59 protein-coding genes, 2 pseudogenes and 1 riboswitch (1 of these 62 only partly in view) are annotated in these 55806 nt (G+C 70.1%); of the genes and pseudogenes, 32 read left to right on the top strand and 29 right to left on the bottom strand.

Features of this window, described 5'->3' with window-relative positions; genetic code table 11:
• A protein-coding gene (locus IRX98_RS19325; protein WP_224279546.1) for an ArsA family ATPase crosses the window boundary here: on the bottom strand, positions 1–197 show its 5' portion. Its footprint begins 988 nt before the window's first position; the window shows 197 of its 1185 coding nt (coding positions 1–197); it begins with the start codon at positions 195–197; its stop codon lies beyond the left edge, outside the window.
• A gap of 14 nt (positions 198–211) precedes the next feature.
• A complete protein-coding gene (locus IRX98_RS19320; RefSeq protein WP_224279543.1) occupies positions 212–649 on the bottom strand; it encodes an SRPBCC family protein in 438 nt (145 codons plus the stop codon).
• A 96-nt stretch (positions 650–745) separates the two neighbouring features.
• Here IRX98_RS19320 and IRX98_RS19315 point away from each other — a divergent pair, with 96 nt between their 5' ends.
• The 11 genes from IRX98_RS19315 (at position 746) to IRX98_RS19265 (ending at position 12195) form a co-directional block, all read left to right on the top strand.
• Positions 746–2542 carry an AMP-dependent synthetase/ligase gene (locus IRX98_RS19315; RefSeq protein ID WP_224279541.1) on the top strand — a complete coding sequence of 599 codons (1797 nt, stop codon included), beginning with the start codon at positions 746–748 and terminating at the stop codon, positions 2540–2542.
• 239 nt (positions 2543–2781) lie between these two features.
• On the top strand, positions 2782–3564 hold the full coding sequence (gene cpaB / locus IRX98_RS19310) for a Flp pilus assembly protein CpaB (RefSeq protein ID WP_224279539.1): 783 nt from the start codon (positions 2782–2784) through the stop codon (positions 3562–3564).
• On the top strand, positions 3561–4826 hold the full coding sequence (locus IRX98_RS19305; protein WP_224279537.1) for a CpaE/TadZ family protein: 1266 nt from the start codon (positions 3561–3563) through the stop codon (positions 4824–4826). The genes cpaB and IRX98_RS19305 overlap by 4 nt, the downstream gene beginning before the upstream one ends.
• A 1-nt stretch (position 4827) precedes the next feature.
• A complete protein-coding gene (locus IRX98_RS19300) occupies positions 4828–6270 on the top strand; it encodes a TadA family conjugal transfer-associated ATPase (RefSeq protein WP_224279535.1) in 1443 nt (480 codons plus the stop codon).
• Positions 6267–8156, top strand: coding sequence for a type II secretion system F family protein (locus tag IRX98_RS19295; protein ID WP_224279533.1), 1890 nt, complete (start codon positions 6267–6269; stop codon positions 8154–8156). Before IRX98_RS19300 ends, IRX98_RS19295 begins: the two co-directional genes overlap by 4 nt.
• Before the next feature lie 2 nt (positions 8157–8158).
• Positions 8159–9091, top strand: a complete 933-nt coding sequence (locus IRX98_RS19290) for a type II secretion system F family protein (protein ID WP_224279531.1) — start codon at positions 8159–8161, stop codon at positions 9089–9091.
• Positions 9092–9097: 6 nt separating this feature from the next.
• Positions 9098–10675: a sensor histidine kinase gene (locus IRX98_RS19285; RefSeq protein WP_224279529.1), complete on the top strand. Its 1578-nt coding sequence runs from the start codon at positions 9098–9100 to the stop codon at positions 10673–10675.
• Positions 10650–11297, top strand: coding sequence for a response regulator transcription factor (locus IRX98_RS19280; RefSeq protein WP_224279527.1), 648 nt, complete (start codon positions 10650–10652; stop codon positions 11295–11297). The genes IRX98_RS19285 and IRX98_RS19280 overlap by 26 nt, the downstream gene beginning before the upstream one ends.
• Positions 11298–11550: 253 nt before the next feature.
• Positions 11551–11727, top strand: coding sequence for a Flp family type IVb pilin (locus IRX98_RS19275; RefSeq protein ID WP_224279525.1), 177 nt, complete (start codon positions 11551–11553; stop codon positions 11725–11727).
• A gap of 54 nt (positions 11728–11781) precedes the next feature.
• Complete coding sequence (locus IRX98_RS19270; protein WP_224279523.1) at positions 11782–11958, top strand: Flp family type IVb pilin; 177 nt, start codon at positions 11782–11784, stop codon at positions 11956–11958.
• Between the two features lie 75 nt (positions 11959–12033).
• Positions 12034–12195, top strand: a complete 162-nt coding sequence (locus tag IRX98_RS19265; RefSeq protein ID WP_224279521.1) for a Flp family type IVb pilin — start codon at positions 12034–12036, stop codon at positions 12193–12195.
• A gap of 66 nt (positions 12196–12261) precedes the next feature.
• On the opposite strand, the pseudogene IRX98_RS19260 reads toward IRX98_RS19265, so the two are convergent.
• The 9 genes and pseudogenes from IRX98_RS19260 to IRX98_RS19220 all read right to left on the bottom strand — a co-directional run.
• Positions 12262–12447 (bottom strand): annotated as a pseudogene (locus tag IRX98_RS19260) (integrase core domain-containing protein); the annotation flags it as partial.
• A gap of 13 nt (positions 12448–12460) precedes the next feature.
• Positions 12461–13573 (bottom strand): IS110 family RNA-guided transposase, encoded by a 1113-nt coding sequence (locus IRX98_RS19255; protein ID WP_224279519.1) that lies wholly within the window; start codon positions 13571–13573, stop codon positions 12461–12463.
• 238 nt (positions 13574–13811) lie between these two features.
• Positions 13812–14636: pseudogene (locus IRX98_RS19250) on the bottom strand (IS481 family transposase); the annotation flags it as partial.
• 154 nt (positions 14637–14790) lie between these two features.
• On the bottom strand, positions 14791–15966 hold the full coding sequence (locus IRX98_RS19245) for a hypothetical protein (RefSeq protein WP_224279517.1): 1176 nt from the start codon (positions 15964–15966) through the stop codon (positions 14791–14793).
• A 61-nt stretch (positions 15967–16027) separates the two neighbouring features.
• Positions 16028–17017 carry a C40 family peptidase gene (locus IRX98_RS19240; RefSeq protein WP_224279515.1) on the bottom strand — a complete coding sequence of 330 codons (990 nt, stop codon included), beginning with the start codon at positions 17015–17017 and terminating at the stop codon, positions 16028–16030.
• Positions 17018–17044: 27 nt separating this feature from the next.
• A riboswitch (cyclic di-AMP (ydaO/yuaA leader) is annotated at positions 17045–17206 on the bottom strand.
• A gap of 106 nt (positions 17207–17312) precedes the next feature.
• Positions 17313–17519, bottom strand: coding sequence for a hypothetical protein (locus IRX98_RS19235; RefSeq protein ID WP_207081898.1), 207 nt, complete (start codon positions 17517–17519; stop codon positions 17313–17315).
• An 81-nt stretch (positions 17520–17600) separates the two neighbouring features.
• Complete coding sequence (locus tag IRX98_RS19230; protein WP_224279513.1) at positions 17601–18986, bottom strand: hypothetical protein; 1386 nt, start codon at positions 18984–18986, stop codon at positions 17601–17603.
• Positions 18983–20221 carry an NYN domain-containing protein gene (locus tag IRX98_RS19225; protein WP_224279511.1) on the bottom strand — a complete coding sequence of 413 codons (1239 nt, stop codon included), beginning with the start codon at positions 20219–20221 and terminating at the stop codon, positions 18983–18985. Before IRX98_RS19225 ends, IRX98_RS19230 begins: the two co-directional genes overlap by 4 nt.
• Positions 20222–20231: 10 nt before the next feature.
• Positions 20232–20507 carry a hypothetical protein gene (locus IRX98_RS19220; protein ID WP_224279509.1) on the bottom strand — a complete coding sequence of 92 codons (276 nt, stop codon included), beginning with the start codon at positions 20505–20507 and terminating at the stop codon, positions 20232–20234.
• A 114-nt stretch (positions 20508–20621) separates the two neighbouring features.
• Between IRX98_RS19220 and IRX98_RS19215 the strand changes: the two genes are divergently transcribed.
• From IRX98_RS19215 to IRX98_RS19200, 4 genes are all read left to right on the top strand, one after another.
• Positions 20622–22412 (top strand): DEDD exonuclease domain-containing protein, encoded by a 1791-nt coding sequence (locus tag IRX98_RS19215; RefSeq protein ID WP_224279507.1) that lies wholly within the window; start codon positions 20622–20624, stop codon positions 22410–22412.
• 9 nt (positions 22413–22421) lie between these two features.
• Complete coding sequence (locus IRX98_RS19210) at positions 22422–22700, top strand: Lrp/AsnC family transcriptional regulator (RefSeq protein ID WP_224279505.1); 279 nt, start codon at positions 22422–22424, stop codon at positions 22698–22700.
• A gap of 67 nt (positions 22701–22767) precedes the next feature.
• Positions 22768–24171: a DUF2339 domain-containing protein gene (locus tag IRX98_RS19205; RefSeq protein WP_224279503.1), complete on the top strand. Its 1404-nt coding sequence runs from the start codon at positions 22768–22770 to the stop codon at positions 24169–24171.
• A 127-nt stretch (positions 24172–24298) separates the two neighbouring features.
• Positions 24299–24979 (top strand): Rossmann-fold NAD(P)-binding domain-containing protein, encoded by a 681-nt coding sequence (locus IRX98_RS19200; RefSeq protein WP_224279502.1) that lies wholly within the window; start codon positions 24299–24301, stop codon positions 24977–24979.
• Between the two features lie 84 nt (positions 24980–25063).
• Here IRX98_RS19200 and IRX98_RS23785 read toward each other — a convergent pair whose 3' ends face one another.
• Complete coding sequence (locus IRX98_RS23785; protein WP_224279574.1) at positions 25064–25912, bottom strand: glycosyltransferase; 849 nt, start codon at positions 25910–25912, stop codon at positions 25064–25066.
• A 322-nt stretch (positions 25913–26234) separates the two neighbouring features.
• Between IRX98_RS23785 and IRX98_RS19190 the strand changes: the two genes are divergently transcribed.
• Positions 26235–26858, top strand: coding sequence for a YgjV family protein (locus IRX98_RS19190; RefSeq protein WP_224279500.1), 624 nt, complete (start codon positions 26235–26237; stop codon positions 26856–26858).
• On the opposite strand, the gene trpD is transcribed toward IRX98_RS19190, so the two are convergent.
• The 3 genes from trpD to IRX98_RS19175 are packed head-to-tail and all read right to left on the bottom strand — an operon-like array spanning position 26840 to position 29301.
• Positions 26840–27886, bottom strand: coding sequence for an anthranilate phosphoribosyltransferase (gene trpD / locus IRX98_RS19185; protein ID WP_224279499.1), 1047 nt, complete (start codon positions 27884–27886; stop codon positions 26840–26842). The genes IRX98_RS19190 and trpD overlap by 19 nt on opposite strands.
• A 42-nt stretch (positions 27887–27928) precedes the next feature.
• Positions 27929–28339, bottom strand: coding sequence for an Rv3143 family two-component system response regulator (locus IRX98_RS19180; RefSeq protein ID WP_224279498.1), 411 nt, complete (start codon positions 28337–28339; stop codon positions 27929–27931).
• Positions 28340–28368: 29 nt separating this feature from the next.
• Positions 28369–29301 (bottom strand): cytochrome c oxidase assembly protein, encoded by a 933-nt coding sequence (locus tag IRX98_RS19175; protein WP_224279497.1) that lies wholly within the window; start codon positions 29299–29301, stop codon positions 28369–28371.
• 17 nt (positions 29302–29318) lie between these two features.
• Between IRX98_RS19175 and ctaE the strand changes: the two genes are divergently transcribed.
• Genes ctaE through qcrB form a run of 4 tightly spaced genes read left to right on the top strand, consistent with a single transcriptional unit; the run spans position 29319 to position 33801 of the window.
• Complete coding sequence (ctaE, locus tag IRX98_RS19170) at positions 29319–30014, top strand: aa3-type cytochrome oxidase subunit III (protein WP_443683794.1); 696 nt, start codon at positions 29319–29321, stop codon at positions 30012–30014.
• A 45-nt stretch (positions 30015–30059) separates the two neighbouring features.
• The gene (gene qcrC / locus IRX98_RS19165; RefSeq protein ID WP_224279496.1) at positions 30060–30932 is read left to right on the top strand and encodes a cytochrome bc1 complex diheme cytochrome c subunit; all 873 of its coding nucleotides are present in this window, start codon (positions 30060–30062) and stop codon (positions 30930–30932) included.
• Positions 30929–32047, top strand: coding sequence for a cytochrome bc1 complex Rieske iron-sulfur subunit (qcrA, locus tag IRX98_RS19160; RefSeq protein ID WP_224279495.1), 1119 nt, complete (start codon positions 30929–30931; stop codon positions 32045–32047). The genes qcrC and qcrA overlap by 4 nt, the downstream gene beginning before the upstream one ends.
• On the top strand, positions 32044–33801 hold the full coding sequence (gene qcrB, locus IRX98_RS19155; protein ID WP_224279494.1) for a cytochrome bc1 complex cytochrome b subunit: 1758 nt from the start codon (positions 32044–32046) through the stop codon (positions 33799–33801). Before qcrA ends, qcrB begins: the two co-directional genes overlap by 4 nt.
• A 236-nt stretch (positions 33802–34037) precedes the next feature.
• Here qcrB and IRX98_RS19150 read toward each other — a convergent pair whose 3' ends face one another.
• From IRX98_RS19150 to ctaC, 5 genes are all read right to left on the bottom strand, one after another.
• A complete protein-coding gene (locus IRX98_RS19150; protein ID WP_224279493.1) occupies positions 34038–35042 on the bottom strand; it encodes a hypothetical protein in 1005 nt (334 codons plus the stop codon).
• A gap of 270 nt (positions 35043–35312) precedes the next feature.
• Entirely contained in the window at positions 35313–36539 is a 1227-nt protein-coding gene (locus IRX98_RS19145; protein ID WP_224279491.1) for a L,D-transpeptidase, read from the bottom strand.
• Between the two features lie 105 nt (positions 36540–36644).
• Positions 36645–37043, bottom strand: coding sequence for a cytochrome c oxidase subunit 4 (locus IRX98_RS19140; RefSeq protein ID WP_224279489.1), 399 nt, complete (start codon positions 37041–37043; stop codon positions 36645–36647).
• Positions 37040–38806: an aa3-type cytochrome oxidase subunit I gene (gene ctaD / locus IRX98_RS19135; RefSeq protein WP_224279487.1), complete on the bottom strand. Its 1767-nt coding sequence runs from the start codon at positions 38804–38806 to the stop codon at positions 37040–37042. The genes IRX98_RS19140 and ctaD overlap by 4 nt, the downstream gene beginning before the upstream one ends.
• Entirely contained in the window at positions 38803–39678 is an 876-nt protein-coding gene (ctaC, locus tag IRX98_RS19130; protein WP_224279485.1) for an aa3-type cytochrome oxidase subunit II, read from the bottom strand. Before ctaC ends, ctaD begins: the two co-directional genes overlap by 4 nt.
• 176 nt (positions 39679–39854) lie before the next feature.
• Between ctaC and IRX98_RS19125 the strand changes: the two genes are divergently transcribed.
• Both IRX98_RS19125 and IRX98_RS19120 read left to right on the top strand, forming a co-directional pair.
• Positions 39855–40982, top strand: coding sequence for a cysteine desulfurase family protein (locus IRX98_RS19125; RefSeq protein ID WP_224279483.1), 1128 nt, complete (start codon positions 39855–39857; stop codon positions 40980–40982).
• Between the two features lies 1 nt (position 40983).
• Positions 40984–41223 carry a sulfurtransferase TusA family protein gene (locus tag IRX98_RS19120; RefSeq protein ID WP_224279481.1) on the top strand — a complete coding sequence of 80 codons (240 nt, stop codon included), beginning with the start codon at positions 40984–40986 and terminating at the stop codon, positions 41221–41223.
• Between the two features lie 21 nt (positions 41224–41244).
• Here IRX98_RS19120 and IRX98_RS19115 read toward each other — a convergent pair whose 3' ends face one another.
• Positions 41245–42231, bottom strand: a complete 987-nt coding sequence (locus IRX98_RS19115; RefSeq protein WP_224279479.1) for a carbohydrate kinase family protein — start codon at positions 42229–42231, stop codon at positions 41245–41247.
• Between the two features lie 64 nt (positions 42232–42295).
• Here IRX98_RS19115 and IRX98_RS19110 point away from each other — a divergent pair, with 64 nt between their 5' ends.
• Entirely contained in the window at positions 42296–42529 is a 234-nt protein-coding gene (locus tag IRX98_RS19110; protein ID WP_224279477.1) for a hypothetical protein, read from the top strand.
• A 65-nt stretch (positions 42530–42594) separates the two neighbouring features.
• On the opposite strand, the gene erpA is transcribed toward IRX98_RS19110, so the two are convergent.
• Both erpA and IRX98_RS19100 read right to left on the bottom strand, forming a co-directional pair.
• Complete coding sequence (gene erpA, locus IRX98_RS19105; RefSeq protein WP_207081919.1) at positions 42595–42954, bottom strand: iron-sulfur cluster insertion protein ErpA; 360 nt, start codon at positions 42952–42954, stop codon at positions 42595–42597.
• An 88-nt stretch (positions 42955–43042) separates the two neighbouring features.
• On the bottom strand, positions 43043–44125 hold the full coding sequence (locus IRX98_RS19100; RefSeq protein ID WP_224279475.1) for a glycerate kinase family protein: 1083 nt from the start codon (positions 44123–44125) through the stop codon (positions 43043–43045).
• 41 nt (positions 44126–44166) lie between these two features.
• Here IRX98_RS19100 and IRX98_RS19095 point away from each other — a divergent pair, with 41 nt between their 5' ends.
• Positions 44167–44586: an SRPBCC domain-containing protein gene (locus IRX98_RS19095; protein WP_224279473.1), complete on the top strand. Its 420-nt coding sequence runs from the start codon at positions 44167–44169 to the stop codon at positions 44584–44586.
• Positions 44583–45470 carry a GNAT family N-acetyltransferase gene (locus IRX98_RS19090; protein WP_224279471.1) on the top strand — a complete coding sequence of 296 codons (888 nt, stop codon included), beginning with the start codon at positions 44583–44585 and terminating at the stop codon, positions 45468–45470. Before IRX98_RS19095 ends, IRX98_RS19090 begins: the two co-directional genes overlap by 4 nt.
• A gap of 7 nt (positions 45471–45477) precedes the next feature.
• Here the strand turns inward: IRX98_RS19090 and IRX98_RS19085 are convergent, their stop codons facing one another.
• Complete coding sequence (locus IRX98_RS19085) at positions 45478–46719, bottom strand: glucose-1-phosphate adenylyltransferase family protein (RefSeq protein WP_224279470.1); 1242 nt, start codon at positions 46717–46719, stop codon at positions 45478–45480.
• An 89-nt stretch (positions 46720–46808) separates the two neighbouring features.
• Between IRX98_RS19085 and nadA the strand changes: the two genes are divergently transcribed.
• Both nadA and IRX98_RS19075 read left to right on the top strand, forming a co-directional pair.
• Complete coding sequence (nadA, locus tag IRX98_RS19080) at positions 46809–47987, top strand: quinolinate synthase NadA (RefSeq protein WP_224279469.1); 1179 nt, start codon at positions 46809–46811, stop codon at positions 47985–47987.
• 13 nt (positions 47988–48000) lie between these two features.
• Entirely contained in the window at positions 48001–49197 is a 1197-nt protein-coding gene (locus tag IRX98_RS19075) for a winged helix DNA-binding domain-containing protein (protein ID WP_224279468.1), read from the top strand.
• Here IRX98_RS19075 and IRX98_RS19070 read toward each other — a convergent pair.
• The 5 genes from IRX98_RS19070 to IRX98_RS19050 are packed head-to-tail and all read right to left on the bottom strand — an operon-like array spanning position 49194 to position 52951.
• A complete protein-coding gene (locus IRX98_RS19070; protein WP_224279467.1) occupies positions 49194–50378 on the bottom strand; it encodes a sensor histidine kinase in 1185 nt (394 codons plus the stop codon). The genes IRX98_RS19075 and IRX98_RS19070 overlap by 4 nt on opposite strands.
• Positions 50375–50947, bottom strand: a complete 573-nt coding sequence (gene pspAB, locus IRX98_RS19065; protein ID WP_224279466.1) for a PspA-associated protein PspAB — start codon at positions 50945–50947, stop codon at positions 50375–50377. The genes IRX98_RS19070 and pspAB overlap by 4 nt, the downstream gene beginning before the upstream one ends.
• 6 nt (positions 50948–50953) lie before the next feature.
• Positions 50954–51862 carry a zinc metalloprotease HtpX gene (gene htpX / locus IRX98_RS19060; RefSeq protein WP_224279465.1) on the bottom strand — a complete coding sequence of 303 codons (909 nt, stop codon included), beginning with the start codon at positions 51860–51862 and terminating at the stop codon, positions 50954–50956.
• A gap of 10 nt (positions 51863–51872) precedes the next feature.
• Positions 51873–52151: a PspA-associated protein PspAA gene (gene pspAA, locus IRX98_RS19055; protein WP_207081928.1), complete on the bottom strand. Its 279-nt coding sequence runs from the start codon at positions 52149–52151 to the stop codon at positions 51873–51875.
• Entirely contained in the window at positions 52148–52951 is an 804-nt protein-coding gene (locus IRX98_RS19050; RefSeq protein WP_224279464.1) for a PspA/IM30 family protein, read from the bottom strand. The genes pspAA and IRX98_RS19050 overlap by 4 nt, the downstream gene beginning before the upstream one ends.
• A gap of 150 nt (positions 52952–53101) precedes the next feature.
• On the opposite strand from IRX98_RS19050, the gene IRX98_RS19045 reads away from it, so the two are divergent.
• The 5 genes from IRX98_RS19045 to IRX98_RS19025 all read left to right on the top strand — a co-directional run bounded on the left by IRX98_RS19045 (position 53102) and on the right by IRX98_RS19025 (position 55655).
• Positions 53102–53683 (top strand): DUF3043 domain-containing protein, encoded by a 582-nt coding sequence (locus tag IRX98_RS19045; protein ID WP_224279462.1) that lies wholly within the window; start codon positions 53102–53104, stop codon positions 53681–53683.
• Positions 53680–54240, top strand: coding sequence for a GNAT family N-acetyltransferase (locus IRX98_RS19040; protein WP_224279460.1), 561 nt, complete (start codon positions 53680–53682; stop codon positions 54238–54240). Before IRX98_RS19045 ends, IRX98_RS19040 begins: the two co-directional genes overlap by 4 nt.
• A gap of 107 nt (positions 54241–54347) precedes the next feature.
• The gene (locus IRX98_RS19035) at positions 54348–54575 is read left to right on the top strand and encodes an OapA N-terminal domain-containing protein (RefSeq protein WP_224279458.1); all 228 of its coding nucleotides are present in this window, start codon (positions 54348–54350) and stop codon (positions 54573–54575) included.
• A 52-nt stretch (positions 54576–54627) separates the two neighbouring features.
• Entirely contained in the window at positions 54628–55359 is a 732-nt protein-coding gene (locus IRX98_RS19030; RefSeq protein ID WP_224279456.1) for an AzlC family ABC transporter permease, read from the top strand.
• Positions 55359–55655: an AzlD domain-containing protein gene (locus IRX98_RS19025; protein ID WP_224279454.1), complete on the top strand. Its 297-nt coding sequence runs from the start codon at positions 55359–55361 to the stop codon at positions 55653–55655. The genes IRX98_RS19030 and IRX98_RS19025 overlap by 1 nt, the downstream gene beginning before the upstream one ends.
• The last annotated feature ends 151 nt before the right edge of the window (positions 55656–55806 follow it).

Genomic DNA, 55806 nt, shown 5'->3' with positions numbered 1-55806 from the left:
TGCTGCACCCACAGGTTCGGCGCGGCCTCCGTCGGCTCGGCCGTGGCAGGGACGTCGAGCGCGTCGGCCAGCGAGTGGGCGGCGTCGGTGGACAGCACGAGCGTGCGGTGGCCGGCAGCCGCGCTGCGGCATGCCGTGGCCGCGGCGAGCGTCGACTTGCCGACACCGCCCTTGCCGGTGAAGAGGAGGATCCGCACGCCGGACCCGGGCGTCAGAGCGACTCGACGCGCTTCTTGAGGCCCTTCAGCGCGGTGTCGATGAGGATCTTCTCGCCCTTGCGCTTCAGCATGCCGATCAGCGGGATGCTCACGTCGAGCGCGAGGCGGTAGGTCACCTCGGTGGTCCCGTTGCCGCGGTCGACGAGCGTGTAGGCGCCGTCGAGGGCCTTGAGCATGTTGCCCTCGACCAGGGTCCAGGTCACCTCACGGTCCGCGTCCCAGTCGTAGGCGAGGGTGTACTCGTCCTTGATGGGCGAGACGTCGAGGGAGAAGTAGACCTGCTCGGCACGGCCTCCTGCACCGGCCTCCGTCATCTCGGCCACCTGCACGCCCTTGGCCCACTCGGGGTAGGACTCGAAGTCGGCGATGACGGCCATGACGTCGGCCGGAGGAGCGTCGATCGTGATCGACGAGGAGGTCTGTTCGGCCATGGCCGGAGCCTAGCCCACGGCCCGGGCGTGTTCCCGGCCCCGCCGCGGCGATAGCCTGCGCTTCGCAGTCGACCGCCCGATCCAGGAGGTTCCACCGTGCGTGAGTTCTCCACGCCGCTCTCCCTCACCATCCCCACGACGGGGAACCTCACCGACGACGTCGTCACCAACGCCCGGGAGGCCGCCACCACGGCGGTCTTCAGCCGCGCGACCCCCGACGGGTGGATCGACGTCACGGCCGAGCAGTTCCACCACGAGGTCTGCGCGGTCGCCAAGGGGCTCGTCGCCGCGGGCGTCGAGGTCGGGGACCGCGTCGCGCTGCTGTCGAAGACGCGCTACGAGTGGACGCTGCTCGACTACGCCATCTGGTTCGCCGGAGCCGTGACGGTGCCGATCTACGAGACGTCGTCGGCCGAGCAGATCGGCTGGATCCTCCACGACTCCCGCACCCGCGCGGTCGTGGCCGAGGGCCCCGACCACCTCGCCCGCGTCCGGGAGGCACGCGAGGCCCACGACCTGCCCGAGCTGCAGCACGTCTGGTCGCTCCAGGACAACGCCGTCGACGTGCTGACGCGCCTGGGCGCAGACGTCTCCGACGAGGTCCTCGAGCAGCGGCGCACCACCGCGGGCCCGGACGACCTGGCCACCCTCATCTACACCAGCGGCACCACGGGCCGACCCAAGGGCTGCATGCTCACGCACTGCAACTTCATGTTCGAGCTGGGCGTCGCGGTCGAGGAGCTGTCCGAACTCTTCGACACCGACGAGGCGTCCACGCTGCTCTTCCTGCCGCTGGCGCACGTCTTCGCGCGCATCATCCAGATCGGTGCGGTGAAGAGCCGTGCGCGCCTGGGACACAGCTCCGACATCAAGAACCTGGTCGCCGACCTGGGCGAGTTCCGCCCGACCTTCATCCTCGCCGTCCCGCGCGTGTTCGAGAAGGTCTTCAACACCGCGTCCCAGCGTGCGACCGCCGACGGCCGCGGCAAGGTCTTCGACCGCGCGTCCGACGTCGCGATCGCCTGGTCGCGTGCGCTCGACGGCACGAAGGTCCCGCTGCGCCTGCGTGCCCAGCATGCCGTCTTCGACAAGCTGGTCTACGGCAAGCTGCGCCAGGCCCTCGGCGGGAGCTGCGCGTACGCCGTCTCCGGCGGCGCGCCGCTGGGCGACCGGCTCGGCCACTTCTACCGCGGCATCGGGCTGACGGTGCTCGAGGGCTACGGCCTGACGGAGACCACAGCCGCGCTGACTGTCAACCTCCCCGACGCCCAGAAGATCGGCACCGTCGGGCGTCCGATCCCGGGCACCAGCGTGCGCGTGGGCGACGACGGCGAGCTGCTCTTCAAGGGCGGTCAGGTGTTCGCGGGCTACTGGGGCAACGACACGGCGACCCACGAGGCGATCGACGGCGAGGGCTGGTTCCACACCGGTGACGTCGGCGAGGTCGACGACGAGGGCTTCGTGCGGATCACCGGGCGCAAGAAGGAGATCCTGGTGACCGCAGGCGGCAAGAACGTCGCCCCGGCTGTTCTCGAGGACCGGCTGCGCGGGCACGCGCTGGTCGACCAGTGCCTCGTCGTCGGCGACGGGCAACCCTTCATCGGCGCCCTGGTGACGATCGACCGGGAGACCTTCCCCGCGTGGGCCGAGCAGCACGGGAAGTCCGGCGACGTCGGCGACCTCCTCGACGACCCGGACCTCGTGGCGGCGATCCAGGACGCGGTCGACGAGGCGAACAAGGCGGTGTCGAAGGCCGAGGCCATCCGCAAGTTCACGATCCTGCCGGGCGAGTGGACCGAGGAGGGCGGCCAGCTGACCCCCAGCCTGAAGCTCAAGCGCAACGTCGTGGTGCGCGAGGCACGCGCGGAGATCGAGGCGCTCTACCTCGCGTGAGCCGGGCCGTTCGGTGAGCGTCCGGGACCGGAGATGACCATGCCCGGATAGTCATTTCGGGTGGCGTTCGGGCCACGTCCGGGTGGTTTGCGCGGTTTAGCCCGCGACCTCCGCGATGCGCCTTTAGATTCGGATCGCTGGGAGGGCACCGGGGCCGACTTCATGCAGACCCTGGAACCACCTGCGCGCCCGGGATCTCCGACCGTGGGGGTCCCACGACCCCCGCGAAGGACCGCACCATGGCACGCCGTTCCGTACTCCTCCTCGTCGCCGCCCTCATCGCGATCGCCGGCACGGCCATGATCGTGCTCTACGTGCAGGGCATCGACGCCCGCGCCACCAAGGACCAGGAGCTGGTCGAGGTGCTCGTCGCCACCGAGACCATCGACACCGGCGAGTCGGTCGCCGACGCGCAGGAGGCCGGCAAGATCGAGAAGTCCGAGGTCCGCCGCGCGGACGTGGTCGACGGCAGCCTCTCCTCCACCTCCTCGATCTCCGACCTCGTCGCGATCGGCACCATCTATCCCGGTGAGCAGCTCATCGCCCGGAAGTTCGGCAGCCTCGGCGACACCCAGAGCCTGGTGATCCCCGACGACAAGATGGCCATGTCGGTCGAGCTCACCGACTTCGAGCGCGTGGCTGGATTCGTCAACCCCGGCAACGAGGTCGCCATCTTCGCCACGCCTCAGGACCTCACCGCGATCCTCCCCGAGGGCAAGGAGCAGAAGCTCGGTGACTACACGCGAATCGTCCTGACACGCGTGCCGGTCCTTGGCGTGGGAACCACAAGCGTCACGTCCAGGACGACGAAGACAGAGGACGGCGGCCAGGTCGCGGAGGAGGTCGCTCGGACGATCCTGACCCTCGCTGTCACGCAGGAGGAGGCAGAGAGGCTCATCCAGGCAGACCGCAACTCGGACATCACGTTTGCGCTCCTGACGGACGATTCCAAGGTCTCCGACAACCCAGGTGTCCGTCCTGGGGATCTGTTCCCCGAGCTCTTCCGGGACATCCGGCCGTGACCGCCGTCCTCGAGCCCGACGGCGCCCAACGGGCGATCCTCCAGGCGATGCTGCACGGGTCGGTGGCCTTCGCCGACGTGGAGGGCCTCGACGGCCACATCCGCACCTCGGCCAACGAGTTCGCCGTCGTCATCGGTCCCTCGGTACCGGGCGACGCGGCGGCCGAGCTGGCGCAGTGGGCGCGGGTGCACCGTCCGGACCTGGGCGTGATCCTGCTGCGCAACGACATCGACAGCAACACGCTCTCGCTGGCCCTGCGGAGCGGCATGCGCGAGGTCGTGGCCGCCCGCGACCTCGCGGGCATCACCACTGCGGTGGCGCGAGCACGCAGCGTGGCCAACGCCATCGGACAGACCCTGATGGACGAGGTCCAGGCAGCCGCACAGACGGCGCGTGCGGAGGTCGCGGCGGAGGTCGCGCAGGCCGCAGCCGTCGCGCAGGCGGAGGCGGACGCACCGCGCGGCAAGGTCATCACCGTGTTCTCCACCAAGGGTGGCGTCGGCAAGAGCCTCGTCGCGACCAACCTCGGCGTGGCGCTGTCCAGCAGCGGACGCTCGACCTGTCTGGTCGACCTCGACGTCAACAGCGGCGACGTGGCGATCATGCTCCAGCTGACGCCCCAGCGCACGATCAACGACCTCGTCGGCTTCAACGGCGTCATCGACGCCGAGGGCATCTCGACGATCCTCACCCACCACTCCGACAACCTGTCGGTGGTCGCTGCGCCGGTGCGCCTCGACTCCCCCGACCAGGCCTCGGTCGACGACATCGGCAAGCTGCTCGACGCCCTGCGGCGGATGGTCGACTTCGTGGTCGTCGACACCTCCGGCGTCTTCGACGACAACGCCCTGTGCGCCCTCGACCGCTCGGACATGATCGTGCTCGTCGGCACCCTCGACATCCCGTCGCTCAAGGCGCTCAAGCTCGCCACCAGCACGCTCGACATGCTGAACTTCCCCAAGGCCACGTGGAAGTTCGTGCTGAACCGTGCTGACGGCAAGGTCGGCCTGACCTCCGACGAGTACGAGAAGACCCTGGACCTCAAGGCGGACTGCTCGCTCGTGTCGAGCCGCGAGGTGCTCGCAGCCGTCAACCGGGGCGAGGCGCTCGTCAGCGCCTACCCCGGACACCCCAACAGCAAGGCCCTGGTCGCGTTCTCCCGCAACGTGACCGACACCCTCGGCGCCGCCGCCGACGGCGGCGAGGCCGATCCGTCCAGCCGGAAGTCCAGTGGCTCCCGGCTCCGCCTCAGGAGGGGCTGACGTGAGCCTGACAGACCGACTCGCCGCGGCACGCGGCCGTGCACCCGAGTCCTACGACGCACCCCCGGCGCCCGGTGCTCCGGCAGGTGCCTCCAGCACCGTTCCCGCCACCACGGTGGCGCCGTCGGGCGGCGAGGCGAGGCGCAAGTCGGCCTCGCCCAAGTCCGACCCCTTCCAGGACCTGAAGCGGATCGTGCACCAGCGACTCGTGGAGTCGCTCGGCCCCAAGCTGTACGACGCCCACATGACGCAGTCGGAGCTCGAGCAGCAGGTCCGCCTGGCCCTCCAGACGGCCATCGCCGATGCCGACATCCCCATGTCGTCCGCCGACCGCACCCGGGTCTCGCAGGAGATCGCCGACGACATCCTCGGCTACGGACCGATCGAGCCGCTGCTGCGCGACGCCAGCCTGACCGAGGTGATGGTCAACACCTACCAGGACATCTACGTCGAGCGTAAGGGCAAGCTGGTCCGGGTGGACACGTCGTTCACCGACGAGGCCCACCTGCGCCGCACCATCGACAAGATCGTCAGCAAGATCGGCCGCCGCGTCGACGAGACCAGCCCGATGTGCGACGCCCGCCTCCCCGACGGCAGCCGTGTCAACGCGATCATCCCGCCGCTGGCGCTCGACGGGTCGAAGCTCACCATCCGCAAGTTCTCCGAGGATCCCTACACCGTCGAGGACCTCATCAGCTTCGGCACGCTCACGCCGGCGTCGGCCGGACTGCTCGAGGGCTGTGTCCGGGGGCGGCTCAACATCCTGGTGTCGGGAGGAACCGGCTCGGGCAAGACGACCACGCTCAACGTGCTCTCGTCGTTCATCCCCGACGACGAGCGCATCGTCACCATCGAGGACGCGGCCGAGCTCCGCCTCGGACAGGACCACGTGCTCCGCCTGGAGTCGCGCCCCGCCAACATCGAGGGCAAGGGCGCCGTCACCATCCGCGACCTGGTGAAGAACTCTCTGCGCATGCGACCCGACCGGGTGGTCGTCGGTGAGATCCGTGACGCTGCCGCGCTCGACATGCTCCAGGCCATGAACACCGGCCACGACGGCTCGATCTCGACCCTGCACGCCAACACGCCGCGTGACGCCCTGGCCCGTCTGGAGACCATGGTGCTCATGGCCGGCATGGACCTGCCGGTGCGCGCCATCCGCGAGCAGGTCGCCAGCGCCGTGGACCTGATCATCCAGCAGACCCGTCTCAAGGACGGCACCCGTCGCATCACCGCGATCACCGAGATCGTCGGCATGGAGGGCGACATCATCACCACCCAGGACGTGTTCATGTTCGACTACGCCGCTGGCGTGGACGAGAACGGGAGGTTCCAGGGCGGTCTGAAGTCCATGGGCCTGCGGCCCCGCTTCCTCGAGCGCCTGACCGACCACGGCGTGCACGTGGACCCGGCCATCTTCGCCACGGGCGGGACCCTGCGATGAGGTCCCGGCGCACCACCCGAGCAGCCGCGACCCTGGCGGTCGGCGTGCTGCTCGCGCTCGGCACCGCGCTCCCCGCCCATGCCGAGGACGAGGTCAACATCGACCACGTCGAGCCCGCCGACGGGCAGGTGTCCCTCGTGCTCGCTGTCGACGGCATCCCCGGTGGCGCCGACGTCGAGGCCTCGTCGGTGCGTGTCGAGGTCGACGGCCGCGCGGTGGACTCCACCGCCAAGCTGATATCCGCCGGCGACGTCGAGCGCACGACCGTGCTGGTCCTCGACGCCAGCAACAGCATGCGACAGGGCGACAAGTTCGCCGCGGCCACCAGCGCCGTCGACACCTTCCTCGCCTCCGCCCCCGACGACATCCGGATCGGGCTCGTCGCCTTCGCCGGCGACATCGGCACGGTCGTGCAGCCCACCACCGACCACGCCTCGGTGCAGGCCACGCTCACCGACATCGAGCTTCGCAAGGGCACGGCCGTCTACGACGGCATCGCCGAGGGCCTCGACATGGTCGGCGACGAGGGCTCGCGCTCGCTCCTCGTGCTCTCCGACGGCGGCGACACCAGCAGCTCGACCACGCTCGACGTGGTCGGCAACGACGCCACCGACGGCGGCGTGGTGGTCGACGTCGTGTCGCTCGCGAACCCCAAGAACGCCGAGACCATGTCGGGGCTGGCCGAGGACACCGGCGGTCAGGTCATCCCGGCCGAGCAGGACGCCCTCTCCACGGTGTTCTCCGCCCAGGCCGACGCGCTGGCCAAGCAGCTGCTGGTCACCTTCGACCGCCCCGAAGACGCCTCCAGCGAGGTCAACATCGGCGTGAGCGTCGACGCTGCCGACGCCACCTACACCGACTCCGCCTTCATCTCGATCGGCGCGGTGTCCGCCGCCCCCGACCTCGTGTCCTCGGGTCGCTCGCTCGTAGGCACGCCCGGCATGCTGGTCGGCGCCCTCGCGCTCGGGCTCGGCTTCGCCGGAATCCTGGCCGTAGTACTCGCGGGGCCGAACAAGTCGTCGGCCGACCGACGCCTCGAGGCCTACTTCGGTGGCGAGAGCACCAGCGGCAAGCGACGCTCAGGGGCCACCTCCGACATCAAGGGGTCGGCCGTCGCGCTCACCGACAAGGTCGTCTCCGCGGACCTCGAGTCCCGCATCTCCCAGCGCTTGGCGGGTGCGGGCTCGGCGCTGACGGCGTCCGAGTGGCTACTCCTGCACGCGGGTATCGCCGTCGGCTCGGCCCTCGTCGGCTTCGTCGTCAGCGGTCCCGGACTCGCCGTCCTGGGCCTTGTCCTCGGCATCGTCGTGCCCTGGGTATACCTCAAGTTTCGCCACTCCCGACGCCTCAACAGGTTCAACGGTCAGCTCGCCGAGACCCTGGGTCTCATGGCCGGCGGCCTCCAGGCGGGACTGTCACTTCCGCAAGCGATCGACAGCGTGGTCCGCGAGGGCGCGGAACCGATGGCAGGAGAGCTGCGCCGCGCGCTCATCGAGCAGCGCCTCGGCGTCGACATCACCGATGCGCTCGAGGGAGTGGGCGAGCGGATGGACAGCGAGGACTTCCAGTGGATCGTGATGGCCATTCGGATCCAGAGGGAGGTGGGCGGCAATCTCGCGGAGATCCTGCACACCGTCTCGGACACGCTCCGTGAACGCGAGTATCTCCGCCGACAGGTCAAGGCACTCAGCGCGGAGGGACGCCTGTCCGGCTACATCCTGACCGGGCTTCCCCCTGCGATTGGCGTCTACATGACCTTCGTCAACCCCGAGTACATCAGGTTGCTCTACACGACTCTGCCTGGATTCATTCTGCTTGGTCTCGCAGTGGTCCTGCTGGGGTTGGGATCATTCGCCATGTCCAAGCTTGCGAAGGTCGAGGTGTGACAATGTCCGTAACACTGCTCCTGGGAGCCGCGCTCCTGTGCGCGGCGATGATCATGGCGCTCACCGTTGTTGGCGTGATCACCTCCGAGCGACGGGGCGTGGCGCGATCGGTCGCGGCCGTGCAGGCGTTGGACTCGGCACCCAGCGTCCTGAGGGCCGAGATCGAGCAGCCCTTCGCCGAACGGGTCATCGCCCCCTTGGGTGAACGCCTGGTCGGCCTGGGACGCAAGTTCGTGCGCGCCGACACCGCTCGCAAGATCCAGTACCGACTGAACATCGCCGGTAACCCTCCGGCTTGGGATGTCAACCGCATCCTCGGGCTCAAGGTACTGGGCGCCGGGGTCTTCACGGCGCTGGGCTTCCTCTACTTCCTCAGCCGCGACTGGCCCCTCTACAAGCTCGTGGTGGCCACCGCGCTCGTAGGACTTTTCGGATACGTGCTTCCCAACATCCTGCTCTACAACGCCGGCCAGAAGCGTGAGAAGCTGATGCGCAATGCCTTGCCGGACGCGATGGACCTTCTGACGATCTCTGTCGAGGCGGGCCTCGGCTTCGACGCCGCCGTCAGCCGTGTGGCCAAGAACGGCGACGGTCCACTCAACATGGAGTTTTCCCGTCTACTCCAAGAGATGCAGCTCGGCGTCGGCCGCACCGACGCCATGCGGGCCATGGCCGAGCGCACCTCCCTGCCTGACCTGAAGTCGTTTTGCAGCGCCATGGTGCAGGCAGACAGCCTCGGCATTCCCATCGCTCGGGTGCTGCGCATCCAGAGCCAGGAGATGCGTACGAAGCGCCGCCAGCGGGCGGAAGAGAAGGCACAGCAGGTGCCGGTGCGCATCATGATCCCCTTGGTCCTCTTCATCCTTCCGTGCCTCTTCATCGTCATCCTGGGGCCGGCCGGCATTCAGATCACCCAGACCTTCTCCAAAATGTGATCGCCGATGACGCCGATCAGCACTACGAACGCCGGGGCGCTCGGGCCGGTGCTCCAGTCCTGGCGCACGACCACCGCTGTCAGGGTGTTCGCGCTATCGCTGGCGACCGGGTCCGCACTCAGCGGCAACGACCCGGTCGAGTCGGCTCCGATGCTGGTGGTGCTGGCGCTCGCAGCAGCGGTCGGTTCCCTCCTCGAGTGGATGACTCGCAACCGGCCTGCTCATTGGCACGCAGTGGGCGAGGCTGTCGCTGTGACAACACTCGTCGTGACGACGGAGTCCATCCAGGCGCTGGGGGCCTACCTCGCTGTGCCGCCCATCGTCGCTGGCGTCAGGCACGGCCTCGTGACCACGCTCAACGTCTTCCTGCTCTCGTGCCTCACGGTCGCTGCGACCCTGGCCGCCGATCCCCCGAGCGGTGTCCTGTCGCACATCGCGTCAGCCTTGCCCTGGTTGGCTATCGGGCTCGGGGTGGGCATGCTGGCAAGCTGGCAGTCCCGGTCGACACGCAGCCTGACTGCACGTCAGGCGCCGTACGCCGCCGCCCACCAGTTGATGGCGAGGGTGCACCAGCTGGCCAGCTCCGGGTGGCTCGGCCTGAACAGCACCGCGCTGGCCGCGGATCTGGACACCGCTCTGCGGGCTGCCACGGGATGTGCGCGTTCCACCATCTTCGTCGTCGAGCCCGACGAGACGCTTCGCGCGCTGAACGGCGGCGAAGACGTCGCTCGTCTCGCCGAGGAGATCAGGACACCTCGTCATCAGCGCACTCCGGGGGCCGCAGTGGTGCCTCTGCGCGGCACCCGTCATACGTGGGGCTATTGCGTCCTGGTTGGAGTGCCACGTTGGACGCCCGAGCTCGATGAGCTGGCACAGGACGTCGCCGATGAGTTCGCAGTTCGTCTGGACACCGCTGTTCTATTCGACGACGTCCGGACGCTCGCCACGTCCGAGGAGCGAAACCGGATCGCGCGAGAGATGCACGACGGCGTCGCGCAGGAGATCGTCGGTCTCGGCTACATCGTCGACGAGATCGCGTCGGTCAGCGACGACGAGCAGACGCGCGAGCTGGCCTCGGAGCTGCGCTCTGAGATCACACGGCTGGTGTCGGAGATTCGGTTCTCCATCTTTGACCTGCGGCACGACGTGACGGACGGTCGGCTGGCCGCTTCGCTCGCCGACTATGCGCGCGAGGTCAGCCACGCCACGGGGCTCAGAGTGCACCTCTCCCTGGCCGAGTCGGGCCCACCACTCCCGCCCCGGGCTGCCACCGAGGTCCTGCGGGTGGCCCAGGAAGCCATCGCCAACGTTCGCAAGCACTCGCGCGCCCGCAACCTATGGGTGACCCTCGAGTCCGACGGGTCCAATCTCGACCTGACAGTGGAGGACGACGGCGTCGGCAACGCCGGGCCACGCGATCATCACTGGGGACTCCAGACCATGCGGGAACGCGCTGCCAACGTCGGCGCCCAGCTCGCGGTGACCCCCCGACACGACGGCGGAACCGTCGTCAGCCTGCGGTCCCCCACGGCCGCTCCCCCCGAAGGAGACAACGCCCATGGGCACCACCGTGCTACTGGTTGACGATCACGAGCTGATCCGGCAGGGACTCGCCCGCGCCTTCGAGCGAGACGAGGAGATGGCCGTCGTCGGGCAGGCCAGCACGGTGGCCGCGGGCCTCGCTGCCTGGACGGACCTCAGACCCGACGTGGTCGTCACCGACCTCCAGATGCCTGACGGTCACGGCCTCGACGTCGTACGCGCCATTCGCGAGAAGAGTGACACCACCGGCGTCGTCGTGCTGACCATGCATGCCGGCGACGACCACATCTTCGCCGCGATGGAGGCCGGCGCCTCGGCCTTCGTCGGGAAGGACACGCGCGCAACCGAAGTGGTCAGTGCTGCCAGGCACGCCGCGGTCGCGCCGCGCACCTTCTTGTGTGCTGGTCTCAGCCAAGCCGTCATGCGACGTGCCACGACGCCGGCCCCTCCCAAGCTGTCGACTCGCGAGGCAGAGGTTCTGCGACTCCTGGCTGACGGCCTCGGGACCGGCGACATCGCGTCCTCGCTTTACATGAGCGAGTCCACGGCCAAGACCCACATCACGCACATCTACCAGAAGCTCGGAGCCGCGAATCGCGCCCAGGCGCTGGTGACCGCCATGCGGCTCGGACTACTCGACCATGCCTCACCGCAGAGGTTCTGAACAGAGGTCTCCGACGCGGCGCAGACCGCGGGCGCGGGCGCCTCGCAGTCAGCTTGCCCGGTCTGGTCTTTCCCAACGGTCTCCGGAGTACTAGTCAGCGGCGTGGAGGGGGGCCTGCGGGTAGTCACAAGGGACTATCGACCCACGGCCGATCGCCCGATCCGCGGAACGCGCCGCTGATGAAGACTTGTCACGTCGGGTCCGAGGGGCTCGGACATCCGCATCATTCAACTTCCGACAAGGGGAACACACCATGCAGCTCATCGAGAACTTCCTGAACCTCATGATCGCCAAGCGTGACGATGAAGGTGCCACCGCCGTCGAGTACGGCCTGATGGTGGCCCTGATCGCCGTCGCGATCATCGGCATGGTCTCCGCCCTGGGCGGCAAGCTCGGCGGGCTCTTCACCCAGATCGCCGCCGCGATCTGATCCCCTCGACCCGTCCGGGTCGGGGGTCGACTGCTTCCAGAAGGGATGAGACCTATGCAGCTCATCGAGAATTTCCTGAACCTCATGATCACCAAGCGTGACGATGAAGGTGCCACCGCCGTCGAGTACGGCCTGATGGTGGCTCTGATCGCCGTCGCGATCATCGGCATGGTCTCCGCACTGGGCGGCAAGCTCGGCACGCTCTTCACCGATATTGCCGCAGCGATCTGAGTCCTGGCGTTGAAGGGGCCGACGTCCAGGGACGTCGGCCCCTTCAACATTTCACGCAGTACGGAAGGAACGCCCATGACCGTCTCGCCCCATGAGGATGACGATCGCGGTGCCACAGCCGTCGAGTACGCGCTGATGGTCACATTTGTCGCCATCGCCATCATCACCGCTGTTACTGCCTTCGGTATCAGCGTGGCTAAGCTCTTCACGATCCCTGCTGGGGTCCTCGGCCCCTGACCTCGGGGACGACCGCATTACCTTGCCTGCGAAGACAAGACTCGCGGCCTGATCGCCGCGCAGGAGCTAAATGTGATGCCCAGCCAGGTTGTCCAACCTGGTGATGGGTGTGGCCTTCCCGATTGCTGAGTGGGGCCGGTGGTGGTTGTACTCGTGGACCCATGCTGGCAGAGCCGCGAGTCGGGCTGACTCGGAGTTGTAGAACTTCTTGAACGCCCACCCCTCGGCGAGGGTGCGGTGGAAGCGCTCGATGCTCCTATGTTCGTCAAGCCGCGTGCTGGACTACCTCGAGGGGCGCTGCGACCGCCGCTGGTCGTGGGAGGTTGTTGTAGACCTCGCGGGCTATGTAGCGCTTGAGGCAGCGGATGATCTCGCGTTTGCTCAAGCCTTCGGCGGTGCGTCGTTCGACGTAGTCGCGGGTGGGTTGGTGGTGTCGCATGCGGACGATGGTGACGATGTAGAGCGCGCTGTTGGCGGCGCGGTCGCCACCGCGGCTGAGGCGGTGTCTGCCGCTGGTGCGTCCGCTGCTGGCGGGTTGGGGTGCTACGCCGCAGAGTTTGGCGAAGGCGGCTTCGCTGTGGATGCGTTCGGCGTTGTCGCCGGCGGTGACGAGGAACAGGCCGGCGATCTCGACCCCGACGCCGTGCATCTCCAGCAAGTCGGGTGCAGCTGCGCGGACCAACGCCTCGATCTGCTTGTTGAGGGTCTTGATCTCGGCATCGAGCGCTTTCCAGCGGCGTGCCAGGTCCCGTAGTGAGGTCTTGATGCCGGCGAGGAGCATCCGGTCGGGGTTGCCGGCCAGGGAAATCAGGTCATCGGTTTCGGGTCGCAGCCCAAGGCAGCGGTTGACCAGGGTCCGTTTGGTCAGCACGACCAGCTCGTCGCGTAGTGGTGAGGGGGCACCGATCATGACGCCCCACAGCGTGTTGAAGGTGCTGGTTCGAGCCTTGACCGCGCTGGCGCGGGTGACACGAAGGGTCCGGATCACCTCGATGGTTCCCGACTTGGCCTTGGGGATCGCAGTCGACACCTTGCCCAGTACTGCTCGGGCGATCTGTTCGGCATCGAGCCGGTCGGACTTGCCGTCCATGCGCCTGGCCTGCCGGTTGGGCCGGTTGACTTCGACGACGTGCTCGCCGGCGGCCGTGAGTGCTCGGGTCAGGGTGGCGCCGAAGGAGCCGGTGCTTTCCACACCGATCGTCTGGATCGGGCCGTGTCCTCGTAGCCAGCTCAGCAGCGCCTGGTAGCCGGGGTCGTTGGCCGGAAACTCCTGATGCCCGAGCAGGCGTCCTTGGTCGTCGATGGCGGCTGCGTAGTGGGTGTGTTTGTGGGTGTCGACGCCGCCGATGACGGTGACAGTCGCGGGGGTGGTTGTCATGCTGGTTTCGCTCCTCCGTTAGGGCTGTTCTGACGGATGGGGCGAACCGGCCGGACGGGCGACAGGTCTGTGACGGGGCTTCTTGTCCAAGCTCCTATCAGGTCATTTCCGTCTGGCCGGTGCGCTCCGCGGCGCTGCACCAGCACCGGCCGACAAATCGAACGCAGGACACCGTGGTCATACCTTGGCCGGGGTCAGACCGGGCCAGTGCAGCGCCACTGAAGATGTTCACAGATGCTTTGCCGTTGGTCTGCGGTCGGTAGGGCCGGGGCTTCTTCGGCGTGATGCCCAACTCTGCGCAGGTGTCGCGCCTTAGGTGGGACTTGTAGCAGCTGCCGTTGTCGGACAAGACCCGCTGCACGGTCACGCCGCGCTCGACGAACCAGGCGACCGCGTTGCGCAGCACCTCAGTCGCGGTCTCTTTGGTCTCGTCGTCGCGAGCCTCGACGTAGGCGACCCGGGAGTGGTCGTCGATGACGGTGTGCAGGAAACAGGTGCCGACCAGCGGGTTGTGCCATTTGTTGCGCGGGTTGCCGGTGCGTTCGACCGTCGTCGCTCTGTTCTTCAGGCCTTGCCGGCGCCCGACGTAGCGCCACCCGCCGCCGTCGGGGACTCTGCCGAGCTTCTTCACATCGACGTGGAGCAGGTCCCCGGGCTTGTCGTGCTCGTAGCGACGGATGGGCTCACCGGTGGCACGGTCGATGTGCGTGAGCCGGTTGAGCCGGCAGCGGACGAGCACCGCGTGCACCGTCGAGGACGGCATGCCGAGCCGGTCGCCGATCTCGACCGGACCCAGCCGCTGCTTCCACCGCAGGTGGACGATCTTCCGCACCACCGGCTCGGGAGTCCGGTTCGGTTGCTGGCGCGGCGCCGAGGACCGGTCCACCATCCCCGCTGGCCCCTTGGCCTGGTAGCGGTCAGCCCACTTCTTCGCGGTCCGCCACGACACGTCGTAGCGCTCCGCGGCTCGAGCCGGTTTCCAGCCGTGATCCACGATCAGACGCGCCAGCTTGAGCCGGGCGCGCGGGGTCAGAGCAGCGTTTGCATGGGTAGCGTGGGACATGAAGGCCTCCTTGGTGTGAAGCGGTTCCTTAGACAGCTCCACTCCACATCGGGAGGCCTTCACCCATCTACGACATCAGATCGTGTCGTCACACGTTCTCGACCAACGTGCCTGGGCATCACAGCTAAACCCGGGCCCACGACGAGATCTCGCGCTATCCAGCTAGCTGCGCCAGCCTCTCCCGCCATGCGCGCACGAGTATGGCCTCGGGCAGCCCGTCCCTTCGCAGCGCGGAGGAAACTGGACGTCCGGCGCCCACCTCACGGTAGACCCGCACCAGCCCCCGCTCCCCCACCCGCTCAGCGAGGATGCGGCAGGCCAACCAGCTTTCTTCATACCGCGCCTGCAGGTCTCGGGCGCGGGTGTCGAAGTCCCCCGCCGCGGGAAAGGATCTAGGTACGCCGTCGCGCCGGGCCGCCTCGATTGCCCGCCCCAGTGTGACGTCGTCAGGCAGCCGAGAGTCACGCAGCGCAACGTAGTCGGCGAAGCCCTCCAACAGCCAGGGCTCGACCGGCCTGCGGACCGCATCCGTGGCGACGTGGACCAGCTCGTGGCTCATCACGACCTGCGCTCCCGCGCGGCGCAGACCCGCCGTCACATCCGGGTTCACGAACACGTGCACCGGCCCGTCCTCGTCGGCTGCGTTCCCGACCGGCGCCGTGACCGCCGCGATGCCGGCGTACGTCCCCGGGCTCACTCCGAGCGTCTCGTCGAGGTCGCCCGCACTAGCAGGGACCTCGACTACCACTCGGCCAATGCCATCGGGCAGCACGCGGCGTACGACGTCGATGGCGCGCTGCACCCGCTTCACCACCGACTCCGCCTCAGACGTGGTGCCGTCCACCATGACCAGCACCCCTGGCGCCGTCGCCACAGCCAGGCGGCCGCGCAGCCACAGCGGCACGCGGGCGGCGCCGCCGGCGCCGAAGCCGGCGATCGCCAGACCCTCGTCGTCCGGGGTGAAGGTGACGACCACCTCGGCCCGGGCGGGCGCACGATCGAGTCGCGCGACCTGCCAGGTGAGCTCCACCGTCCCGGACCACGTCCCGTCGCTCGCGACGGTCCCGACCTGGTCGACGTAGCGCGCCGTCACGGCGCGGAGGTCGAGGGCGCTCGCGGTGTCGGCTATCCCCGCCAACCTGTCGCCGACGCCGGCGTCCCCGCCCGGGGCGAGCCCGGCCAGGGCGCCGGAGTCCCGCGACTCGACCCCGCTCACCAGGCTCGCCAAGACCTCAGCCGCGTCCCGCGGGCTGGCCCGCGGCACGTCGACGGGTGCGGGATCGACGTCGTGGCGCCCGCCCTGCACCAGGGCGACCACGACGGCGGCCACCACGAACAACGAAAGGCCGGCCGCCCACCAGAGGGGGCGACCGGCCTTCGAGCGCTGCGCGTCAGCCAGGACGGACCGCGCCGACGAAGGGCATCGAGTAGAGGCCCGCCACACGGACGCCCGTGCCGGGGTTGGCCGCGTCGACGATCATGCCGTTGCCGATGTACATGCCGACGTGGCTGATCGGGGTGTAGTAGAACACGAGGTCGCCGGGCTGCAGGTCGCTCGCAGCGATGCGGGGACCGGAGCCGAACTGGGCACTGGAGGAGTGCGGCAGCGAGACACCGGCCTGGGCCCACGCCCGCATGGTGAGGCCGCTGCAGTCGAAGGCGTTCTCGCCCATGGCGCCGTAGACGTAGGCGTCGCCCACCTGGGCCATCGCGTACTGGACGGCCGCGGCCGCACGGCCCGAGGCCGGGACGGAGGCGGGCACCCGGGCGGTGCTGCCGCGGGAGGAGAGCACGCGCTCGCGCTCCTCGGCCTCGAGGTCGGCGAGGAGCTCCTTGGCCTCGGCCAGCTTGTCGTCGACCGTCTCCTTCTCGGTGCTCAGCTGCTCGGTGAGCTCTGCGATCTCGTCCGCACGGGCGTCGGTGGCCTCCTGCCGGATGGCGAGGGCCTCGAGCTCGGTGTCGTAGTCGGAGAGCAGCGAGGACTGGAGGTCGTTGAAGGACGACATGGTGGAGAGCGTGTCGAGGAAGGAGCCGGGGTCCTCGGAGACGACGATCTGTCCGACCGTCGAGATCCCCTCACCCTCGAGCTGGCGCACCACGGCGTCGGACACCTGGTCGCGGACGGCCTCGAGCCGCTCGTCCTGGCGCTCCTGGTCGGCCCGAAGGCCGGAGAGGTCGCGGCGCAGGTCGGCGAGGTCGAGGGTCGCGTCGTGCAGGCGCTCCTGGGCGGCCTCGGCCTCGTGGTAGAGACGGTCGACGCGGACCTTGACGTCCTTGATGTCGGGTTCGGCCTGCGCAGGGGTGGCGGGCACGAATGAGATGGCGGCGATCGCGGTCAGGCCGAGAATGGTCGCGCCAGCTCGCTTGCGGGTGTGAGCCACGAGCGGGGGTACTCCCTCAGGGTGTCGTACGCCTACCGGGTGAGCTGACGGGTTCGGCACGACGTGTCCTACCCCTGCTCCACGCACCGCTCGCGCAGTGCGCCTCGCAGGGGATTCACCCCAGGGGGAAGGTTGGTTCCCCGGCTCGTCGACCACGGGTGGTGCGGGGGCGTGGTCGACAATTCGGCGCGACGCCCGCGCGGGCCTGGTGACCCACTGCCACGGACGTCAGCCCACACCCTAGACCGGAGGTGCAGGCCCCGCCAATCTTCGGGACAACTTCTCGGAATGTGTCTCAGGCCGACTCCACGACCGGGCCCGGGACGGGTTCCACCAGCCGCAGGGGCGGCACCAGGCCACCCGTGGCCAGCGCGTCGAGCGCCGCCCTTTCGTCGTCGTCGATGGTCAGCTCCGGTGGCGGCCCCAGCAGCACCGTCACCACGCAGTCGTGGCAGTGCAGTCCGCGCACCACGCAGGTGTCGCAATCGATCCGTGTCGTCATGTGCCGAACGGTGACAGGAGCCACCGACAACGGCTCCCCGGCGTGTCGACCACCGCGTGTCGCCTCGCTGTAGGACGACGCTCAGCGCCGCACGAAACAGATCCAGTCCTCCCCGCACGGGCGGGCCTCGAAGTCCTCGTCGTCCTCGACCAGCGCCGCCTGCGCCGAGCCGTCGCGTGCCAGCACGACGTCCGCGGCGGCCACGGCCAGCAGGCCCCCCGAGCGCCCGTCGAGGAAGTCGAGATAGGCCGCTTGGTCGCGGTGGGTGAAGGCGTCCAGCGGATTCGACGCCCACAGACGCACGCCCTCCACCGACAGCGCTTCCGACAGGGGGGCCGGGGCCAGCGTCACGCCGTTCCCCACCTTGGCCACGACCTGTCGCACCACCGCCGACGGCTGTCCCAGGACGTCCTCGCCACGGTTGAGCGCGACCGGAAGAGCCACCGCGAGCGTGATCGCGGCGACGACTGCGGCAGGCGCGCCGGAGAGCGACCGTCGGCGCTCCTGCGCGGACCCGACGCCATCGCCCTCAGCCGGTCTCGCAGCGAGGACCACCAGGAGGAGGAGCAACCACACCCCGTGGCGGGCCGCGCTCGCCGTGGTCACGCACAACCCCAGCACGGCGACGTACTCCCACGCCGTGCGCCGGGAGCGGAGCAGGATGGCCAGCAGGATCGCGGCCGCCAGCACCATGACCACATCGAAGGGCATCGCGAGACTGGGCCGGGCCCACAGGCCTTCGCCACGCTGGGCCGAGACGTTGTCGAAGACCTCCGCGTAGTAGAACGGGGTCATCCACAGCTGCGGGGTGAGGCAGAGGGCGAGCAGGCTCGCCACGCCGACGCCGACGCTCTCCCAGAGGTGCGTGCGCGTGCGCTGGACGAGGAGGTAGGCGCCGAGGACGCACACGCCGAGGAGCGCGGCGCCGTGGAGGTTGCCCCAGAGCACGACGAGTGGCACCGCCCACCAGATCCGACGGTCGGGATGCCGGGCCTGGCTGCACACAAGCGCGACCATCAGCGCGAAGGGCACGAACGACAGCGTCTGCGCCCGGAGCACCCCGAAGGTGGCCAGGCCGCCGAGGCAGAGCAGTGCCAGGGCACAGGCCGCGTACGCGTCGCTGCCCCCGCGCGCGCGGGCAGCGACGGCCAGGACCAGCACCGCCACCGTCACGGCGACCAGGTGGGCCAGTACCGGAACCCGCGGACCGACATCGTGCAGCACCGAGGCGGTGACCTCGGCCAGCACCGGTACGTTGTGCCATCCGCTCGTCTCGGCGACGGCGAAGGGGACCTCGTCGGGCACGGTCCCAGTGGAGCGAACGTGGTCGCCCATCGCGACGAGCCAGTCCCAGTCGCCCCCTACGCGCACGAAGAGGGCGACCAGTCCCACCGAGGCGACCGTGGCGACGAGCGACCAGCGCCACGCGACCAGCCCCGCCCCCACGGCGCCCGCTCCAAGCGTCACGCCAGCACGCCCAGCAGCGACGACGTCGGGACGGCGCGGGCCCCGGCGCGCGCGACGTCGCGCGCCACCGCCTGGTCGTCGCTCACCACGACGACCACCCGCCCGCGCGGCTCCGCCGCGACGAGCTGGCGGATCACGTCGTCGGCGATGACGCCCTCGGGGCTGAAGGCCACTCGGACGCCGCGCGGCGCCGGCATGACGGTGCGCGCGCTCGACTCCGCGGCGTCGAAGACGACCGTCGTCTCGGCCCCGGACCGGGCGACGACGGGCCCCAGGGCCGCGACCAGGCGGCTGCGCTGGGCCTCGAGGCTCGCCGTGGGCCAGGCGGCCTTGGTGACGTTGTAGCCGTCGACGAGCAGCCGGGCGCGCGGCAGGCCGAGCAGCTGCTCGAGCGAGGCGGCCGTGGCCGGGGCGCTCGAGGTCGGAGCGGAGTCCACGCCCGCCAGCCCCGCCTCCACGGCGTCGCCGGGCGCGCCGACCACCGCGGGGAGGCCGAGCTCACGGCGCAGGCCGGTGGCCGACTCCACGACGGCGTCGAGGAGCAGGCGGGCGCGGATGCTGGCGGCGTCGCGCTCGGTGCGCGTGTCACGGCGGCCCGCCGCCACCGCGGCCTCTGCCTCGTCGAGCTGGGACCGCAGGCGGCGTACGTCGGCCTCGGCTGCGGCGGTCACCGTCGTGGCGGCCGCCACGGCCTCGTCGCGCTCGGCGTACGCGGCATCGCGCTCCTCCTGCGCGGAACGGAGCACGCTGCGCGCCTCCCCCAGCCGCTGCCGGAGCACCTTGTGGTCGGCCCGGGCGCGGTCGAGCTCCTCGCGGTGCTGGGCCCGGAGCGTCCCGAGCTCGGCCTGGAGCGCAGCCACCTGCGCGGTGAGCCGACCGAGCTCGGCGCGGTCCTGGTCGTCGCGTGCCTCGTCGTCGGAGAGCGCCGCGGAGGCGTCCGCGACGACGGCCTCCCAGCCGTCCTCGCGACCCAGCCAGGCGCGGGCCGCGGCATCGAGGGCATCGTCGTCCGCGACGGGCAGTGCAGCCACCTGGACGGCAGCATGGTGGCGGAAGCCGTCGTCGGCGAGCGCGGCCCAGATGGCGCTCCCGCCCAGCCGGGCACGGCGCGCAGGCGCGAAGCCGGCGATCTTGCGCAGGGCAGGGGGCACCGGCACCACCGACGGCAGCACGGCGGACACCAGCGCGACCACACGCAGGCGCACCCGCTCGGGCAGCGACGCCGGGTCGGTCACGGACGACCCGTCATCCGGCGGCGGGGTCGGCCGCCGTGTCGGCCGAGGCCCGGTCGACGACCTCAATCGCGTCGGAGCGGCCGCACCAGCGGCACGAGACCGCCTCGACGTCCTCGGAGCGGACGGTCTCCTCCTCGACCTGGTGCTCACCGGCGAGGTCGAAGTGCCAGTACTCGGTCGTGCGGCGGGTGCGCGTCACGTCGAACCGGGTGAGGTTGCCGCAACCGGCGCAGCGCCACCGCTCGCCGTCGGCGGGTACGCGGAGGTCGGCGGTCTGGTCGGCCACGGGGGTGCTCCTCTGGGTGGGGTCCTGCGTCGGCGTGCGTGAACGTGGGGCGCGGTCAGCGTAGTGCGCGCGCCGTCACGCCATTGTCGGAACCCACGTCTAGCGTCGTCCTCCATGAGCACCACCGCCCACCGCCCGACGCGGGAGACGTCCCGCTGGGAGGCGCAGCGCAGCTTCGACGAGCTGGGGCGGCCCCTGCGCGACCTGACGTTCTGCGTGGTCGACCTGGAGACGACCGGCGGATCGGCCGCAGCCGGCTCGATGATCACCGAGATCGGCGCGGTCAAGGTGCGTGGCGGCGAGGTGCTCGGCGAGTTCCAGACCCTCGTCAACCCCCACGCAGAGATCCCCGCCTTCATCGCCGTGCTGACCGGGATCAGCAACTCGATGGTCCACGACGCGCCCTCGATCGAGTCGGCCCTGCCGGCGTTCCTGGAGTTCGCCGCCGGCTGCGTCCTGGTGGCCCACAACGCCCCCTTCGACGTCGGCTTCCTCCAACACTTCGCCCGTCAGCAGGGACGGCCGTGGCCGAAGCTCGAGGTCCTCGACACCGCCAAGCTCGCCCGTCGCGTGATCACCCGCGACGACGCGCCCAACTGCAAGCTGTCCTCGCTGGCCACGCTCTTCGGCTCCTCGACGACGCCCAACCACCGCGCGCTCTCCGACGCCCGGGCCACGGTCGACGTGCTCCACGGCCTCATGGAGCGCCTCGGCGGCCTCGGCGTGCACACGCTCGAGGAGCTGCAGACCTTCTCCTCCCGCGTCAGCACCGCCCAGCGACGCAAGCGCCACCTCGCCGAGGGGCTCCCGCACGGTCCGGGGGTCTACCTCTTCCGCGACGACCGCTCCCGGGTCCTCTACGTCGGCACCTCACGCGACCTGCGCACCCGGGTCCGCACCTACTTCACGGCCTCGGAGACACGCACCCGGATGGGCGAGATGGTGGGTCTGGCGACCACCGTCACGGGCATCGAGTGCGCAACCCCGCTCGAGGCCGAGGTCCGCGAGCTCCGACTGATCGCCGAGCACAAGCCGAAGTACAACCGCCGATCGCGCTTCCCGGAGAAGGTCCACTTCCTCAAGCTGACCCGCGAGGCGTGGCCGCGCCTCTCCCTGGTGCGCACCGTGCTCGACGACGACGCCGACTACCTCGGTCCGTTCTCCTCCAAGAAGACGGCTGAGAAGTGCCTCGCCGCCCTCCACGAGACGTTCCCCGTGCGCCAGTGCAGCGGGCGGATGCCGCGTGTCCCGACCGGGACGGCGTGCGTGCTCGCCGAGATGGGCCGGTGCCTCTCCCCCTGTGACGGCTCGACCGACGAGACGACCTACGCCGCCGTCGTGCGCCAGCTGCGCGACACCCTGCTCCGCAGTCCGCAGGAGGTCGTCGAGACGATCAACGCCCGGATGAGCGCGCTCGCCGAGCACGAGCGGTTCGAGGAGGCGGGCGTGCACCGCGACCGCCTCGCGACCTTCGTCCGCGCCGCCGCCCGCACCCAACGGCTCTCGGCGCTGACCCGATGCCCGGAGATCATCGCGGCCCGCCGGGAGGACAGCGGGCGGTGGGCGGTCCACGTCGTGCGCCACGGGCGGCTGGCCGCGGCGGGCGTGATCCCGCCGGGCGCCGACGCCCACCACTACGTCCGCGAGCTCACCGCCAGCGCGGAGACCGTCGGCGGGGCTCCCGGTCCCGTGCCGGCCGCGACCGCCGAGGAGTCGGAGAAGATCCTGCGGTGGCTCGAGTCACCGGGCGTGCGGCTCGTCGACGTCGACGGCGAGTGGGTCTGCCCGCTCGGCGGGGCTGCGCGCCACCTCGCCCTCTACGACGCCGCGCACCAGTCCCGCCTGTCGCTGGTGCCCTTCGACGAGCAGGGATTGGTCCGCCCCGTGCACCAGCCGACTCGCTAGGGTCAGGCCATGATCACCGCCATCGTCTTCGTCAAGGCTGACGTCGCCTCGATCCCCGAGGTCGCCGAGGCCATAGCCACCATCGACGGGGTCAGCGAGGTCTACTCCGTGACCGGGCAGATCGACCTCATCGCGCTGGTACGCGTGAAGGAGCACGACGCCGTCGCGGCCGTGGTGGCTGACCAGCTCAACAAGGTCCCGGGCGTGTCGTCGACCGAGACTCACATCGCGTTCCGCGCCTACTCGAGGCACGACCTCGAGTCCGCCTTCGCGATCGGGCTCGACTGACATCACCTGTGAGCCGACATCGCGGTTTCGCTGATCGCGGGACGGCGATTCACACATAATCGCGGTCATGAGCTTCGAGCGAGGTCCTCGTCCCGGACGCAGGTCAGCGCGCTGTGCTCGCTGGACGGCGCCCGTCGCGCTGTTCGGTGCGGTGTTCCTGGTCTACGGCCTGACCGTGCAGACGTCGTCGAAGGTGAGCGTCGACGTGTACTCGTCGTCCCTGGCCGCATGGCGCATCGCCCAGACCGGGGAGCCGTGGCTCGACGGGTTCGACACCGGCCGGATCGAGGGTTACGGAAGCCTGCCCGACCAGACTGTCTTCATCGGCGAGGCACCGAACGGGCACCGAGTGTCCCTGCGACTACCGGGCGTGGTGGCTGCCGCAGTGCCTGCGTACTGGGTCGCGGGGGGTGGCTCCGAGCCCGACGACTTCTCGCTGGCTCCGGAGGCTGTCACTGCGGCACTGATCAGTTCAGGGGCGATCGTGCTGCTGTTCCTGGCGCTGAGACGACGCATCGCCGCTCCTTGGGCCATTGCCGGAGCGGTGGTGGTGGCTCTCGGCACCCCGATGTGGTCGGTCGCCGCGAACGCCATGTGGACCCACACGCTGACGGTGTTCGGCATCATGGGGATGGCGTGGGCCGCCTCGCGTGAGCGGTGGTGGCTCGTCGGAGCCTTCGGTGGGGTCGCGCTCTGCGGCCGTTTGCACGTCGCACTGATCGTGGCCGTCCTGGGCGTCGGGGTCGCACTCGCGCGCAAGCGCCCAGGGATCGCGGTCAAGGTGGGCATTCCGAGTGCCACTTTCCTGGCGGCGGCCTGTGCCTGGACCTACTGGGTGTACGGCACGTGGCTCCCGGGCGTGGGCTACAACATGACGACCCAGGGCATCGTCGGCGGCGAGCGATACCCGGACCCGCCGTCCCCACTCCTCAGCCAGCTAGGTCTCTGGGTGTCACCCGACAAGGGCGTTCTGGTCTGGACGCCCGTGCTGCTCCTTCTGCTGCCGGCCTTGGTCAGGAACTGGCGGGACCTGCCGGACTGGTCGCGCTGGCTCGCGCTCGGGGCGATCCCCTACATGCTGCTCCAAGGCCAGCTGAATCACTATACGGGCGGCGGTGCCCACTACGCCTACCGCCTCGGGCTCGAGCTCCTCGCCGCTGTGGCGCCGGCATACATCCTCTCCGCGCACCGGATGAAAGCCTTTGCCCGCGCTGCGGTCCTTCCCCTCGTGGGGCTCCAAGTGGCGGTGATCGGCCTCGGCGCTGTGCTCGAGGGGCCTGCGCCCGCGGTCAGCTACGGCTGGACCGACAACGCTTTCCTCGTCGGGGTCGAGCTGGCGCCTGCGCTGGGCGTCCTAGCGCTCCTCGTAGCGGCTCTGGTGACGGTCGTTGGCCTGGCCTGGCGCGATTTCTCCCTCCGCGCCGTGCCGCAAGAGGCCGACGCAGAAGACCGTCTAGTTCGAACGGACTAGTTCAGGTGGCGATTGGCGTAGTCCTCTCGGACGGAGGTTCCATCGAAACGACCGATGTCGATCCACATCCACCAGCCATAGGCTCTTCCATCAGGTCCGTGGCCGCGCAACAGATGGGGGAGGTCCCGTGAGCACTGCCGTTGCCATGCAGCCCCACGCGGCAAACATGCCTGCGAACCCGCCGCGCCTCCGGATCGGTCACGTGATAGCAGCCGTAGCCGTTGCAGACGGTGTCGTGATCTCGGCCGCGGCCATCGCGGCCATCCAGCTCAAGTTCGGGCTGAGTCTCTCCGCACCGGAGGGAGTCGACACGTACACCGGTCTGCCCTTCGTCGACTTCGGCTGGCTTGTTCCATTCTGGTTGTGCGCCCTAGCCGCAAGCGACTCCTACAGTCGCCGTCAGTTCGCGCGAGGAACTGATGAGTTCAGGGCCGTCCTGAAAGGCACTGCGTGGGCGGCAGCAGCAGTCACCATGACGGCCTACCTCCTGAACTACGACATGTCGCGAGGTTTCTTCGCCCTCTCGTTCAGTTTGGGCACCATCGCGTTGCTCCTGGAGCGCATGGCTTCGCGGTCATTCGTGGCGCGACGCCGCTCAAGGAACGAGTGGATGCACCTCGTAGTGGCGGTAGGGGGCACGGATGCAGTCCATGAACTTAACGAAGCGCTCACTCGCGAGCCTCACCTCGGATTCAGGCTGGTCGGGGCATGTGTCCCCGCTGCGGCCGACCGCATTTCCGACGTCCCGTCCTCGGGTCCGTGGACCAGGCCGTCGAGGCGTGTCGATTGGTCCAGGCCGACACGTTGATTGTCGTCGGCGGCACGCTCAACTCGTCCTCGGAACTCCGCCGCATCGGTTGGGAACTCGAGCAAGACGACGTCGACCTCATCGTCATGCCGTCGCTGGTCGACGTCGCGGGACCGCGAATCCACATGCGTCCGGTGGCGGGCCTGCCTTTCGTCCACGTCGAACCACCCCAGGTCGCTCGAGCCATGAGGTGGGGCAAAGCGCTGTTTCCATGTTCACCCGCCAGCCCCATCCCTCACGAGCACTCCTGTCGAGAGGACCCCGTACTCCGCAAACCAGGACTGCTCGTATTCCCGCGCGAAAAGACCTAGGGTCTCGCTCACCGAGGACATTGGTCGCGTGCTGGACATAGTCCTGTAGGCGTTCGTCACACAGGCGAACCTCCCCCAAGGCGGCAGCGCAGACTCCCAACCAGTAGTCATGGAAGGCGTCGCTGGTGCCCGCAGGAAACGGCAGAGCGCAGGTCACCGACTTGCTCGAGAAGACAGTCAGACTGCCGGTCACTTGATTGCGAAACAGCAGATCACCCAGCCCTGCGGACATTCGATCAGTGAACCCAAGAAGGTTTCCTCTTGCATCAACCACGCGCGCTTGGCACATCGCCGCAGTCACTCCCGGGGCTGAGAGCACCTCTGTGATCCGGGCGAGCTTTGTTGGGTGCCACACATCATCCTGATCCGCCAGCGCGACCCAGGACGCGGTCCCGGGCACCTCCGCGAGGAGCCGCTCAAAGTGCTTGTAGACACCAACGTTGTCATCGTATTCACGCACTCGCATGCGCGTGTCGTCTTGGATCAGCCTCTTAAGTAGCTGCAGCGTCTCGACACCCGCGCCATCGATCCCGATCAGGCAGTCCCAGTTGGACTCCGTCTGTGCAGCCAGAGAAGAGATTTGCCGCTCCAACAACTGTGGGTCGGGCCTGTGCACCGCCATGACGACGAAACCCGGACCGTGCATAGGTTCAGTCAACAGCACGGACGCGACGTCCGGATCATTATGCGCCGTCGTGTCTGAATCATCGCCGAAACTTGTACCGGGGCACGACCGCCCGGAACGTGCCAAGGTGCCGTGAGGCCAGGACATCTGGCCAATCAACACACAAATCGGTGCGGTCCAGCCAGCGGGCTAGGTGAGCTGCCATGGCGTGAACCTATGGGCACAGCCACACCGGCAAGGAGAACCAATACGCGTGGCCCGCACGCGAAGCAGTGGCCGCATGTGAGTCAGCGGCTTGTCTCGGCGATAGTCTCCCGTCGTGACCTGGCTCGCCGACCACTGGCTCGACATCCTCGGGTGGGGCGGCAGCGCCCTCCTCGTCTACTCCCTGCTCCAGGCCAGCGTCCTCCGGCTCCGGGTGCTCAACGCGATCGCCTGCGTCCTCCTGATCGTCTTCAACGCGGCGCTGTCGGTCTGGCCCATGGTCGGCATGAACACCGTCCTGGTCGCCATCAACGCCTGGTTCATCGTCCAGCTGCTCCGCGAGCGCCACGACGAGTCGGCGTTCGAGGTGCTCGAGGTCGGTCCGGCCGACGAGTACCTGCTCCACACGCTGCGGGTGCATGGCGCCGACATCCTGAGGTTCAACCCCGGCTTCGTCCACGACCCGGCCACGACGGACCACGCGTTCCTCGTGCAGAAGGGTGACGAGACCGTCGGCGTGGTGCTCCTGCGCAGGACCGGCGACACCGCCGACGTGCTGCTCGACTACGTGACGCCGCGCTACCGCGACTTCTCCCCCGGCGAGTTCGTCTGGCGCCGCAGCGGCATGCTCACCGAGCACGGCATCCGCCGCGTGGTGACCCGCCCCGGCATGGTCGGGGCCTACTACGACCGCGTCGGCTTCCGCCGCGAGGGCGACTCCTACACGCTCGGGCTCTGAGCCGTCCCGGTCGCCCGCACCCAGCGCTCGAGGGCGGCCTCCGCGGCACCCGAGTCGATGGCCTCGCCGGCCTTCGCGACGCCCGCGGCGAGCGCGGACTCGACGTCGTCGTCGGGTGCGTCGTAGACCGCCAGCGCAGCACCGGCGTTGAGCACCACGGCGTCGCGCACCGGACCGGTCTCCCCTGCCAGCAGGCGGCGTACGACGTCCGCGTTGTGCGCCGCGTCGCCGCCCCGGAGGTCCTCGGTGGTGGCGCGCGCGATACCGAGCGAGGCGGGGTCGACCGAGGTCTGCGAGACCTCGCCCTTGTGCACGCGCCACAGGGTGGACGTGGTGGTCGTGGTGAGCTCGTCGAGGCCGTCGTCGCCGCGGAAGACCCAGGCATCGATGCCGCGCTGAGCGAGCACGCCCGCCATGACCGGCGCCATCCGCACGTCGGCGCACCCGATGGCCTGCGCCTGCGGACGGGCCGGGTTCGTCAGGGGCCCGAGGATGTTGAAGGTCGTGGCGATGCCGAGCTCGCGGCGCGGCACTGCGGCGTGGCGCATCGCGGGGTGGAACGCGGCGGAGAAGCAGAAGGTGATGCCGGCCTCCTCGGCCACCTCGGCGACCCGCGCCGGAGGCAGGTCGAGCCGGATGCCGAGCGCCTCGAGGACGTCGGCGGACCCGGACTGGGAGGACGCGGAGCGGTTGCCGTGCTTGACGACCCGTGCCCCGGCGCCCGCGGCGACGATCGCCGCCATGGTGGAGATGTTCACCGACATCGAGCGGTCACCGCCGGTGCCGACGATGTCGAGCAGGCGTCCCGGCACGGAGATCGGGTTGGCGGCGGACAGCATGGCGGCCGCGATGCCGGAGACCTCCTCGACCGTCTCGCCCTTGGCGCGCAGCGCGACGACGAGACCGGCGAGCTGCACCGGGGTGGCGGCGCCTGCGAAGACCTCGTCCATCGCCCATCGCGCCTGCTCGGTCGTCAGGTCGCGTCCGGCGACCAGCGTGGAGAGGACGTCGGGCCAGGTGTGGGACATGGGATCAGGCTAGTGGCGCGACGGGGACGCCCCCGAGCGGTGTCAGGAGGTGGCCGGGACCGACGGGCGCAGAAGGCCGATGACGGCCTCGGCGAGCTGGATCGGGTCGATCGGGTGCGGCACGGCAGCCTCGGCGCGCGACCACGTGGCGAGCCACGCGTCCTGGGGGCGCCCGGTCAGCACGACGACCGGCGGGCACTCGTAGATCTCGTCCTTGAGCTGCTTGGCGATCCCCATGCCGCCGGCAGGGACGGCCTCGCCGTCGAGGATCGCGAGCGCGATGTCGCCAGCGTCCATGTTCTGGAGCACGACCGGTTCGGTGGCGACCTCGACGTACTCGAGCTCCGGGAGGTCGGGGTGCGGACGGCGGCCCAGCGCCAGGATGACCTGCTGGCGGGTGTTCACGTCGTCGCTGTAGACCAGGACCTTCAGGGGGCGCTGTGCGTCAGTCACGGGGGCATCGTAACCGGGCTGGCTCACCCTCAGCCTCCGGGAGTGGGCGTACGCCGCTCCTCCCGGTCCAGGCGGCGGTCCTCGCGCCTGGCCTCCTGCATGGACGAGCGCACCCACTGCGTGAACAGCACGGCGAAGAACAGCACGCCGATCAGGTCGCCGCTCGCCCACAGGATGCCGCCCGCCAGGTGCTGGTCCTCGAGCACCGGCGGCAGCCACGAGCCCATCGGTCCCTCACGCAGCGCGAGGTAGTGCTCGCCCCCGATGAGGGTCTCCTGTCCCATGATCGTGACGCCGAGGAAGGCGTGGAAGGGCAGGGTCATGAGCGTGAGCAGCACCCGGAACGGGTGGCTCACCCGCCCGGGAACCGGGTCGACACCCATGAGCGGCCAGAAGAAGAGCGTCCCGACCAGCACGAGGTGGATGTGCATCATCTGGTGCACGAACGACGAGCTCAGGCTGGCGTCGTACCAGGGGCTGAAGTAGAGCGCCCACGGCGAGGCGATGTAGAGCACGAACGCCAGGGGCGCGAAGGCCAGCACCTTCGCGATGCGTGAGTGGATGACCGCGAGCAGCCAGCGGCGCGGCGCCGGAGGAAGCGTGCGCAGCGCCAGGGTGACCGGGGCGCCGAGGGCGAGGGCCAGCGGCACCACCATCGACAGCAGCATGTGCTGGACCATGTGCACGCTCAGCAGCGTCGTGTCGTAGCGCCCGAGGCCCGACATGGTCGCGAAGACGAACGACCCCATCCCGAGACCGATGAAAGCCAGCGTCCGACCGACCGGCCACCGGTCGCCGCGACGGCGCAGGACGCGCACGCCGAGGGCGTACAGGCCGACGGCCCACACGGTCACCACGAAGGGAATCGGGTCGATCCCCCAGTCGGTGAACACCCGCCCGAGCGTGAATCGCGGGAGCGTCTCGAGGGCGTCCTCCGAGGCGAGGGGCAGGGGAAGCAGCACGATGTGAACTTTATGACGTGAGATCACAGGGGGTCGGGGTGCCCTCCCTTCACCCCAGCAGCCATAATGTTCGCGTGGCGACAGCAACAGCGATTCCGGCATCCCGACTGCACGGGCACCACGACCGACCCAGCATGGTCAGCGTGGGCACCATCATCTGGCTCTCGAGCGAGCTGATGTTCTTCGCCGCGCTGTTCGCGGCCTACTTCACGATCCGCGCAGTGAGCCCCGAGCTGTGGGCCCAGGAGACGGCGCTGCTCAACGTGCCCTTCGCGACCGCCAACACCGCGATCCTCGTGGCGTCGTCCTTCGCGTGCCAGTGGGGCGTCTTCGCCGCCGAGCGCGGCCAGGCCGGGCGGACCGGCTCGCTGCTCAACTTCTCCAAGTGGGGCCTACGCGAGTGGTTCATCCTCACCTACGTCATGGGCGCGATCTTCATCGGCGGCCAGGCGCTGGAGTACGCCGAGCTGGTGCACGAGGGCCTGACGATGAGCAGCTCGGCCTACGGCTCGATGTTCTACCTCACCACCGGGTTCCACGGCCTCCACGTGACGGGCGGGCTCATCGCCTTCCTCTTCGTGCTCGGCCGCACCTATCTCGCCCGCCGCTTCACCCACGAGCAAGCCGTGACCGCGATCGTCGTGTCCTACTACTGGCACTTCGTCGACGTGGTCTGGATCGGCCTGTTCTTCACCATCTACGTCATCAAGTAAGCACCCCCGACAGTCACCACCGTCGCAACCGGCAAGGACTCAAAAGTGCGTTTGCTGAACCGAACCGCTGGTCGCCTCTCCCGGCACCGCCGCGGCCCCCTGGCTGGCCTCGCCGTGCTGCTGCTCGGCCTGCTGATCAGCGGGTCGCTCTACACCGCCCTGGCCCCCGCCCAGGCGCAGGACCAGGCCAGCGCCACAGAGCAGGTCGCCAAGGGCAAGGAGCTCTTCCTCGTCAGCTGCGCGACCTGCCACGGGCAGAACGGTGAGGGCGTACCCACCGTGCGCGACGGCTACCAGCTCGGCCCCTCGCTGGTCGGCGTCGGTGCCGCGTCGGTCGACTTCCAGGTCGGCACGGGGCGCATGCCCATGGCACGCCCGGAACAGCAGGCGCCCCGCAAGCAGGTGGTCTTCGACGAAGAGGAGACGGCGGCGCTCGCGGCGTACGTCGCCTCGCTGGGGCCCGGTCCGGCCATTCCGGACGAGTCCGACTACTCGATCGACGGACTGTCCGAGGCTGAGCGTGAGGAGGCGATCGCGCGTGGCGGCCAGATCTTCCTCACCAACTGCACCGCCTGTCACAACTTCAACGGCGCGGGTGGTGCGATGCCCCGCGGTGGCTACGCCCCCAGCCTGCACGGCGTCGACGGCAAGTACATCTACGAGGCTCTCCTCACCGGACCGCAGCAGATGCCGAACTTCAGCAACGGCAACCTCCCGCCGGACGCCAAGCGCGACGTCATCGCCTACCTCAACAGCCTGGAGGAGACCCCCGAGTACGCAGGCTTCACGCTGGGCGGCCTCGGACCGGTATCGGAAGGTCTGTTCGCGTGGTTGGTCGGCATTGGTGGACTCGTGGGGGCGGCCGTCTGGATCGCCTCGCACACGACGCGGACCAAGAAGAGCAAGGTGAACGCGTGAGCAACGACGACAACCGTCCGGTCAACGGCCCCGACGGGACGCCCGAGCCCTACAGCGACGAGACGGGCGCCCAGTCGCACGTGCCGGCGCGCACGCCGGCCGACCCGATCGCCGACCCCGGCCTGCCGCCGCACCTGTGGCGCCCGACCGACGTCGACCCCAAGGCCGAGAAGCGTGCCGAGCGCCAGATCGCGGCGATGTTCATCGCCGCCATGATCAGCGCTGTCCTCTTCGTGGTCGCCTACTTCTCCTTCGAGGTCGGCGACAACTGGGACACGTTTCTCGGCATGGGTTCCTCGACGGTCGCCCTCGGGGTGACGCTGGGCACGAGCCTGCTGCTCATCGGCACCGGCATCATCCACCTCGCCCGCAAGCTCATGGCGGACGCGGAGATGGTCGAGATGCGCCACCCGGCAGCCTCCCCGCCCGAGGACCGCGAGGCCACCATCGCGGCCCTCAACGCCGGTCTCGACGAGGCCGGCATCGGACGTCGTCCTCTCGTGCGCAACACCATGATCGGCGCCGTCGGCGTGCTCGGTCTGCCCGCCGTGGTGTTGCTGCGGGACCTGGCTCCGGGCGACTCCCTGGACATCAGCAAGCTCGCCCACACCCTCTGGAAGCCGGAGATGCGCCTCGTGCGTGACGTGATCGGCACCCCGATCCTGGCCAGCGACGTGGAGGTCGGCGACCTCATCAACGCCGCTCCCGAGGCGATGTTCCCCTCCGAGGAGAACGGCTACCCCGAGCTCGAGGGCGCGGAGGAGCAGGCGGAGAAGGCCAAGGGCGCCATCATCATCGTCCGCATGGACCCCGACGAGCTCACCGCGGCGACGCAGCCGGACAAGTGGACCGTCGACGGAATCATCTGCTACTCCAAGATCTGCACCCACGTAGGCTGCCCGATCTCCCTCTACGAGCGCACCACGCACCACGTGCTGTGCCCGTGCCACCAGTCGACCTTCGACCTGGCGGACGGCGCCAAAGTCGTCTTCGGTCCGGCTGCCCGCCCCCTCCCCCAGCTGCCGATCAAGGTGGACGAAGAGGGCTACCTGGTCGCCCAGAGCGACTTCACCGAGCCCATCGGGGCCAGCTTTTGGGAGCGTGAGAAGCTGTGAGCATCGACACCAGCAAGGTTGCCTCGAGCAACGGCACCAAGGCGGCGACTGCCTCCAAGCCGAGCCCTGCCGGCTCGCTGGCCACCTGGGCCGACGACCGCCTGGGCCTGGCCACGGCGATGAAGAAGAACCTGCGCAAGGTCTTCCCCGACCACTGGTCGTTCATGCTCGGCGAGATCGCACTGTGGAGCTTCGTCGTCCTGCTCCTCACCGGCGTGTTCCTCACCCTGTGGTTCAACCCGTCCATGGGCCACATCACCTACGAGGGCTCCTACGAGCAGCTCCGCGGGGTCGGGATGTCGGAGTCGATGGCCTCCACGCTGCACATCTCCTTCGATGTGCGCGGTGGACTCCTGATGCGTCAGATGCATCACTGGGCGGCGATGATCTTCATCGCCTCGATGATGGTCCACCTGCTGCGCGTGGCCTTCACCGGCGCCTATCGCAAGCCCCGCGAGCTCAACTGGGTCATCGGCTGCCTGCTGCTCCTGCTCGGCACCCTCGAGGGATTCACCGGCTACTCGCTGCCTGACGACCTGCTGTCGGGCACCGGTGTCCGCGCTGCCGACGGATTCCTGAAGGCCACGCCGGTTGTCGGCACCTACATGTCGTTCCTGCTCTTCGGCGGCGAGTTCCCCGGTGAGGCCATCATCCCGCGCCTCTACATCATCCACGTCCTCCTGATCCCGGGGATCCTGCTCGCGCTGATCGCGGCCCACATGCTCCTGCTCGTCTACCACAAGCACACGCAGTGGCCCGGCCCCGGCCGCACGGAGCAGAACGTCGTCGGCTTCCCGATGCTGCCCGTCTATGCCGCCAAGGCCGGTGGCTTCTTCTTCATGGTCTTCGGCGTCATCGCCATCATGGGCGGTCTGATGACGATCAACCCGGTGTGGAAGTTCGGACCCTACGACCCGACCAAGGTCACGGCGGGCTCGCAGCCCGACTGGTACATGGGCTGGCCCGACGGGCTCCTGCGCATCATCCCCACCGGCTGGGAGTCGGTGATCTTCGGCTACACCATCTCGTGGAACGTGATGCTGCCGATCCTGATCGTGCCGCCGCTCATGCTGGTCATCCTGATGCTCCTGCCCTTCATCGAGGGCTGGATCACCGGCGACAAGCGCGACCACCACTTGCTCCAGCGTCCGCGCAACGCGCCGACGCGGACAGCGGTGATGGTCGCCCTGATGACCTTCTACGGTCTCGCCTGGGCGGCCGGTGGCAACGACATCATCGCCATCAAGCTTGACCTGAGCATCAACCAGATCACCTACTTCATCCGCGTGGCGATCTTCCTGGGACCTCTCCTCGCCTTCTGGATCACGCGTCGCTGGTGCATCTCCTTGCAGCGCCACGACAACGGGAAGCTCCTCCACGGTTACGAGACGGGCATCATCACCCGCTCCCCCGACGGGGCGTACGCCGAGCGGCACCTGCCCCTCAGCGAGACGGCCGCCTACACGCTCACCGCTCGGGACCGTGACGAGGTGTTCCACGCCAACGGTGAGACCGACGCCGCGGGCGTGGCCGCACCGAACACGCGCTCGGAGAAGCTGAGGGCCAAGCTGTCGTCGTGGATGTACGTCCACAACGTGCAGAAGCCCACGCGGGCCGAGCTCGAGGCAGCGCACCACCACGCCGAGCACGAGGCGGAGCTCCAGGCAGGTCTCGACCACCCGGTCGACGGTCACCAGTTCGACGACCACCACCTGCGCGACGCCGACGAGGTCCCGCTGCGCGGCGACCACTGAGTCGCTCGTACGACGTAGCACCACGAAGGCCCGCCGGGATGATCCCGGCGGGCCTTCGTCGTTCGTGTGGCTGCGCATCGACGACGTAGGGTGGCGGCACACGACATGGCGCCGCCCGAGGGTGGCGGCACACGACATCCTGCGGCCCCCAAAACGTGTGATGTGCCGCCAGCGTCGACGATCCGATGTCGTGTGCCGCCACTCCCCCGAGCCTGCCGAGGCAGTCGACCTCGTGATCAAGCAGTCGCACCCCGTTCCCTCACGGGTAGTCGCGGGTTCGCCCGGCGTACGAATTCAGCCTGCCCGCTCGGGGTGAACAACGACTTCCGCAGCTCAGCGAGCCATGGCCGGATGCTTCCTGGGTCATGTGCCAGCCCCAGAGAGCGCTCGGCATCGCGCAGCACCGATCCACTTCGGTGCAGCACGTCGCCCGAGGTGTAGCCCCGACGTACGTGGGCCGCCCGCTCGATGTCACGGTCCCGCCGGCGGTCCCTGACCCGTCGCGGGGCCTCCTCGTGCTCGTCGCCGTCGTACTCGTGCAGTGCCTGCGTACCGACGATTCGCAGGTCCGCCCGTGCCACGACGACGCCATCCTCGTCGACGACGACGTACTGCGGCTCGACGTCGATGCCGCACAGGACGTGGAGGAGTCGGAGCAAGGTCTCGTACGCCGACTCCGACCTCCCGTCAGCGAGCGCGAGCGCACGCCTCAGCGGGGTCGCGCCCGGCCGGCGAGGGCGGACCACCGCCTCGATCTCCCGGCCGGTGCACTCCCCCCGCTGCAGCACGCAGTCCACCAGCACGACCATGTCGACGAGGCTCAGCCATCGCGCGCACGAGAGCAGGGTCTCGGGGACGGAGGCCGCCCTGACATCGCCGATGCACTCGAACGCGATCGGGCGCGTGTGCCGGCTGGTCCTGACGCCGGCGCGGATCGGACGTGGGTCGTCCAGACCCATGGCCATGAAGACAGGCGCACCCGCCGGGATGGGCGGTAGCCACCATCCCCGGAGCGCGGCCGAGGTCAGCGCGGTGAAGCACCCGTCGTCCGGCATGAGGAGCTGCCACGCGCGAAGACTCGCCGCCAGGTCGTCACCCAGATCGGTCCTGCGGTGCACGGAGTAGGACTCGCGAACGTACGCAGCCAGGCGGGGATGACCGCGAACCGCCGCCGGGAGCTCCTGCGTACGCCGGGAGACTGGACGGATCGTTGCACCGGTGGCCGGGTGATGGTCGTGCATCGCCCCACTGTCAGGCACGTGGTGGTCGTCGTGTCGTGGATCGCGCGCCGGCCTGTGGAGGACGCTCGCTCACCCGGCTCTGTGGACGGTTGGGGGCTACGTCGCTGGCGCCGTGGTGCGTCAGCCCCGGGGTGGCGGCACACGACATGACGGCGCGCCTTCGTGGCGGCAGACGACGTTCCCGAGCCCGCGATCGTTGTCATGTGCCGCCACCTACCGATACACGGTTGTCGTGTGCCGCCACCCTCGGGAGCGGGCACGCCCAGCAACTCAGGAGAGGGCGGAGCCCGACTTCCAGTCGGCTGGCGAGAGGTTCCAGTCGCCGTAGCCGTTCTCGAGGGTCATCTGGCGCTCGGAGCCGACCACCTCGACGACGTCGCCACGGCTGGTGCGCTCGTAGAGCCAGGCCGCGTCGGCCAGGCTCATCCCGACGCAGCCGTGCGAGACGTTCGCGCTGCCCTGCGAGCCGGTCGACCAGGGGGCGCCGTGGAGGAACTCGCCGGAGTAGGTGACGCGCAGGGCGTACTGCACGTTGGAGAGGTCGTAGAACTCCGGGTCGCTCTCGTCGACACCGATGGTGGCGGCGCTCATCCGCTTGCGGCGGAACGTCTCGATGATGACCTTGGTGCCCGACCGGGTCTCCCAGCCGGCCTTGCCCGCGCTGATCGGCATCGTCCGGGCCAGCTCGCCGTCGACGAAGGTGCGCATGGTGTGGGTGCGCACGTCGACCTTGCTGACGACCGAGTCGCCGACGGTGAAGTCGATGCTGCGCGACTCCTGGCCGTAGATGCCGTTGCCCGCCGGGAGGCTGTTGATGTCGAGGTCGACGGACACGTCGGTGCCGGGCTTCCAGTAGGTCGCCGGGCGCCAGTGGGCCTCCCGGTCGCTCAGCCAGTACCACGAGCCGCGCTGCGACGGTGTGCTGCTGACCTGCATGTGCTCCTCGAAGAGGGCACGGTCGGTGACCGGCAGGTCGAAGGTGACCACGACCGGCATGCCGACGCCGACGGTCTCCCCGTCCAGCGGCGCGACGGCGGCGAAGGTCTGCTCGTCCAGGGTGAGGTCGACGGTGCTGAAGGTCCGCGTGCGCTCGACGCTGCGGCCGTCGGACCGGGTCGCGGACGCGGTGATCGTGTAGTCGGTGCCGGGCTCGAGCAGCGTCGAGGCCGTCCACTTCCCGCCCGCGACCGAGCCCTCGAGCGCGCCGGCAGCAGAGGTGACGCGTACGTCGTCCAGGGTGCCGCCGGACGTGCCGACGGTGACCGGTGAGCCGATCGGCACCGCGGTCGGGTCGGCGAAGCTGGTGGTGAGGCGTACGGGCTCCGGGGCGGCCGATGCGGACGTCGCGGAGGCGCCGGGACGGTCCCCCTCCGTGGTGGTGCCGTCCGTCGAGCAGGCGGCCAGCGTGCCGGTCAGGGCGAGCAGGGCCACCGCCGCCGACGTACGCCGTCGGAGCGGGTGCGTGCCGGAGAGCGGTGCGAGCGCGCGAGCAGGCATCTGACGAATCCCCCAGGTGAAGCGACTGACGAGCAGGTGGAACAGGAAGAGCCCGTCCAGCCTACGGCGTGGACGGGCTCTTCCGAAGACGGCGAGCGACGAGGCTCAGTGGGCGTGCTCACCCCGGTAGTACTCGAACACGAAGCCGCAGGCGACGACCGCACCGACGGTGAACCCGATGATGACCAGCCACCACGCGGCGAACGCCGTGCCGTAGACGATCACGCCGAGCGCGAGGGCGCACCACAGCGGCCACCAGGAGTAGGGCGGGAAGAAGCCCAGCTCGCCGGCGCCCTCCGCGATCTCGCCCTCCTTGCGGTCCTCGGGACGCGGGTCCATGCGCGAGGCGTGGAAGCCGAGGTAGAGGGTGACCATGCCGAAGAGCAGCGCGGTCATGACCAGGGCGGACGTGCCGGTCCAGTCCTCGGAGAGGAACCAGTACGCCGGCGCGACGACCGAGATGAACAGTGCGGTGATCCCGAAGATCCAGGCCTCGGCCTTCATCGACCGTCCTCCTCGTTGTCCTCGACACGGTCGCGGAGCATCTCCTCGCGTCCGTGCACGTCAGGTGCGTCGGCGACGTCGCCGTTGCGCTCGGCCTCGTTGTCCCCCAGCTCCATCAGCGCGACCTCGGGGTGGTGCAGGTCGAACGCCGGGGACTCCGAGCGGATGCGCGGCAGGGTGACGAAGTTGTGGCGCGGCGGCGGGCAGCTGGTCGCCCACTCGAGCGAGCGGCCCCAGCCCCACGGGTCGTCGACCACGACCTTCGGGCCCTTGGCGGACACGTAGACGTTGTAGAGGAACGGGAGCGTGGAGGCGCCCAGCAGGAAGGCGCCCACCGTGGAGATCTGGTTGAGCGTGGTGAAGCCGTCCTCGGGCAGGTAGTCGGCGTAGCGACGGGGCATGCCCTCGACACCGAGCCAGTGCTGCACCAGGAAGGTGAGGTGGAAGCCGATGAACAGGACCCAGAAGTGCAGCTTGCCCAGGCGCTCGTCCAGCATCCTGCCGGTCATCTTCGGCCACCAGAAGTAGAAGCCGGCAAACATCGCGAACACCACGGTGCCGAACACGACGTAGTGGAAGTGCGCCACCACGAAGTAGGAGTCGGAGACGTGGAAGTCCAGCGGCGGGCTGGCCAGGATCACGCCAGTGAGACCGCCGAAGAGGAAGGTCGTCAAGAAGCCGACAGACCACAGCATCGGGGTGTCGAACGACAGCGACCCGCCCCACATCGTGCCGATCCAGTTGAAGAACTTCACTCCTGTGGGCACGGCGATGAGGAACGTCATGCCGGAGAAGAACGGCAGGTCGACCGCACCGGTGACGTACATGTGGTGGGCCCACACGGCCACGGACAGCATCGCGATGCCGAGGGTCGCGGCCACCAGCCCGACGTAGCCGAAGATCGGCTTGCGGCTGAAGACCGGCAGGATCTCGGAGATGATGCCGAAGAACGGCAGAGCGATGATGTAGACCTCTGGGTGGCCGAAGAACCAGAACAGGTGCTGCCAGAGGATCGGTCCACCGTGCGCCGGGTTGAAGACGTTGGCGCCCAGGATCCGGTCGGCCTCCAGCATGAGGAGGGCACCCGCCAGGATCGGGAAGACCATGATGACCAGCATGCTGGTGATCAGGGTGTTCCACACGAAGATCGGCATCCGGAACATCGTCATGCCGGGCGCACGCATGCAGATGATGGTGGTGATGAAGTTGACGCCTCCCAGGATGGAGCCGAGGCCTGCCATCCAGAGGCCCATGATCCAGAGGTCACCGCCTACGCCGGGACTGCGCACCGCATCCGAGAGCGGCGTGTAGGCGAACCAGCCGAAGTCGGCAGCGCCGCCGGGGGTCAGGAAGCCGGACGCCGCGATGAGCCCACCGAACAGGAACAGCCAGTAGCTGAACATGTTCAGCCGGGGGAACGCCACGTCAGGTGCGCCGATCTGCAGCGGCATGATCACGTTGGCGAAGCCGAAGAACAACGGCGTCGCGAAGAGCAGCAGCATGATCGTGCCGTGCATCGTGAACAGCTGGTTGTAGAGCTGGTCGTTGACGATCTGCGACCCGGGGTAGGCCAGCTCGGAGCGGATCAGCATGGCCATCAGGCCCGCGATGAGGAACCACGCGAACGAGGTGATCAGGTACATCTTGCCGATCAGCTTGTGATCGGTGGTGGTGAGGATCCGGACGACCTGCTCGCCGAGAGGCTTGCGCTCCGGCTGCGGTGGCACCGCAGCGTGTGGCGCGGCGGTGGTTGGGGCGCTCATTCGTTGCTCCCTTCGGAGTCCTCGTCGAGACCGACCTGGTCCTCGACGTCGCTCCCGCCGAGCAGCGGGTCGTCGGCGGTCTGGCCCGCCTCGGCAAGTTCGGCGAGATAGGCGTCGTACTCGGCCTGGCTGACCACCTCGACGTTGAACAGCATGCGCGAGTGGGACACGCCACAGAGCTCGTAGCACTTGCCGGGATAGGTGCCCTCGACAGTCGGGGTGACCTGGAGCTTGTTGACGCGCCCCGGGATGACGTCGAGCTTGGTCAGGAACGACGGCACCCCGAACGAGTGGATCACGTCTGCGGAGTGGAGGTTGAACTGGACGGTCCTGTCCACCGGGAGGACCAGCGTCGGGATGTCCGCGCCGGTGCCGGAGGTGTAGACGTAGGAGTCGTAGGCGAAGTCGTCGTCCTCGCCGGTGGCCGACGTGTCCTGCTCACCGACTCCGTGGTTGAAGGTCCAGGACCACTGCTGCCCCGTCACCTCCACCGTCAGGTCAGGCTCGGGGTCGCGCTCGGTCATGACGTCCTGCACCCGGACGGTGTGGAAGAAGAACACCACGCACATCAGCACGGGGGCGATCGTGTAGAAGACCTCGAGGGGCAGGTTGTAGCGCGTCTGGCGCGGCACCTCATCGTCACTGCGCCGTCGGAACTTGACCACGGCGTAGAAGATCAGGCCCCATACGAGGATGCCGGTCGCCATGGCTGCGACCCAGGCCCACTTCCACAGCTCGTAGGTGAAGGGGCCTTCGGCGCTGGCGCGGTCAGGCATCGCCAGGTTTCGGATCTGGCGCTGGTCGGCCTCGGAGCATCCAGCCAGCACGAGAATCGTCACGCCCAGCAGCGCGATCTTCAGGCTGCGCCGCACCGGCGCACCCGAAAGCTTGGGGACTTGCAGACCCACTGACGAGCCTCTCTCTAGGTCCTTGTCGACGTAAGAAGAGTATCCCCAACCGCCCCCAACGTCCCGGGCAGGGTCAGGTGTCGGTCGATCCGCCCGATCACCGCGCGTGGCCGACCGGCCCCGTGGCATAGGTTGCTCCTGTGAGCGGGGCTGTGACGGGCGAGGGATACCTCGACAGCGCGTCCGCCTCCCCGCTCCACCCGGCCGCCCGAGACGTGCTGCTCGCCGCCCTCGACCAGGGGTACGCCGACCCCCGCCGGCTGCACCGCGCCGGGCGTACGTCACGCCTCCTGCTCGACAACGCCCGCGAGGCCACCGCCGACGCGCTCGGCGTACGCGCCGACGAGGTCACCTTCACCCCCAGCGGCACCCACGCGGTGCACCTGGGGCTGCTGGGGCTGGTGCGCGGCTCGCGACGCGGCGACGTCGTGGTCCACTCGGCCGTCGAGCACTCCGCCGTGGGGCACGCCGTCGCGTGGGGAGCCACCGGCGACGAGGTGGGCGTCATGGGCGACGGCCGCGTCTACGACGGCGATCTCGTCCAGGGAGCGATCGCTCCCGGGACCGCGGTCGTCGCGCTCCAGACGGCCAACCACGAGGTCGGCACCGTCCAGGACGTCGGAGACTTCGAGCTACCCAACGACGTGCCCCTGTTCACCGACGCCCGCGCGTCGATGGGCCGGCTGCCGCTCCCGGGCGGCTGGGCCGCGGCCGCGGGCTCGGCGCACATGTGGGGCGGGCCGGCAGGCGTCGGCGTCCTGCTGGTGCGCAAGCGCGCCCGCTGGCGCAACCCGTTCCCCGGCGACGACCGGGTCGACGAGCGCTCGACGGGGTTCGAGAACGTCCCTGCCGTGCTGGCCGCGGCTGCGGCCCTGCAGGCGGTGGTGGCCGAGCGCGACGAGGTGAACGTCCGCCAGCATGCGCTCGTCGACGTCGTACGCCGACGCGTGGCTGCGGAGGTGCCGGACGTCGAGGTCGTCGGCGACCCCGACCGGCGACTCCCCCACCTGCTGACCTTCTCCTGCCTCTACGTCGACGGCGAGGCGCTGGTGACCGAGCTGGACCGGCTCGGTTTCGGCATCGCGAGCGGATCGGCCTGCACCGCATCCACCCTCACCCCCAGCCACGTCCTCGAGGCGATGGGGGTGCTGACGCACGGCAACGTGCGGCTCTCGCTCGGGCGCGACACGACGCGCGCCGAGGTGGACGCCTTCTGCGACGCGCTCCCGGGCGTCGTGGCCGAGATCCGTGCGCGCGTGGGGCTCTGAGATGACCCACGCCGTCGACCTCGAGCTCGACTGCCGCGAGATGCCGTGCCCGATGCCGGTGATCGAGCTCGCCCGCCACCTCGGCGACGTCGAGGTCGGTGGCCTGCTGGCCGTCGTGGCGCGCGACCCGGCGGCTGCCGTCGACGTGCCGGCGTGGTGCCGGATGAAGCAGCAGGACTACGTCGGGGCGGACGCCGCCGACGACGGCGTCCCGCGCTACGTCGTACGCCGTCTCAGCTGAGGGACGGCGTCCCGACCGACCTCAGGGCCGGATCGTCTCGAGGTGCGGCTCGAAGTCGGCGACGGCCTCGTCGCCGTAGGTCGCCGCGCAGCGGGCCAGGAACGCGCTGCGCGAGATCTCGTACTCCTGGGTGCCGACCTGCTCGACGACGTAGACGGCCAGCAGGCAGCCGAGCTGCGCGGCGCGCTCGTGTCCCAGGCCCCAGCTGAGGGCGGCGAGGAAGCCGGCGCGGAACGCGTCACCGACGCCGGTGGGCTCGACCTTCTCGATCTCGGGGACGGCCTGGACGACGACCGACTCCTCGCCCTGGCGGTCGATGCGCACGCCGGCGGGGCCGAGGGTCACCACCCACGTGCCGACGCGCGAGAGGACCTCCTCGGCGCTCCAGCCGGTCTTCTGGGTGATGAGGCTGGCCTCGTACTCGTTGGAGAACAAGATCTCGGCGCCGTCGATCAGCGGCCGGATCAGGTCGCCGTCGCCGAAGGCGAGCTGCTGCGAGGGGTCGGCGAGGAAGCGGTAGCCGCGCTGGCGGCACTCCTCGGTGTGGCGCAGCATCCCCTGCGGGTCGTCGGGGCCGATGATCACGTAGTCGGGCTCGCCCACGCGGTCGACGATGGGCTTGAGCTCGATCTCGCGCGACTCGCTCATGGCACCGGCGTAGAAGCTGGCGATCTGCGCGTGCGCGCTGTCGTTGGTGCACACGAAGCGCGCGGTGTGCCGCGTCTCGGAGACGTGCACGGAGTCGCAGTCGACGTTGTGGCGCTGGAGCCACGCGCGGTAGTCGGCGAAGTCCTCGCCGACCGCCCCGACCAGCACCGGGCGCAGGCCCAGGTTGCCGAGTCCGAAGCAGATGTTGGCGGCACAACCACCGCGGCGCACCTCCAGGTCCTCGACCAGGAAGGACACCGACAGCTTGTCGAGCTGGTCGACGACCAGGCTGTCGGAGAACCGACCCGGGAAGGACATCAGGTGGTCGGTCGCGATGGATCCGGCAACGAGGAGGGACACGACGCGAAACACTACCTTCCGGTACACCTCGGGATACCACGCAGTAGCCAATAGCGTCGTGACCATGACGACGTCACAACACCCCGCGCACCTGGTCCACGACGAGCTGGCGACCCCCGACGAGATGGCCGCCGACTGCCGGGCGGTCGGTCGCCACCTGCGCCTCGAGCGCGCCGCCGTCGCCGCGCCCCCCAGCATCCGCTACGAGGACTACCCCGCCGAGGTCGGCAAGCGCGAGATCCGGGTCTCCGACGCCGCTGCGCGCATCGCGAACGCACTCCACCTGCACCTGGACTAGGCGCCGCCCCCGGCAACGACGAAGGGCCCCGGCCGATCGGCTGGGGCCCTTCGTCGTGCGTCAGATCAGTGGAACGAGTCACCGCACGCGCACGAACCGGTCGCGTTGGGGTTGTCGATCGTGAAGCCCTGCTTCTCGATGGTGTCGACGAAGTCGATCTCGGCACCGTTGAGGTAGGGGACGCTCATCCGGTCGACGACGACGGTCACGCCGTCGAAGTCGGTGGTGACGTCGCCGTCGAGCGTGCGCTCGTCGAAGAAGAGCTGGTAGCGCAGGCCCGAGCAGCCACCGGGCTGCACGGAGATGCGCAGGGCCAGGTCGTCGCGGCCCTCCTGCTCGAGGAGGCTCTTGATCTTGCCGGCAGCGACGTCGGACAGGTTGATCTGGTCGGTGCGGCGCTCAGTGGTCTCGACCTGCTCGGTCATCTCATCACTCCAGAAAGTATCGGGGTCTCGCTCGTTCCAATGGTCGCACACCCGGGGATATTCCCCGACCCCACGAGGCGACCGGGCCTCAGCGCGACCAGGTCCGCGCCACGCGCTGCGCGAGGTCGGCCAGCGCCTCGGCCGGGGCGGCGTACGCCCGCTCCTCCCCCACCAGCTCGACCAGGGAGTACGCCGACTCGATCCCGAGCGCGCGCATCTCCCGCGAGCCGACCAGCACCTGACCGGCCAGCGCGATGCAGGGGCGCAGCGCCTCCGAGGCCACTCCGGCCACGCCGTAGGGCACCTTGCCGGCGCGGCTGGAGAAGTCGAAGGCCCCCTCGCCGGTGACGACGAGGTCGCAGCGCCCGGCCCGCTCGGCGAGCGAGACCGCTGCGGTGACCAGGTCGATGCCCGGCTCGCGGGAGGCGCCCAGGACCAGGAGGGCGTAGCCGATGCCGCCGGCGGCTCCGGCGCCCTTGTCGAGGGACGTACGCCGGTCGGTGGCGGTCGCGAACGCCTCGAGCCAGCCGTCCACCTCGGCGATCCGCTCCTCGCCGATGCCCTTCTGCGGCCCGAAGGTCTTGGTGGCCCCGAAGAGCCCGGTGAGCGGGATGTCGACGTCGCTGGCGGCCACGAGGGTGACGCCGTCGAGGCGTGCGCGGGCCGCGGACAGGTCGACGCCGCCCGCGCCTGCCAGGGCCGCCGGCCCGGCGTCGAGCGCAACGTCCGCAGTGGCCCCGAGCGCCGCGAGCAACCCGGCTCCGCCGTCGTTGGTGCCCGTGCCGCCGAGCCCGACCACGACGGTCCGGGCACCGGCGTCCACCGCGGCCAGCAGCAGCTCCCCCACCCCGCGGCTGGTCGCCGTCTCCGGGTCGCCGTCGACCAGGTGCAGGCCGGCGGCCTGCGCGCTCTCGACGTACGCCGTGTCACCGACCCGCAGCACCACGGCCGGCACCGGCGCGCCGTTTGGCCCGCTGACGGTGACCGCCGACAGCTCCCCGCCCAGTGCGGCGTGGAGCACGTCGACGAAGCCCGGTCCCCCGTCCGCCATCGGCGCGAGGTCGAGCTCGTCGCCGGGCGCATGCCGGCGCCAGCCCTCGGCGATGGCGTCCGCGGCCTGCACCGCGGTGAGGGTGCCGGCGAACTTGTCCGGGGCGATGAGCACGCGCATGGCGCCATCCTCGCAGTGGAGCCGTCCGGCATGCTGGCCGCATGAGCCTTGACCCGATCGTCGCCGAAGTGACCGTGCCGGTGACCCCCACCGAGGCCTTCGTCGGCTTCACCGCCCAGATGGGCGAGTGGTGGGACCCCATGGTGAGCCCCGAGCCCGCCACCTACAGCGGCATCGCGATCGACCCCAACGGTCCCGTCGAGATGGTGCACGGCGACGAGCAGTTCACGTGGGGCCGGGTGATGGAGTGGGACCCGATCGGCCGCTACGCGCAGGAGTTCTGGCTCGGTCACCCCGAGGACGAGGCGACCGTCCTCGACGTCCGCTTCACCGAGGCGGAGGCCGGAGGCACCCTCGTGCGTCTGGTGCACAGCGGCTGGCAGCCGAGCACCGAGAGCGTCCGCGAGGGCTACACGGACTGGCAGCGGCTCCTCGAGCGCTACGCCGCGCACGTGTCGTGAGCGGGGCGCTCGTCCGGCCGATGCGCGAGGACGACCTCGAGGCGTGCGAGCGGCTGAGCTCGCGGGCCTTCCTCGAGCTGGACCAGAGGACCTATCAACGCGACTGGCCCGAGCCGACCGAGAGACCGGAGAGCAGGTCGCAGGACTGGGTCCGACGCAGCGCCCACCTGCTCGGCACCGACGCGGCAGGTTGCTGGGCCGCGGAGGTCGACGGACGAATCGTGGGCTTCGCGACATCGCTGCGCCGCGAGACGCTGTGGGTGCTGGCTTCCTTCGCGGTGCGACCCGGGCTCCAGGGACGCGGCATCGGACGCGAGCTGCTCGCCGCGGCCTCGCAGCACTCGCGTGGCTGCCTGCGGGGCATGCTCAACGCGTCGCAGGACCAGCAGGCCCTCCGCCGCTACCGCCTCGCCGGTTTCGACACGCTGCCCCAGGTCGTGCTGTGGGGGCGGGTCGATCGCGGGCTGATCCCGGTCGTCGACCGGGTCCGCGACGGTGGTGCGGCCGACTACGACCTGATGGACTCACTGGACCGTCGCGCCCGGGGTGCAGCTCACGGACCCGACCACGAGGTCCTTGCCTCGCAATTCCACCTCCTGGTCCTCGACCACAACACGGGGCAGGGTTACGCGTGGGTGGACGCCAAGGGCGGTGTCGCCTGCCTTGCCGCCGACAACAGACGTACAGCCCAGCGGCTCATGTGGGCAGCGCTGGCTGGGTCCGACCCGGACGTTCCGGTCGAGGTCGCGCACGTCTCCCCTGCCAACCAGTGGGCGATGGAGGTCGCCACCGCTGCCCGCCTGGAGATCCATCCGCGCGGGTTCCTCGCGCTGCGCGGCATGAAGGACCCGATGCCGTACATCCCGCACTCGACGTTGCTCTGAGGAACTCCTAGAGCTGCGAGCCCGGCTCGAGGCGCGCACCCGCGGCGACCTCGCCTGCCACGCGTGAGTCGCGCCCGACGAGGACCACGTCCTCGTCGCGGGCCAGCCGCGCGGACGACTCGGCCCCGACCCGGGCGCGTGCCGCCACCTCGCATCGCTCGTCCAGCACGGACGTACGCACCACGGCGCCGGCACGGACCACGCAGTCCTCCATCAGCACGCTGTCGTGCACCTCGGCGCCCTTCTCGACCACCACGCCGGGGCCGAGCACGCTGCCGGTGACGAGTCCGGAGACGTCGGCGCCCGGCGAGAGCGCGGAGTCACGGCACTCCCCCGCAGCTCGCAGGCGCGCCGCCGGCCGGTCGGGCCAGTGCGAGATGACGGGGCGGTCAGGATGGTCGAAGACGTCGACCCTGCCTGCCAGCAGGTCGCGGTGGGCCTGGAGGTAGAGGCCGGGCTGCCCGACGTCGCGCCAGTAGCCGGTGAGGGGCACGGCGGCGACCCTCCCGCCCTCGACGAGGCGCGGGAGCAGGTGCTCACCGAAGTCCCCGATGCCGCTGTCGCCCGCAGCCGTGTCCTGGGGGTCCTGACCGGGGGCCAGCTCCCGGCGCAGGTCCTGGAGCGTCGCGAGCAGCACCTCGGTGTCGTAGACGAAGATCTCGGTCGCCACCGTGCCGGCCGAGGGCCGCGACGGCTTGTGCTCCACACCGGTCACGGTGCCGTCGCGTCCGGGGAGCACCACGACGTTGTCCGAGGCGTCCTTCTTGGTCACCTCGCTGGTGAGCACGGTCGCCGCGCGTCCCGAGGCGACGTGCTCCTCGATCACCGGCGCGAGGTCCATGTTGAAGACGTGGTCGGCGCTGCACACGACGAGCGTGCGGGCACCGAACGCGGCGATGTCGGCGGACATCCGCAGGAGCAGGTCGCCGTTGCCGAAGGCGAAGCCGCTCTCGGTCGCGGGGCCGGTGCCGGTCTGCGGGATGATCCGACGGAAGCCTCCCCGGTTGCGGTCCAGCGACCACGGTCGACCGCCGGAGAGGTAGTCGTCGATCGAGGTGACCTGGTACTCCAGCGACACCCAGACGTCGGCGAGGTCGGCGTGCACCATCGCGGACATGGCGAAGTCGATGAGGCGGTGGACGCCGCCGTACGGCAGGGCGGGCTTGGCGCGCTCCCGGGTCAGCACGTCCATGCGGGAGCCCTGCCCGCCCGCCTGGACCAGGGCCAGCACCTCACCGCGTCGTGGCATGGCCGAAGCATGGCACGCGGACCGGCGCCGGACGTCCCTCCCTCCGGGTAGGACGTGGGGCTGTCCCCGACGCGCCCTAGGATCGACGCATGAGCCTCGTCGACCTGCCGCTCCTCCCCCTCGGCAAGGGCCGCGACCTCGACGCCGAGCGCGGCGTCGAGTGTCCCGGTGACCTCCCGGCAGCGTCCGACCCCGGCCTCGTGGAGCGCGCCCGCGCCGCCAAGGCCGCCCTCGGCGAGCGGGTGTTCGTCCTCGGCCACCACTACCAGCGCGACGAGGTCATCCAGTTCGCCGACGTCACCGGCGACTCCTTCAAGCTCGCCCGCGACGCCGCCGCCCGGCCGGCGGCCGAGTTCATCGTCTTCTGCGGCGTGCACTTCATGGCCGAGTCGGCCGACATCCTCACCTCGCCGGCGCAGCAGGTCGTGCTGCCCGACCTCGCGGCCGGGTGCTCGATGGCCGACATGGCCCGCCTGCGCCAGGTGGAGGACGCCTGGGACGCGATGGCCGACGCCGGCATCCAGGACGTCGTCGTCCCGGTGACCTACATGAACTCCAGCGCCGACATCAAGGCCTTCTGCGGCCGCAACGGGGGCGTGGTCTGCACGTCGTCCAACGCCGACGTCGCGCTCGACTGGGCGTTCGCGCAGAAGGGCGATGGCGACGCCAAGATCCTCTTCCTCCCCGACCAGCACCTCGGCCGCAACACCGCCGTCCTCCAGATGGGCATCGCCCTCGACGAGTGCGTGGTGTGGGACCCGCACCAGCCCGGCGGCGGCCTCACCGTCGAGGAGCTCCAGAAAGCCCGGATGATCCTGTGGAAGGGCCACTGCTCGGTGCACGGCCGTTTCTCCGAGGACGTCGTCGACGAGCTGCGCGTCAAGCACCCCGGCATCAACATCCTCGTGCACCCCGAGTGCAAGCACGAGGTCGTCCTCAAGGCCGACCTGGTCGGCTCGACCGAGTTCATCATCAAGACCATCGAGGCCGCCGAGCCCGGCACGGTGTGGGCGATCGGCACCGAGCTCAACCTCGTCAAGCGCCTGGCCGACGCCCACCCCGACAAGACGATCGTCTTCCTCGACCGCAACGTCTGCTACTGCTCGACGATGAACCGCATCGACCTGCCCCACCTGGTCTGGGCACTGGAGAACCTCGTCGCCGGCACGGTGGTCAACCAGGTCACCGTCGACCCCGAGACCGAGGCCGACGCGCTCGTGGCGCTGCAGCGGATGCTCGACCTCCCCGGCAAGTCGCACCGCGACTGAGCCACCGCCGTCGATGGCCCTGCCGAGGATCAGCCACGCCGAGCGTCGTCGCCGGATCGCCGTACGCCAGGCCGTGGCGCCCGCCCACCGTCTCGGCAGCGTCGAGGCGGTGACCCGGGCGATGACCGTGCTGCACGCGACCGAGGCCGCGACGGTGCACCTCGCCGTCGCCGCCCGGTCCGAGGGTCTCGACGTCGACGACGTCGACCACGCGCTCTACGACCAGCGCAGCATCGTCAAGCAGCTGGCCATGCGGCGCACGCTCTTCGTCTTCCCCCGCGACCTCCTGCCCGCGGCGTGGGGAAGCGCGTCGGCGCGTGTCGCGACGGCGGAACGCAAGCGGGTCGCCAAGATGGTCGAGGGAGCCGGGCTCGCCGACGATGGCGCCGCCTGGCTCGACGCCGCGCGCGCCGCCACCCTCGCCAGGCTCGCCGACGGCCCCGCGACCACGGCCGAGCTCCGCGCCCAGGTGCCCGAGCTGGCTGGCTCCGTCGGCGGCGACACCGACAAGCCGTACGACCGGCCCGTGCCCGTCGCCCCCTGGGTGCTGACCCACCTCGGCCTGACCGCTGCCGCGTTCCGCGGTCGCAACGCCGGGCACTGGCGGGTCAACAAGCCGACCTGGGCCACCGCCGAGGAGTGGCTCGGCGAGGCGCAGGAGCCGTGGGACGAGGCCACCGGCTACGCCGAGCTGGTCCGCCGCTGGCTGGCCACCTTCGGCCCCGGCACCGCAGCCGACATCCAGTGGTGGCTCGGGTCGACCAAGACCGCCGTGACCCGGGCGCTCGCCGAGGTCGGTGCCGTGGAGGTCGTCCTCGACGACGCGACGACCGGCTGGGTGCTGCCCCACGACACCGCCGACACTCCTCCCGTGGAGCCGTGGGCCGCGCTGCTGCCGACGCTCGACCCGACCGTGATGGGCTGGAAGTCGCGCGACTTCTACCTCGACCCCGTCCACGGGAAGCGTCTCTTCGACACCAACGGCAACGCCGGCACCACCGCGTGGTGGGACGGCCGGGTCGTGGGGTGCTGGGTGCAGGACGACTCCGGAGCCGTACGCCTCTCGCTGCTCGAGGACGTCGAACCAGCGGGCCTGGTCGCGCTGGAGCGGGAGGCCGACCGGCTGACGCGGTGGCTCGACGGCACCGTGGTGGGCACCGTCTACTCCTCTCCGCAGATGAAGCAGGCCCGGCTCTCGCTGACGGCCTAGGCGCGGTCCGGCGCGGGCAGCTCGAACCAGAAGACCGCCCCGCCCCCGGAGCGGTCCTCGACCCCCATGGACCCGCCGTGGGCCTCGACGATGCGGCGGCAGGTGGCCAGCCCGATCCCCGAGCCGTCGACGGTCTTGTCGAGACGGGCGAGCGGCGCGAAGATCCGCTCGTGCTGGTCGGGGGGGATGCCGCGTCCGCGGTCGCGCACCTCGATGCGGTGGTGCTTGTCCAGCGCGCGGGCGTCCACCTCGATGTCCGGCGCTGCGCCGGCGGGGCTGAACTTCGCCGCGTTGTCGACGAGGTTCATCAGCACCGATCGCAGCTGCGGGCCGTCGCCACGCACCGTCGGGAGGGAGCCCACGGCGACGTGCACGCGACCGACCCGGCCGGCGAGGTCGTCGAGCGCCGCGTCGAGCTCCTCCCCTAGGTCGACGAGGTCGTCCCCGGGTGCGGCGCCCTGCGCTGCGAAGTCCAGCAGGCCGCCGATCATCTCCGTCATCCGCTCCACGCCCCGGCGGGCACGGGCGACGGTGTCCACCTGGTAGGGGTCGGTCACCTCGAGCTCGAGGCTCTCCAGGGACAGCGAGATCGAGGTGAGCGGGTTCTTCAGGTCGTGGCTGACCTGGCCTGCGAAGTGCGCGAGGCGCTCGTTGGAGGTGGCCAGGCGAGCGTTGACCTCCCGCAGGCGTCGCGAGGCGAGCTCGAGCTCCAGCACGTCGACGACGCGGTCGGCGAGCTGGGCGAGGCCGCGGGCGGCCTCGTCGTCCACCGCGTGGGTCGCGCTGTCGAAGACGCAGAGCGTGCCGATGACGACACCGGACGGCGTGGTCAGCGGGTGGGAGCCGTAGAACTTCACGTCGCCGACCTCGCCCGTGGTCCACGGGCTGTCAGCGAACCGGCGATCGCTCCTCGCGTCCTCGAGCATGATGGGCTGGCCGGACTCCACCACCACGCGGCACAACGCGTCCTCGCGGGCGGAGTCCGTGCCCTCGAAACCGGTCGTGGCGACCTGGTGCTGGGTGTCGGCGGTGAAGAGGTTGACAGCGGCGAAGGGCACCCCGGCCACCCGGGCCGCCAGCTCCACCAGCGCGTCGAGCTCGCGGCGCGGCGGGCGGTCGAGGGCGTCGTACGCCGCCAGCACCCGCTCGCGGCGCGCGTCGGTGTCGCTGCGCGCCGTCACAGCCCCGGCGCCTTCCACACGGCGAGCCAGCGCTGCAGGTCCGGCTCCATCGGCAGCTCGTCGGCGAGCAGGTCGCGCACGGACAGCTCCAGCAGGGTGTCACGCGACTGGGGGCCGCTCGGTGAGAACGGGTAGAAGGTGCCCTGCTTGTAGAGGTAGGTGAGCCCGAAGCGCTGGCCGGAGGCGTTGGCGAAGGGGACCATCGAGCAGAGCAGGCCGCTGTCGAAGCCGTTGAGCTCCAGGGTGGTGTTGACGGCGTGGAGGTCGGTGCAGAGGCCCGACATGTCGCCCGGGTCGCCCGTCACCACGAGCCAGGTGAAGCCATAGTCGTCCTGGCTCACGCTCACCTGTGGCGCCTCGGCGTCGTCGCGCAGCAGCGCCACCACGTCCTGCTGGGTCTGCGCGAACGCCGCGCCCGCGGCCGAGCGGTGGCAGACCGAGCCGGAGCCCGTCGGCTCGAAGCCCAGCGCCGTCTGGAGCGTGATCGCGGCGCTCGGCACGAGGAACAGCGCATCGAGGTTGTTGCGTTTCGGCTGCGTCCTCGCGCGCATCGCCTCCCACAGACCCATCGGCCCTCAGCCCGCCGGCCGGCTGAGCTCGGTCTGGATCCGCGCCAGCTGGGACAGCCGGCGCTCGAGCGGCGGGTGGGTGGCCATCAGGCCGCTGAGGCCGCCGCTCAGCGCCGGGACGATGCACAGGGCGCTGGCCGCGCTGGCGGCCCGCAGGTCACGGGTGGGGATGGCGGCGACCTCGCCGCTGATCTTCTGCAGGGCCGACGCGAGGGCGGCGGGCTTGAGCGTCAGGTAGGCGCCGGCCCGGTCGGCACTCAGCTCGCGGTAGCGCGAGAGCAACCGCAGCGACAGGAAGCTGACCGCGTAGACCACGAGGGCGACCACGACGGCGATCAGCACGGCCGGCAGCGCGCTGTTGTTGTTGCGCGAGCGGCCCATGCCGCCGAACTGGGCGAAGCGCAGCAGCAGGCCGGCGGCGATGCCGGCCGACGACGCCACGGTCATCACGAGCACGTCGCGGTGCGCCACGTGGCTCAGCTCGTGCGCCAGGACCGCCTCGAGCTCCTCGGCGTCCAGGGTCTGCAGGATCCCGGTCGTGACGCACACGACCGACCGCTCGGGCGAGCGACCGGTGGCGAACGCGTTCGGGACGGCCATGTCGGCCACACCCACGCGCGGCTTGGGCATGTCGGCCAGGGCGCAGAGCCGGTCGATCATCCCGTGCAGCTCCGGCGCCTCCTCGGGCGACACCTCGCGGGCCCGCATGGCTCGCATGGCGACCTTGTCCGAGCTCCACCACTGCCAGAACGCCATGCCCACCGCGATGAGCGCGACCGCGACCGCTCCGCCCGGGCTGCGGACGAAGGCGATGACGGCGACGACGAGACCGACGTAGAGCGCACCGAGCAGGAAGAGGGTGAGGGTCATCCGGACGGTCAGCCCGGAGTCCTTGATGAAGCGCGACGAGGCCATCGAGGACCGGTCAGCCGGGGATCAGGCCGTCGTCACCCAGGAGCTCGCGGACCTCGTCGATGGTGGCGTCGGGTGGCGGCAGGATGAGGTCGGACTCGTCGAGGGAGTCCAGCTCGTGGTGCGTGCCACTGGACCGGACCGCCGACAGGAGTCCCTGGAGCGCGGTGCGGAACATCGCCTCGTCGCCGGACTCGATGGCCTGCTCGATCTGGTTGTCGAGGCCGTTGAGGGCGTCGAGGGCGTGGTCGTCGAGGTCGTACTGACCCTCGCCGAGGATGCGGACGATCATGCCCGACCGCCCTCGGTCGACTCGCCGTCGGCCTTCACGGCCTCCGGCTCGCCCGCGAGGATGTCGCCGCCCCCGTCGGAGGCCTCGATCGCCTGCGGCGGGGCGCTGCTCGCCTTGAGCCGGGCCAGCTCGGACTCGACGTCGGAGCCGGAGCTCAGCGCGTCGAGCTCGCGGGAGATGTCGTCGCCGGCGTTGAGCTGCGAGGCGTCGTCGAGCGCGCCGGAGGCGATCAGCTCGTCGATCGCCTGGCCACGAGCCTGCATCTGCGCGGTCTTGTCCTCGGCGCGCTGGATCGCCAGGCCCACGTCGCCCATCTCCTCGCCGATGCCCGACATCGCCTCGCCGATGCGCGTCTGCGCCTCGGCGGCGGTGTAGGTGGCCTTGATGGTCTCCTTGCGGGTGCGGAAGGCCTCGACCTTGGCCTGCAGCCGCTGCTGGGCCAGGACGAGCTTCTCCTCCTCGCCCTGGAGCGTGGCCTGCTGCTCCTTGAGCGCGGTGATCTGCGACGCCAGGCCCGACTTGCGGGTCAGCGCCTCGCGCGCGAGGTCCTCGCGACCGGCGCCGATGGCCTTCTCGGCCTGGCCCTGGAGCTTGGCGGCCTGCTGCTCGAGCTGGTTGACCTGCAGCTCGACGCGCTTGCGGCTGGTGGCGACGTCCGCGACGCCTCGCCGGACCTTCGAGAGCAGCTCGAGCTGGCGCTGGTAGCTGTAGTCGAGGGTCTCGCGGGGGTCCTCCGCCTTGTCCAGGGCCGTGTTGGCCTTGGAGCGGAAGATCAGGCTGATGCGCTTCATGAGACTCATCGGGGTGGAAACCCTCTCTCGGTACGGCTGGGTCGTCCCTCTCACCCTAGGACCAAACCCAAGCCGGAGGTAGGACATCCGGCGACCGCGTCCGCGCGGGCGTACGGCGATAGGCTGGGGGGAGCATCCGATCCAGTGAAGGCAGCACGCGTGTTCCGACGTACCCAGTCCCAGCCGGAGACCCCCCTCGCCCCCGAGAAGGTGGGCGGCAAGGGCCGCCCGACGCCCTCGCGCAAGGAGGCCGAGGCCGCTGCCCGTGCCCGCGCCAAGGTGCCCCGGACCCGCAAGGAGCAGGTGGCCGCGCAGCGCGCCGCCCGCGGCGACACCTCGCGCAAGATGCGCGAGGCGATGAAGACCGGCGACGAGCGCTACCTGCCCAGCCGCGACCGCGGACCCGTGCGCCGCTTCATCCGCGACTTCGTCGACTCCCGATTCTCCTTCATCGAGCTGATGGTGCCGCTGCTCATCGTGTCGATGGTGCTGGGCTACTCCGGCAACAGCGGCATGATCCAGCTCGGCAACACGGTGCTCTTCACGACGCTCCTGGTGATCATCGTCGACATCGTCATGCTGCGCTTCCGGCTGCGCCGCGAGCTCGCCCGTCGCTTCCCGGACGAGTCCACCAAGGGCTCCACCCTCTACGCCGCCATGCGCTCGCTGCAGATGAAGTTCCTGCGCCTGCCCAAGGCCCAGGTCCGGATCGGCGAGAAGCTGCCCGAGAACTACCGATGAGCCACTCGCACGCGGGCGGCCCGACCGCCGACGTCTCCGTGCGCATCGCCTGGGCCGACGACGCCGAGGCGATCGCCGCGGTGCAGGTGCGCGCGTGGCCCGAGCTCTACGCCGGCGTGCTGCCGGCCGAGGTGCTGCCGACCGACGTCGACGCCGTGTCGGCGCAGTGGCGCCAGGTGCTCGCCCGGCCTGCCGACGCCCGCAACCGCGTGCTCGTCGCCCTCGAGCGCAACCGGGTGGTCGGCTTCACGCTGACCTCCCCCGCGCTCGACCCCGACTGCGACCCGGTCGCCGACGGCGAGCTCGCCGAGGTCACCCTCGACCCCGCCGAGCGGGCCAAGGGCCACGGGTCGCGGCTGCTGCAGGCTGCGGTCGACACCCTGGCCGCGGACCGGTTCACCCGGGCCGTCACCTGGGTCAACGCCGGCGACGACGGGCTGCGCACTTTCTTCACCGACGCCGGTTGGGCGGCCGACTCCGCGCACCGCGAGCTCGACCTGGACGGGACCGGGACGACGACGGTCAAGCAGGTCCGGCTCCACACCGCGATCGCCTGACCCACCACGCCGCCACGCCGAATCCACCCCTGGGTGTCTTGCTTTTCGTGTGACGGCCGTCACTATGGAGGTCCGGCCACCTCGCCGGTCCAGCACGGGGGTTCGACATGTTCGGTCCGCTTCCACCACTCCACAAGTGGGTACTCGTCCTCGCCGCGGTCCTCGTCTGCATGGGGATCGGCTTCTGGGTCGGCGCCGTCCCGGAGATCCCGCTCAACATCAGGGTCGGCCTGGTCGCCGGCGCCGGTGCAGGCATCGCCGCGGCGTTCGTGCTGGTCCACGACTTCCACCGGCGGCAACGGCCGGCCGTGCGCGTACGCCGTCACGAGCCCTAGCCGGCGCCCCGCCGACGCGGACCGTCGGCCGGGCATGTCCTAGCCTTCCGGCGTGAGCGACGCCGTGCTGGATCCCGCCGAGCGATCGGGGATCCTCCGCGACAGCCTCGCCGTGGGGGTGGCGACCGGTGCGTACGGGCTCGGGTTCGGCGCCGTCGCGGTCGCCTCCGGTCTCACCGTCGCCCAGACGTGCGTGCTGTCCCTGCTGATGTTCACCGGGGCCAGCCAGTTCGCGCTGGTCGGCGTCGTCGCCGCCGGCGGGAGCCCGCTCTCGGGCGCCGCGACGGCGCTCCTCCTCGGCACCCGCAACACGCTCTACGGCCTCCGCATGGCACCGCTGCTGCAGTTGCGGGGCTGGCGCCGCGCGGGTGCCGCCCACGTCCTCATCGACGAGTCGACGGCGATGTCGGTCGGTCGCGACGGCACCCCCGCGGCCCGGCTCGGCTTCCTCGCCACCGGGATCGCCGTGTTCGTCCTGTGGAACCTCGCCACCCTGGTGGGGGCCCTGGCCGGCGGGGCCGTCGGCGACCCGCGGACCTTCGGTCTCGACGCCGCCGTCGCCGCGGCTTTCCTGGCGCTGCTCTGGCCCCGCCTCAAGGACCGGCGCAACGTGCTCGTCGGCGTGCTGGCCGCAGCCGCCGCGCTGTCGATGGTGCCAGTCAGCCCCGCGGGCGTTCCGGTGCTGGCCGCCGGGGGCGTCGCCCTGCTCGTCGGCGTGCTGGCACGCCGCCCGGACCCCACCGAGATCCCCGGGCCCGACGACGTGGCGGGCGGGCACCCGTGATGTGGACCGCGATCCTGCTGGCCGGCGTCGGCTGCTACCTGCTCAAGCTGGCCGGGCTGTCCCTCCCCGAGCGCGTGCTTGCCCACCCGACCGTCGAGCGGGTGGCCGACCTCATCCCGGTGGCGCTGCTGGCGGCGCTGGTCGCCGTGCAGGCCTTCTCCGACGGCCCCACCCTCACCCTCGACGCACGGGCGCTGGGTCTCGGCTTCGCCTTCGTCGCGCTGATGCTGCGAGCGCCGTTCCTCGTCGTGGTGGTGGGCGCAGCCGTGGTGGCTGCGCTCGCGCGTCTGGCCTGACCTCCGCGGCAGGGCCCGGTCCGGTCAGACGGTATGACGTGACCGCCTCGGCGTGAGGGGGTTGCGGGCCGGGGCCTCTCACATGCATGTACGTGGGTTGTCGGGCAGGAGTGGCCTGCTCGACCTATCCACAGGCATAGGAGGCCCCGGT

Source organism: Nocardioides lacusdianchii (genome assembly GCF_020102855.1).
Lineage (GTDB): Bacteria > Actinomycetota > Actinomycetes > Propionibacteriales > Nocardioidaceae > Nocardioides > Nocardioides lacusdianchii.
This window is presented reverse-complemented; position numbering and strand designations above follow the sequence as displayed.

Bases quoted from the DNA above. Each gene is read 5' to 3' on its own strand.
- IRX98_RS19050 (WP_224279464.1), bottom strand. From the start codon at position 52,951: ATGAGTCTCATGAAGCGCATCAGCCTGATCTTCCGCTCCAAGGCCAAC.
- IRX98_RS19265 (WP_224279521.1), top strand. From the start codon at position 12,034: ATGACCGTCTCGCCCCATGAGGATGACGATCGCGGTGCCACAGCCGTC.
- IRX98_RS19255 (WP_224279519.1), bottom strand. From the start codon at position 13,573: ATGACAACCACCCCCGCGACTGTCACCGTCATCGGCGGCGTCGACACC.
- trpD (WP_224279499.1), bottom strand. From the start codon at position 27,886: ATGTCCCACACCTGGCCCGACGTCCTCTCCACGCTGGTCGCCGGACGC.
- IRX98_RS19110 (WP_224279477.1), top strand. From the start codon at position 42,296: ATGACGACGTCACAACACCCCGCGCACCTGGTCCACGACGAGCTGGCG.
- IRX98_RS19235 (WP_207081898.1), bottom strand. From the start codon at position 17,519: ATGACGACACGGATCGATTGCGACACCTGCGTGGTGCGCGGACTGCAC.
- IRX98_RS19035 (WP_224279458.1), top strand. From the start codon at position 54,348: ATGTTCGGTCCGCTTCCACCACTCCACAAGTGGGTACTCGTCCTCGCC.
- IRX98_RS19040 (WP_224279460.1), top strand. From the start codon at position 53,680: ATGAGCCACTCGCACGCGGGCGGCCCGACCGCCGACGTCTCCGTGCGC.
- cpaB (WP_224279539.1), top strand. From the start codon at position 2,782: ATGGCACGCCGTTCCGTACTCCTCCTCGTCGCCGCCCTCATCGCGATC.
- pspAB (WP_224279466.1), bottom strand. From the start codon at position 50,947: ATGGGTCTGTGGGAGGCGATGCGCGCGAGGACGCAGCCGAAACGCAAC.
- IRX98_RS19285 (WP_224279529.1), top strand. From the start codon at position 9,098: ATGACGCCGATCAGCACTACGAACGCCGGGGCGCTCGGGCCGGTGCTC.
- IRX98_RS19320 (WP_224279543.1), bottom strand. From the start codon at position 649: ATGGCCGAACAGACCTCCTCGTCGATCACGATCGACGCTCCTCCGGCC.
- ctaD (WP_224279487.1), bottom strand. From the start codon at position 38,806: ATGAGCGCCCCAACCACCGCCGCGCCACACGCTGCGGTGCCACCGCAG.
- IRX98_RS19280 (WP_224279527.1), top strand. From the start codon at position 10,650: ATGGGCACCACCGTGCTACTGGTTGACGATCACGAGCTGATCCGGCAG.
- IRX98_RS19275 (WP_224279525.1), top strand. From the start codon at position 11,551: ATGCAGCTCATCGAGAACTTCCTGAACCTCATGATCGCCAAGCGTGAC.
- IRX98_RS19025 (WP_224279454.1), top strand. From the start codon at position 55,359: ATGTGGACCGCGATCCTGCTGGCCGGCGTCGGCTGCTACCTGCTCAAG.
- IRX98_RS19085 (WP_224279470.1), bottom strand. From the start codon at position 46,719: ATGCCACGACGCGGTGAGGTGCTGGCCCTGGTCCAGGCGGGCGGGCAG.
- IRX98_RS19075 (WP_224279468.1), top strand. From the start codon at position 48,001: ATGGCCCTGCCGAGGATCAGCCACGCCGAGCGTCGTCGCCGGATCGCC.
- IRX98_RS19120 (WP_224279481.1), top strand. From the start codon at position 40,984: ATGACCCACGCCGTCGACCTCGAGCTCGACTGCCGCGAGATGCCGTGC.
- IRX98_RS19290 (WP_224279531.1), top strand. From the start codon at position 8,159: ATGTCCGTAACACTGCTCCTGGGAGCCGCGCTCCTGTGCGCGGCGATG.
- nadA (WP_224279469.1), top strand. From the start codon at position 46,809: ATGAGCCTCGTCGACCTGCCGCTCCTCCCCCTCGGCAAGGGCCGCGAC.
- htpX (WP_224279465.1), bottom strand. From the start codon at position 51,862: ATGGCCTCGTCGCGCTTCATCAAGGACTCCGGGCTGACCGTCCGGATG.
- IRX98_RS19150 (WP_224279493.1), bottom strand. From the start codon at position 35,042: ATGCACGACCATCACCCGGCCACCGGTGCAACGATCCGTCCAGTCTCC.
- IRX98_RS19270 (WP_224279523.1), top strand. From the start codon at position 11,782: ATGCAGCTCATCGAGAATTTCCTGAACCTCATGATCACCAAGCGTGAC.
- IRX98_RS19145 (WP_224279491.1), bottom strand. From the start codon at position 36,539: ATGCCTGCTCGCGCGCTCGCACCGCTCTCCGGCACGCACCCGCTCCGA.
- IRX98_RS19140 (WP_224279489.1), bottom strand. From the start codon at position 37,043: ATGAAGGCCGAGGCCTGGATCTTCGGGATCACCGCACTGTTCATCTCG.
- IRX98_RS19215 (WP_224279507.1), top strand. From the start codon at position 20,622: ATGAGCACCACCGCCCACCGCCCGACGCGGGAGACGTCCCGCTGGGAG.
- IRX98_RS19210 (WP_224279505.1), top strand. From the start codon at position 22,422: ATGATCACCGCCATCGTCTTCGTCAAGGCTGACGTCGCCTCGATCCCC.
- IRX98_RS23785 (WP_224279574.1), bottom strand. From the start codon at position 25,912: ATGGCGGTGCACAGGCCCGACCCACAGTTGTTGGAGCGGCAAATCTCT.
- pspAA (WP_207081928.1), bottom strand. From the start codon at position 52,151: ATGATCGTCCGCATCCTCGGCGAGGGTCAGTACGACCTCGACGACCAC.
- IRX98_RS19100 (WP_224279475.1), bottom strand. From the start codon at position 44,125: ATGCGCGTGCTCATCGCCCCGGACAAGTTCGCCGGCACCCTCACCGCG.
- IRX98_RS19095 (WP_224279473.1), top strand. From the start codon at position 44,167: ATGAGCCTTGACCCGATCGTCGCCGAAGTGACCGTGCCGGTGACCCCC.
- IRX98_RS19205 (WP_224279503.1), top strand. From the start codon at position 22,768: ATGAGCTTCGAGCGAGGTCCTCGTCCCGGACGCAGGTCAGCGCGCTGT.
- erpA (WP_207081919.1), bottom strand. From the start codon at position 42,954: ATGACCGAGCAGGTCGAGACCACTGAGCGCCGCACCGACCAGATCAAC.
- IRX98_RS19295 (WP_224279533.1), top strand. From the start codon at position 6,267: ATGAGGTCCCGGCGCACCACCCGAGCAGCCGCGACCCTGGCGGTCGGC.